General features: G+C 67.4%; 47 protein-coding genes and 2 tRNA genes (2 of these 49 running past the window's edge). 27 read left to right on the forward strand and 22 right to left on the reverse strand.

What is annotated here, in order from left to right:
- Positions 1–299, reverse strand: the 5' portion of a protein-coding gene (locus SGRAN_RS19955; RefSeq protein ID WP_067186368.1) for a multiheme c-type cytochrome. The gene continues 1,141 nt to the left of window position 1, outside the view; only the first 299 of its 1,440 coding nucleotides appear in the window; its start codon is at positions 297–299; its stop codon lies off the left edge, out of view.
- 287 nt (positions 300–586) lie between these two features.
- Here SGRAN_RS19955 and SGRAN_RS19960 point away from each other — a divergent pair, with 287 nt between their 5' ends.
- Positions 587–1,498 (forward strand): tetratricopeptide repeat protein, encoded by a 912-nt coding sequence (locus tag SGRAN_RS19960; protein ID WP_148650933.1) that lies wholly within the window; start codon positions 587–589, stop codon positions 1,496–1,498.
- A gap of 224 nt (positions 1,499–1,722) precedes the next feature.
- Here SGRAN_RS19960 and putA read toward each other — a convergent pair whose 3' ends face one another.
- Positions 1,723–4,815, reverse strand: a complete 3,093-nt coding sequence (putA, locus tag SGRAN_RS19965; protein ID WP_067186369.1) for a bifunctional proline dehydrogenase/L-glutamate gamma-semialdehyde dehydrogenase PutA — start codon at positions 4,813–4,815, stop codon at positions 1,723–1,725.
- A 97-nt stretch (positions 4,816–4,912) separates the two neighbouring features.
- On the opposite strand from putA, the gene SGRAN_RS19970 reads away from it, so the two are divergent.
- Positions 4,913–5,383 carry an Lrp/AsnC family transcriptional regulator gene (locus tag SGRAN_RS19970; RefSeq protein WP_067186371.1) on the forward strand — a complete coding sequence of 157 codons (471 nt, stop codon included), beginning with the start codon at positions 4,913–4,915 and terminating at the stop codon, positions 5,381–5,383.
- Between the two features lie 268 nt (positions 5,384–5,651).
- Here SGRAN_RS19970 and SGRAN_RS19975 read toward each other — a convergent pair whose 3' ends face one another.
- A complete protein-coding gene (locus tag SGRAN_RS19975) occupies positions 5,652–6,200 on the reverse strand; it encodes a GNAT family N-acetyltransferase (RefSeq protein ID WP_067187201.1) in 549 nt (182 codons plus the stop codon).
- 175 nt (positions 6,201–6,375) lie between these two features.
- On the opposite strand from SGRAN_RS19975, the gene SGRAN_RS19980 reads away from it, so the two are divergent.
- From SGRAN_RS19980 to SGRAN_RS20015, 8 genes are all read left to right on the forward strand, one after another.
- Positions 6,376–7,689 (forward strand): tetratricopeptide repeat protein, encoded by a 1,314-nt coding sequence (locus tag SGRAN_RS19980; protein ID WP_067186373.1) that lies wholly within the window; start codon positions 6,376–6,378, stop codon positions 7,687–7,689.
- A gap of 19 nt (positions 7,690–7,708) precedes the next feature.
- The gene (locus SGRAN_RS19985) at positions 7,709–12,751 is read left to right on the forward strand and encodes a hypothetical protein (RefSeq protein ID WP_067186374.1); all 5,043 of its coding nucleotides are present in this window, start codon (positions 7,709–7,711) and stop codon (positions 12,749–12,751) included.
- Positions 12,752–12,864: 113 nt separating this feature from the next.
- The gene (locus tag SGRAN_RS19990; protein WP_067186376.1) at positions 12,865–13,743 is read left to right on the forward strand and encodes a hypothetical protein; all 879 of its coding nucleotides are present in this window, start codon (positions 12,865–12,867) and stop codon (positions 13,741–13,743) included.
- Between the two features lie 79 nt (positions 13,744–13,822).
- Positions 13,823–14,509 (forward strand): response regulator transcription factor, encoded by a 687-nt coding sequence (locus SGRAN_RS19995; RefSeq protein ID WP_067112595.1) that lies wholly within the window; start codon positions 13,823–13,825, stop codon positions 14,507–14,509.
- Positions 14,510–14,511: 2 nt separating this feature from the next.
- Positions 14,512–15,852, forward strand: coding sequence for a sensor histidine kinase (locus SGRAN_RS20000; RefSeq protein WP_311880232.1), 1,341 nt, complete (start codon positions 14,512–14,514; stop codon positions 15,850–15,852).
- On the forward strand, positions 15,849–16,442 hold the full coding sequence (locus tag SGRAN_RS22410) for a hypothetical protein (RefSeq protein WP_067186377.1): 594 nt from the start codon (positions 15,849–15,851) through the stop codon (positions 16,440–16,442). The genes SGRAN_RS20000 and SGRAN_RS22410 overlap by 4 nt, the downstream gene beginning before the upstream one ends.
- 31 nt (positions 16,443–16,473) lie before the next feature.
- Complete coding sequence (locus SGRAN_RS20010) at positions 16,474–19,332, forward strand: CHAT domain-containing tetratricopeptide repeat protein (protein ID WP_148650934.1); 2,859 nt, start codon at positions 16,474–16,476, stop codon at positions 19,330–19,332.
- A gap of 132 nt (positions 19,333–19,464) precedes the next feature.
- Positions 19,465–19,538, forward strand: a tRNA-Gly gene (locus SGRAN_RS20015).
- 35 nt (positions 19,539–19,573) lie between these two features.
- On the opposite strand, the gene SGRAN_RS20020 is transcribed toward SGRAN_RS20015, so the two are convergent.
- A complete protein-coding gene (locus SGRAN_RS20020; RefSeq protein WP_067186381.1) occupies positions 19,574–20,707 on the reverse strand; it encodes a site-specific integrase in 1,134 nt (377 codons plus the stop codon).
- 745 nt (positions 20,708–21,452) lie between these two features.
- Positions 21,453–21,878, reverse strand: a complete 426-nt coding sequence (locus SGRAN_RS22420) for a hypothetical protein (protein ID WP_148650936.1) — start codon at positions 21,876–21,878, stop codon at positions 21,453–21,455.
- Positions 21,879–22,082: 204 nt separating this feature from the next.
- Here SGRAN_RS22420 and SGRAN_RS20025 point away from each other — a divergent pair, with 204 nt between their 5' ends.
- Positions 22,083–23,165, forward strand: a complete 1,083-nt coding sequence (locus SGRAN_RS20025; protein ID WP_210434180.1) for a reverse transcriptase family protein — start codon at positions 22,083–22,085, stop codon at positions 23,163–23,165.
- On the opposite strand, the gene SGRAN_RS20030 is transcribed toward SGRAN_RS20025, so the two are convergent.
- Positions 23,146–23,823, reverse strand: a complete 678-nt coding sequence (locus tag SGRAN_RS20030) for a recombinase family protein (RefSeq protein WP_067186385.1) — start codon at positions 23,821–23,823, stop codon at positions 23,146–23,148. The genes SGRAN_RS20025 and SGRAN_RS20030 overlap by 20 nt on opposite strands.
- 121 nt (positions 23,824–23,944) lie before the next feature.
- On the reverse strand, positions 23,945–24,607 hold the full coding sequence (locus SGRAN_RS20035; RefSeq protein WP_148650938.1) for a hypothetical protein: 663 nt from the start codon (positions 24,605–24,607) through the stop codon (positions 23,945–23,947).
- 351 nt (positions 24,608–24,958) lie between these two features.
- Here SGRAN_RS20035 and SGRAN_RS22425 point away from each other — a divergent pair, with 351 nt between their 5' ends.
- Together SGRAN_RS22425 and SGRAN_RS22730 are read left to right on the forward strand one after the other, a co-directional pair.
- The gene (locus SGRAN_RS22425; protein ID WP_148650939.1) at positions 24,959–25,477 is read left to right on the forward strand and encodes a hypothetical protein; all 519 of its coding nucleotides are present in this window, start codon (positions 24,959–24,961) and stop codon (positions 25,475–25,477) included.
- Between the two features lie 242 nt (positions 25,478–25,719).
- A complete protein-coding gene (locus tag SGRAN_RS22730) occupies positions 25,720–25,878 on the forward strand; it encodes a hypothetical protein (RefSeq protein ID WP_158682342.1) in 159 nt (52 codons plus the stop codon).
- On the opposite strand, the gene SGRAN_RS20040 is transcribed toward SGRAN_RS22730, so the two are convergent.
- Positions 25,851–26,609 carry a competence/damage-inducible protein A gene (locus SGRAN_RS20040; protein ID WP_067186389.1) on the reverse strand — a complete coding sequence of 253 codons (759 nt, stop codon included), beginning with the start codon at positions 26,607–26,609 and terminating at the stop codon, positions 25,851–25,853. The genes SGRAN_RS22730 and SGRAN_RS20040 overlap by 28 nt on opposite strands.
- Before the next feature lie 68 nt (positions 26,610–26,677).
- Between SGRAN_RS20040 and SGRAN_RS20045 the strand changes: the two genes are divergently transcribed.
- Positions 26,678–27,313: a glutathione S-transferase family protein gene (locus tag SGRAN_RS20045; protein ID WP_067186390.1), complete on the forward strand. Its 636-nt coding sequence runs from the start codon at positions 26,678–26,680 to the stop codon at positions 27,311–27,313.
- 76 nt (positions 27,314–27,389) lie between these two features.
- Here SGRAN_RS20045 and SGRAN_RS20050 read toward each other — a convergent pair whose 3' ends face one another.
- Positions 27,390–28,118, reverse strand: coding sequence for a Bax inhibitor-1/YccA family protein (locus SGRAN_RS20050; RefSeq protein ID WP_067105949.1), 729 nt, complete (start codon positions 28,116–28,118; stop codon positions 27,390–27,392).
- Positions 28,119–28,289: 171 nt separating this feature from the next.
- Here SGRAN_RS20050 and thpR point away from each other — a divergent pair, with 171 nt between their 5' ends.
- Entirely contained in the window at positions 28,290–28,832 is a 543-nt protein-coding gene (gene thpR / locus SGRAN_RS20055) for an RNA 2',3'-cyclic phosphodiesterase (protein ID WP_067187202.1), read from the forward strand.
- Here thpR and SGRAN_RS20060 read toward each other — a convergent pair.
- Complete coding sequence (locus SGRAN_RS20060; RefSeq protein ID WP_067186392.1) at positions 28,814–29,287, reverse strand: low molecular weight protein-tyrosine-phosphatase; 474 nt, start codon at positions 29,285–29,287, stop codon at positions 28,814–28,816. The genes thpR and SGRAN_RS20060 overlap by 19 nt on opposite strands.
- Before the next feature lie 118 nt (positions 29,288–29,405).
- Between SGRAN_RS20060 and SGRAN_RS20065 the strand changes: the two genes are divergently transcribed.
- Positions 29,406–31,004, forward strand: coding sequence for a spinster family MFS transporter (locus SGRAN_RS20065; RefSeq protein ID WP_067186394.1), 1,599 nt, complete (start codon positions 29,406–29,408; stop codon positions 31,002–31,004).
- A gap of 199 nt (positions 31,005–31,203) precedes the next feature.
- Here the strand turns inward: SGRAN_RS20065 and SGRAN_RS20070 are convergent, their stop codons facing one another.
- The 6 genes from SGRAN_RS20070 to SGRAN_RS20095 form a co-directional block, all read right to left on the reverse strand.
- Entirely contained in the window at positions 31,204–31,773 is a 570-nt protein-coding gene (locus SGRAN_RS20070) for a superoxide dismutase family protein (protein WP_076077326.1), read from the reverse strand.
- A gap of 67 nt (positions 31,774–31,840) precedes the next feature.
- The gene (locus SGRAN_RS20075) at positions 31,841–33,151 is read right to left on the reverse strand and encodes a UDP-glucose dehydrogenase family protein (RefSeq protein ID WP_067186396.1); all 1,311 of its coding nucleotides are present in this window, start codon (positions 33,149–33,151) and stop codon (positions 31,841–31,843) included.
- Between the two features lie 147 nt (positions 33,152–33,298).
- Positions 33,299–33,724, reverse strand: a complete 426-nt coding sequence (locus tag SGRAN_RS20080) for an ExbD/TolR family protein (protein WP_067105956.1) — start codon at positions 33,722–33,724, stop codon at positions 33,299–33,301.
- A gap of 35 nt (positions 33,725–33,759) precedes the next feature.
- Complete coding sequence (locus SGRAN_RS20085) at positions 33,760–34,278, reverse strand: ExbD/TolR family protein (RefSeq protein ID WP_067105958.1); 519 nt, start codon at positions 34,276–34,278, stop codon at positions 33,760–33,762.
- A 98-nt stretch (positions 34,279–34,376) separates the two neighbouring features.
- A complete protein-coding gene (locus SGRAN_RS20090; protein WP_067106044.1) occupies positions 34,377–35,135 on the reverse strand; it encodes a MotA/TolQ/ExbB proton channel family protein in 759 nt (252 codons plus the stop codon).
- A 123-nt stretch (positions 35,136–35,258) separates the two neighbouring features.
- Positions 35,259–35,915, reverse strand: a complete 657-nt coding sequence (locus tag SGRAN_RS20095; RefSeq protein ID WP_067105960.1) for an energy transducer TonB — start codon at positions 35,913–35,915, stop codon at positions 35,259–35,261.
- Positions 35,916–36,259: 344 nt separating this feature from the next.
- Here SGRAN_RS20095 and SGRAN_RS20100 point away from each other — a divergent pair, with 344 nt between their 5' ends.
- The 3 genes from SGRAN_RS20100 (at position 36,260) to glpX (ending at position 39,827) form a co-directional block, all read left to right on the forward strand.
- On the forward strand, positions 36,260–37,069 hold the full coding sequence (locus SGRAN_RS20100) for a hypothetical protein (RefSeq protein WP_067186398.1): 810 nt from the start codon (positions 36,260–36,262) through the stop codon (positions 37,067–37,069).
- Between the two features lie 129 nt (positions 37,070–37,198).
- The gene (locus tag SGRAN_RS20105; protein WP_067186399.1) at positions 37,199–38,518 is read left to right on the forward strand and encodes a homoserine dehydrogenase; all 1,320 of its coding nucleotides are present in this window, start codon (positions 37,199–37,201) and stop codon (positions 38,516–38,518) included.
- 337 nt (positions 38,519–38,855) lie between these two features.
- Positions 38,856–39,827 carry a class II fructose-bisphosphatase gene (gene glpX, locus SGRAN_RS20110; protein ID WP_067186401.1) on the forward strand — a complete coding sequence of 324 codons (972 nt, stop codon included), beginning with the start codon at positions 38,856–38,858 and terminating at the stop codon, positions 39,825–39,827.
- Between the two features lie 46 nt (positions 39,828–39,873).
- Here the strand turns inward: glpX and SGRAN_RS20115 are convergent, their stop codons facing one another.
- Positions 39,874–40,359, reverse strand: coding sequence for a flavodoxin family protein (locus SGRAN_RS20115; RefSeq protein ID WP_067186402.1), 486 nt, complete (start codon positions 40,357–40,359; stop codon positions 39,874–39,876).
- Positions 40,360–40,455: 96 nt separating this feature from the next.
- Between SGRAN_RS20115 and SGRAN_RS20120 the strand changes: the two genes are divergently transcribed.
- The 5 genes from SGRAN_RS20120 (at position 40,456) to SGRAN_RS20135 (ending at position 46,405) form a co-directional block, all read left to right on the forward strand.
- Positions 40,456–42,417 (forward strand): alkyl/aryl-sulfatase, encoded by a 1,962-nt coding sequence (locus SGRAN_RS20120; RefSeq protein ID WP_067186404.1) that lies wholly within the window; start codon positions 40,456–40,458, stop codon positions 42,415–42,417.
- A 24-nt stretch (positions 42,418–42,441) separates the two neighbouring features.
- Positions 42,442–42,972: a PH domain-containing protein gene (locus tag SGRAN_RS22735; protein ID WP_067105972.1), complete on the forward strand. Its 531-nt coding sequence runs from the start codon at positions 42,442–42,444 to the stop codon at positions 42,970–42,972.
- Entirely contained in the window at positions 42,969–44,474 is a 1,506-nt protein-coding gene (locus tag SGRAN_RS20125) for a PH domain-containing protein (RefSeq protein WP_172709683.1), read from the forward strand. The genes SGRAN_RS22735 and SGRAN_RS20125 overlap by 4 nt, the downstream gene beginning before the upstream one ends.
- Positions 44,471–46,240, forward strand: coding sequence for a single-stranded-DNA-specific exonuclease RecJ (gene recJ / locus SGRAN_RS20130; protein WP_067186406.1), 1,770 nt, complete (start codon positions 44,471–44,473; stop codon positions 46,238–46,240). The genes SGRAN_RS20125 and recJ overlap by 4 nt, the downstream gene beginning before the upstream one ends.
- Positions 46,241–46,329: 89 nt before the next feature.
- Positions 46,330–46,405 (forward strand) — tRNA-Glu (locus SGRAN_RS20135).
- 108 nt (positions 46,406–46,513) lie between these two features.
- Here SGRAN_RS20135 and SGRAN_RS20140 read toward each other — a convergent pair.
- Positions 46,514–47,866, reverse strand: a complete 1,353-nt coding sequence (locus SGRAN_RS20140) for an amidohydrolase (protein WP_067186408.1) — start codon at positions 47,864–47,866, stop codon at positions 46,514–46,516.
- 41 nt (positions 47,867–47,907) lie between these two features.
- The gene (locus SGRAN_RS20145; protein ID WP_158682343.1) at positions 47,908–48,579 is read right to left on the reverse strand and encodes a TetR/AcrR family transcriptional regulator; all 672 of its coding nucleotides are present in this window, start codon (positions 48,577–48,579) and stop codon (positions 47,908–47,910) included.
- Positions 48,580–48,782: 203 nt separating this feature from the next.
- Here SGRAN_RS20145 and SGRAN_RS20150 point away from each other — a divergent pair, with 203 nt between their 5' ends.
- Positions 48,783–51,686, forward strand: coding sequence for a TonB-dependent receptor domain-containing protein (locus SGRAN_RS20150; protein ID WP_067186411.1), 2,904 nt, complete (start codon positions 48,783–48,785; stop codon positions 51,684–51,686).
- Positions 51,687–51,708: 22 nt separating this feature from the next.
- Complete coding sequence (locus SGRAN_RS20155) at positions 51,709–52,887, forward strand: lipase family protein (protein ID WP_067186413.1); 1,179 nt, start codon at positions 51,709–51,711, stop codon at positions 52,885–52,887.
- A 60-nt stretch (positions 52,888–52,947) separates the two neighbouring features.
- Here the strand turns inward: SGRAN_RS20155 and SGRAN_RS20160 are convergent, their stop codons facing one another.
- Positions 52,948–54,585, reverse strand: a complete 1,638-nt coding sequence (locus SGRAN_RS20160) for a carboxylesterase/lipase family protein (RefSeq protein ID WP_067186415.1) — start codon at positions 54,583–54,585, stop codon at positions 52,948–52,950.
- Between the two features lie 112 nt (positions 54,586–54,697).
- On the opposite strand from SGRAN_RS20160, the gene SGRAN_RS20165 reads away from it, so the two are divergent.
- On the forward strand, positions 54,698–56,005 hold the full coding sequence (locus tag SGRAN_RS20165; protein ID WP_067186417.1) for a hypothetical protein: 1,308 nt from the start codon (positions 54,698–54,700) through the stop codon (positions 56,003–56,005).
- Positions 56,006–56,206: 201 nt separating this feature from the next.
- On the opposite strand, the gene SGRAN_RS20170 is transcribed toward SGRAN_RS20165, so the two are convergent.
- Both SGRAN_RS20170 and SGRAN_RS20175 read right to left on the reverse strand, forming a co-directional pair.
- On the reverse strand, positions 56,207–57,535 hold the full coding sequence (locus tag SGRAN_RS20170) for a glycoside hydrolase family 1 protein (RefSeq protein ID WP_234002515.1): 1,329 nt from the start codon (positions 57,533–57,535) through the stop codon (positions 56,207–56,209).
- 15 nt (positions 57,536–57,550) lie between these two features.
- A protein-coding gene (locus SGRAN_RS20175) for an MFS transporter (RefSeq protein ID WP_067186418.1) crosses the window boundary here: on the reverse strand, positions 57,551–57,671 show its 3' end. 1,544 nt of this gene lie beyond the right edge of the window; the window shows 121 of its 1,665 coding nt (coding positions 1,545–1,665); the start codon falls outside the window, past its right edge; its stop codon occupies positions 57,551–57,553.

Consider the following 57,671-nt stretch of genomic DNA (forward strand, 5'->3'; position numbering starts at 1 on the left):
CTGCGGCCATTGCCGAGCACCGCCCAGGCGCGGCTGTGTGCGCCGCCGGGGGTGGAGGGGTCCTGCCAGCGCATCAGCTCGTCCTGGCGAACGACGGTGCCGTCGCCTTCCATCCGGCCGTGGCAGGTCGAGCCCGCGCAGGAGGCGACGCCCAGAAAGCGCCCGCCGCTTTCACCCTGCGACCGCGCGGGCGGCGCGGCGATCAGGGCCGCCGCCGTCAGCGCGAGCAGCAGCGCCGCAAGGGCCGCCATCGCGGCCCACGGCCGGTCGCTGCGCCCCGTGCCAGCGTGCATCCTCATTCCCGCCATCCCCCGTTGCCCCGTTCGTGCCCTAGGGTCTGGACCGGCGCCGCGCAAGCGGCCGGGTCGCGGAGTCGTCCTCCGTCACCGTCGATCGATCGACGTGGTCTGAAACTGCCATGGCACCTGCCCCCTGCGAATCGGGAAATCCGGTGCGACCCCTTGTTTTGCGATTTTATCGTTGACCGACCTTGATCCTCAAAGGCTACACCATCGCCGGGCAAAGGCAATATGCCTGCGATCACAGCCGGGATTTTCGAGGGGCAAAAATGGACGAGAGCAAGAAGATGACGGCCACCAATCGTGCGATCCTGATCGCCGCCTTCCTGCTGCTCGCGGGCGCCATCGGCTATGCGCTGTGGCGCGATGCGCGGTCCGCGGCCGTCGTCCCGGCGGGAATGGTCACCAACGCACCGCCATCCGACCGCCTCGCCGCGCTCGAGGCGCGGACCCGAAGCAACCCGGGCGACGCCGAGGCATGGACCGCGCTCGGCGCGGCGCGCTTCGACCTAGAGGATTATCCGGGGGCCGCCGAAGCCTATGAACGGGCCGTCGCCCTCGCGCCGAAATCGGCGGGGTTGTGGTCGGCGCTCGGCGAGGCGCGCGCCTATTCGAGCAAGCGCGACCCGCTGCCCCCCGCGGCGCTCGAGGCGTTCGAAAAAGCGATCGCGCTCGATGCGCAGGACCCGCGCGCGCGCTATTTCATGGCGGTAAAAAAGGATCTGGCCGGCGACCACCGGGGCGCGATCGACGCCTGGTTCGCGCTGCTAGCCGACACGCCGCAGGGCGCGCCGTGGGAGGCCGACCTGCACCGCACGATCGAGCAGGTCGGCGCGATCCACAAGATCGACGTCGCCGCCCGCCTTGCCGCGACGCAGGCGCGTCCGCTGAAAGCCGAGGAGATGCCCGTCGCCGCGCGCGCGATCCCCGGCCCCAGCCGCGCCGACATGGAAGCCGCCTCGCAGCTTCCCAAGGGCCAGCAGGACGCGATGATCGAGGGCATGGTCGCCAGCCTCGAAGCGAAGCTGAAGGCCGACCCGTCCGACGTCGACCGCTGGATCATGCTGATGCGCAGCCGCATGACGCTGGGCGAGACGGCGAAGGCGGCGCAGGCGCTGAAGGACGGCGTCGCCGCCAACCCCGCGGCGGCGGCGCGGATCAAGGCGCAGGCGCAGATGCTGGGCGTGCCGGGGGCCTAGAACATGATGACATGAGTTGGAATCGTCATTGCGAGGAGCGAAGCGACGCGGCAAGCCAGAGTGTGCGCAAACCGCTCTGGATTGCTTCGCTCCGCTCGCAATGACGAAGTGGGTCAATCTAAAGTCATCAGAGTCTAACCAGCCACGTCATCCCAGCGAAAGCCGGGATCGCTGGCGTCGTAGCAGGCCGATAGCGGCTCCAGCTTTCGCCGGAGCGCCGTATATTATCCCGCCATCAACGCCGCGTTGCCGCCCGCGGCGGTGATGTCGGTCGAGATCGACTTTTCCTCCGCGAAACGGTGCAGATAGTGCGGGCCGCCGGCTTTCGGGCCGGTGCCCGACAGACCGCGGCCGCCGAAGGGCTGCGAGCCGACGATCGCGCCGATCTGGTTGCGGTTGACATAGACGTTGCCGACCTGCGCGCGCGCCGCGACATGCGCCGCGACCGCGTCGATGCGGGTATGGATGCCGAGCGTCAGGCCATAGCCCGAGGCGTTGATCGCATCGATCAGCGCGTCGAGTTCGCCGCCCTTCCACGTCGCGACATGCAGCACGGGGCCGAAAATCTCGCGCTTGAGGTCGGTGACATGATCGAGCTGGATCATCACCGGCGGCACGAAGGTCCCGCCGTCGGGCAGCACCGTCCGCGCGGCTTCGGCGATCACGCGACCGGCGCTGCGCGCCTCGGCGACATAGGCGGCGATATTCGCCTGCGCCTCGGCATCGATGATCGGGCCGACGTCGGTCGAGAGGATCGCCGGATCGCCGACGTTCAGTTCGGCCATCGCGCCCGCGACGATCGCGATCATCGTTTCCGCCACATCCTCCTGCACGCACAGCAGGCGCAGCGCCGAGCAGCGCTGCCCCGCCGACTGGAAGGCCGACGCCACCGCGTCGCGCGCCACCTGTTCGGGCAGCGCGGTCGAATCGACGATCATCGCGTTGGCTCCGCCGGTTTCGGCGATCAGCGTCGCGATCGGGCCGTCGCGCCCGGCGAGGCCGCGGTTGATCATCCGCGCGACCTCGGTCGACCCGGTGAAGGCGACGCCGAGCAGGTCCGGGTGCCCGGTCAGCGCCGCGCCGACCGTCTCGCCGCGTCCGGGCAGATAGTGGAGCACGTCGCCCGGCACGCCGGCTTCGAGCAGCAAGGCCACCGCGGCGTGCGCGATCAGCGGCGTCTGTTCGGCGGGCTTGGCGAGCACCGCATTGCCCGCGGCGAGCGCCGCCGACACCTGGCCGAGGAAGATGGCAAGCGGGAAGTTCCACGGGCTGATGCAGGCAAAGACGCCCTTGCCTTCGAGCATCAGTTCGTTGCGCTCGCCCGTCGGGCCGGGGAGCGCGACGGGATGGGCGAAATCGGCGCGCGCCTGCGCCGCGTAATAGCGCAGGAAATCGGTCGCCTCGCGCACCTCGGCGATCGCGTCGGCGAGCGTCTTGCCCGCCTCGTCCATCGCGAGGCCGAGGAAGAAGGCGTCGCGTTCCTCCAGCAGGTCGGCGGCGCGTTCGAGCCGCTCGGCGCGAAAGGCGCCGCCGGCGAGGCTCCAGTCGCGTTGCGCGGCGCGCGCCGTCGCGACCGCCACGTCGACCGCCGCGGCATCGGCCTCGATCACCTGGCCGACGGTCGCGCCGGTCGCGGGATTGCGCACCGGCTCGGGCCGGCCCTCCCGCGCCGCGCCGCCGACGATCGGGGCGGCGACCAGGTCGCCACGCCGCGCCGCGCCGATCGCGGCCATCAGCGCCTCGGGCACCCCCGGATCGCCGAGGTCGTAGCCGCGCGAATTGCGCCGCGCCGGGTCGAACAGGTGCAGCCCGGTGGGGATGGTCGTCGGGACGCTCGCGATGCCGCGCGGGTCGACCGCAAGGTCTTCCGCGGTCACCTCAGGATCGGAGAACTGGTGCACGAAGCTGGAGTTGGCGCCGTTTTCGAGCAGCCGGCGGACGAGATAAGCGAGCAGGTCGCGGTGCGTCCCCACCGGCGCATAGACGCGCACCGGGCGCGGCGGCGGCGACAGCGCGAGGATCGCGTCGTGCGCGCCCTCACCCATGCCGTGCAGGCGCTGCAATTCGTAATCGGCGCCGTCGAACAGTTCGGCGACGAAGGCCAACGTCATCGCATTGTGGCTGGCGAAGGCGGGGAACAGGCAGTCCTGGCATTCGCGCAATATCTGCGCGCAGACCATATAATTGAGATCGGTGTGATTCTTCGCGGTGAACACCGGGAAATCGTCGAGGCCCAGCGTCTGCGCGCGCTTGATCTCGGTATCCCAATAGGCCCCCTTGACGAGCCGCATCGACAGCTTGACGCCGCGCGCCCGCGCCTTGGCGGCGACCCAGCGGATCACTTCGGGCGCGCGCGGCTGATAGGCCTGGATGACGATGCCGAGCCCGGCCCAGTCGTCGGCCAGCCCCGCGTCGATCAGCGCGGCATAAACGTCCATATGCGGTTCGAGCCGGTCGCTTTCCTCGGCGTCGATCATCAGCGGGATGTTGACCGCGCGCGCGGCGCGCGCGAGTTCGACGACATTGGGGATCAGCTCGTCGCGGACGCGGTCGCCCTGCAAATATTCGTAGCGCGGATGGAGCGCCGACAGCTTGATCGATATGCCGTGGTTGGCGAAAGGATCGCCCGGCCGGGCATCGCGGCCGATGCGCGCGATCGCCGCGGCATAGCTGTCGTAATAGCGCCGCGCGTCCTCCGCGGTGCGCGCCGCCTCGCCCAGCATGTCGAAGCTCGCGAGCTCCGTCTTCGCCTTGTCGGCGCGCTTGACCGCGGCATCGATCGTCTGGCCCATCACGAACTGCTGGCCGAGCAGTTTCATCGCAGCGAGTGCTGCCTGCCGGATCACCGGTTCGCCCGAGCGCCTGACCATCGCCTTGAGCAGGGTCAGCGGGTTCGCCTTGCTCCCGAGCGCGTCGAGCATCAGCGTCGCCGAACCGAGCGACAGGCCGCGCGCCGACAGCGCGACGATCAGCGGGCTGTCCTCGTCCTCGCCCTCGTTCCAGCGGCGTCCGGCGATCTTGTCGCGAATCAGCGCATTGGCGGTCGCGCTGTCGGGAACGCGCAGCAGCGCCTCGGCGAGGCACATCAGCACGACGCCTTCCTCGGTCGAAAGACGGTAGCGATTCATCAGCTGCGCGACGAGCGTCTCGCGCTCGCCCTCGGCCTTCGCCTTGCGAATCAGCGCGAGACCACGCCGCGTCGTCGCCTCGACAGTCGCGGGCGAATCCGCCAGCGCACGCCGCAGATCGGTGACGATTTCGGTTTCGGGACGGCGAGCGAGGGCGCGAAGAGCCGCGCGGTCGGGGGCGATGGTCATGGCTCGTCATAACAGAAAGCCATTGGTCGATCTGCCCTGATATGAAGCAATTATTTTACGGTTTGACCAAAATATGGACAGAAGTTAGGCAAAATGGATGAAGAAAGACGGCATCATAGTGGAATTGGATGAGTTCGACCGCAAGATCATCGCGATCCTGGGGCGCGACGGACGCATCACCTATACCGAGCTCGCGCAGCGCGTCGGCCTGTCGAAGACGCCCTGCCAGCAGCGGGTCAGGCGCCTGGTCGACAGCGGGTTGATCATCGGTTTCCGGGCGATCGTCGATCCCGCCAAGGTCGGCCTCGACCATGTCGCCTTCGCCGAGGTCAAGCTTTCCGACACGCGCGAGGAGGCGCTGCGCGAATTCAACGCGGCGGTGCGGCGGATTCCCGAGGTCGAGGAATGCCACATGATCGCAAGCGGCTTCGACTATCTGCTCAAGGTCCGCACCCCCGACATCCGCCGCTATCGCATCGTGCTGGGCGAGAAGATTTCGAGCCTGCCGCACGTCGCGAGCACCTCGACCTTCGTCGCGATGGAGACGATCTGCGAATCGGCGCGCTAGGACGGATCGTCCTGGCTTGCAAAGCCGCGTGCTCCCGCGCAGGCGCGAGCCCAGAGCTTCGAAGAGCCGGGGCCGGCGTCACATCGCTCTGGGTCCCCGCCTTCGCGGGGACACGGCGTGGTAGACTCTGTCCTGTCTGGCTTGAATCGGACCCATCCCATGAAGGGAAGGAGCTTATCAGGCCGCCTCAACCTGGACAGGACAGATCATAAGATACCAGTTTTGATTCACGCGCTCCGACGCGCATCGGAGGCCGCAGCGAAAGGCGTCAGGGCGCCGTGGGGTTAAGCGGCTTGACCATGCGCAGCAGCGGGATGTCGACGCTTCCGACGCGGTCGATCACCGCCTCCTTCGCCCGATAGCCGCAGGCACGATAGAGCGGCTCGCCCGCCATCGTCGCCATCAGTTCCGCCGCGCGGAAACCCGCCGCGGCCGCCGCCGTCTCCGCCGCCGCCAGGATATGGCGCCCGACCCCGCGCCGCGCGAAATCGGGGTGGGTATACATGGCGCGTACCCGCGCCGCCTCGTGCGCCGGGTCGAGCAGGCGCGGTTCGCGCAGCCCCGCGCTTCCGTCGTTGCCATAGAGGGTGGCGCGCCGGCTCCAGCCGCCGCACCCGGCGACGCATCCGTCGATCTCGACCAGGAAATAGGTGCCGTCCTCGACGAGCTGCCGATCGAGCCCCATGATCGCATGGCTCGCGGCGACCTGCGCGGGATCGAGGAAACCCTGCTGCAACTCGTCGATCGCGCGGGTCATCACCCCGCGCATCGCGGCAAGATCGTCGAAGGTCGCAAGGCGGCAGGACAGGTCGGACATGGCAGCCATCGGGAGGAAGAGGAAACCGCCCTGCGCCTTCGGACCGCGACCCGCAAGCCCCGTTTTCCCATCTCCTGTCAGCCTTTGTCATCATTGCGACGAACATCGTCACCGGACAGGACCCCCGCCCGAATCCTAGATCGTGCCGGACCCAACGACCGGACGGATTCACCCTATGCCGAACAGATTCCTGACCCTTGCCGCGCCGATCGGGCTGGCGCTGCTCGCGCCGCTGGCCGCGCAGCCGGCGCACGCGGCCCAAACGCCCCCAACCGCCGCCCCCGCCAACCCGGCCGCCGGCGTCTATGCCGAACTTGCCGCCGAAGCCGACCGGCGTGCCGGCGATCCCGATTTCGACTATCGGCTCGGCATCGCCGCGCTCGACGCGGGCCATTATGGCGAGGCGGTGATCGCGCTGCAGCGCGTCCTTGCGGTGCAGCCCGGCAATGCGCCGGCGCGCGCCGAACTGGCGCGCGCCTATGCGATGGCGGGCGACATCGACACCGCGCGGCAGGAATTCGCGACCGTGGTCGACGATCCCAGCCTGCCCGATCCGGTGCGCCAGCGCTTCACCGGCTTCGTTCGCCAGTTCGACCGGCAGATCGGGGGCGGCGGGTCCGACGTGTCGGGGTTCCTCGACGTCCGCGCCGGCTATGACGACAATATCAACGCCGCGACCGACCTGACCACCATCGTCATCCCGTTGTTCAGCTTCCTCGGCCCCGGCACGCTCGGGCCGGGCGCGGTGGCGCGCGGCGACGAATATTACGAGATACAGGGCGGCGTATCGGGCGTCACCGCGATCGGGCGGCAGGACCGGCTGTTCGCCAGCGCGCTCGGCAACTGGCGCGACAATGTCGACAGCCGCGCCTTCGACCAGGCGGCGCTGACCGGCACCGCGGGCTATGCCCACAGCTTCGCCAACCGCGACGTCGTCTCGCTGTCGGGGCAGGTGCAGAAATTCTGGCTCGGCCACGACGGCTACCGCACCTCTTACGGCGTCATCGGCCAATATACGAAACCGCTCGCCGGCGGCCGCGCGCTGACCCTGTCGGCGCAGTGGAACCGGTTCGATTACGACGGCGCGCCGCTGCGCGACGCCGACCGCTATGCCGTCGGCGTCGGCTATGTGACGCGCACGCTCGCCGCGGGCGTGTCGGGCGGCAAGGAAGAGACGCGCCGACAGGTGGGCGACGCCGAATCGAACTGGTTCGCCGGCGCGAACATCGGCGGCGAGTTTCCCGTCGCGGCCAGGGTGGCGCTGGTCGCCGGCGCCGCCTTCGACCTGCGCCGCTACGACCAGCCCGACGCGCTGTTCCTGACCCGCCGCAAGGATGAGCGGGTCGATTTGACCGCCGGGGTCAAGGTCGCGCTGACCGACGCCCTCTTCTTCCAGCCACGCGCCACCTGGTCGCGCAACTGGAGCAACATCGCCCTTTACGATTACGAGCGCTGGACCGTGTCGGCCGGCCTCCGCCTCGAATTCTGATCCGCGGGAGAATATCGCCATGACCCCTAATCCGAAGCTTCGCCTCGGCGCCGCGCTGATGGTCACCGCCTCCAGCCTGTCGCTCGCCACCCCCGCGTTCGCCGCGCACATCCTCTTCTCGTCGAAAGGCGAGACGCAGCCGCAGATCGGCGAGCGGGTCAACCAGATCGCGGGGCTGAAGCAGGTCCGGCTGGACAATGGCGCCGTCGTGTCGGTGCTCGACACCGCCGACTATCGCATCAATGCCGACGGGTCGGTCGACCTCTATGCCGGCAGCGTGACGGTCGCCGGGGGCGACGCCACGACGATCGTGCGGATGCCCGATGGGGTCGAGGGGCGCGTGAGCGGGCGCGGATCGGCGGCGAGCTTCAGCGTCGCCGCCGACGGCGCCGCGCGCGGCCATGTGCTGACCGGACAGGCGTTCATCGGCCGCGCCGACTCGCTGCGCCGCTTCGGCACCGGCGAGATGTTCGCCGTCGCGCCGGGCAGGAAGCCCGAGCTAGTCGTGTCAAACGGGGCGCAGACCACCCCCGACGCGAGCGATGATGCGGCGCAGGTCGCCGACATGGCGGCGGACGGCCCGGCGGCGGCGGCGCAGAACGGCGTGCCGGTGACGCTGGGCGACGCGCTCGCCGCCGCGGGCGCGTCGAGTGACATATTGGCGGCGGCACGACGCGTCGACGCCGCGGTCGCCAACCCCGCGATCGAACGCTTTCCGAGCGGCGACCTCGCGCGGCTGGTCGCCGCCGCGGGCGGGCTGGAGCGCGCCTATGGCGGCGCGCCCTTCCCCGCCGCGCAGGCCGACATCATCCGCACCTATCTGAGCTGGCTCGCCTCGGGGCGCGGCGAGGCCGACTTCCTGACCGCCTATGCCGGCTTCCTCGGCCAGTATCTCGACCTGATCCGCTCAGGCGCGGCGCCGTCGCGCTTCGAACGCGCGAGCCTTGCCGACATCAACGCCTTCCTCACCTATGCGGCGCGCAGCGGACGGCTCGCCGAACTCGCCGCACGCGACCGGACGCTGGTCGACGCCTATCTCGCCTTCCTGCGCGGCGGCGGCGATCCCGACCGCTTCGGGCAAGGCTTCACCGAACTGACGCAGGCCTATTTCGCCTTCATCCGCGGCGGCGGCGTGCCGGCCGATTTCACGCAGGCGAGCGCCGCGACGCTCGATGCCTATATCCGCTTCCTGTCCGACAGCGGGCTGGCCGAGGCGCTGAGCGCGGCCGACCGCGCGCTGCTCGCCGCCTATCTCGACAAGGGCGGCCTCGCCTTCGCAGGCCAGTATCGCAACGCGCTCGACGCCTATTTCGCATGGCTGGCAAGCGGCCGCCTGCCGAGCGGCTATGCCGCGCTCGACGCGGCGACGCTGCGCGCCTATCTCGAGACGCTGTCGAGCGCCGGGCTGCTGACGACGCTGGCGGGCGACAAGGCGCAATTCTATGCCGCCTATCTCGCCTTCCTCCAGGGCGGCGGCGCGCCCGACGCCTTTGCCGGCCTGCCCGCCAATGTCTTCGCGGGCTATGCCAGCCAGCTCGACGCCTATTTCGCCTTTCTTGCCGCGGGCAACCTGCCCTCGGCCTACAGCGGCGCCGATCTCGCGCAGCTCCAGGCCTGGCTCGCGCAGCTTCAGGCGGCGGGCGCGCTCGACCGCTTCCTCGGCGAGCGGGCCGATTTCTTCGCCGCCTATCTAGCGTTCCTTCAGCAGGGCGGACAGGCCGATGCCTTCGCGGGGCTCAATGCGAACGTCTTCACGGGCTATGCGCAGGCGCTCGCGGCCTATTACGATTATCTGGCGCGCGGCGGCGTGCCGTCGGGCTATACCGCGCTGACGCAGGCGCAGATCCGCGCCTATCTGGCCGCGCTCGACAGCGCGGGCGCGAGCGGGACCTTCCTCGACAGCCTCGCCGATTTCTATGCCGGCTATTTCGCGTTCGTCGCCGGCGGCGGCGATCCCGATCTGTTCGCCGGGCTGCCGGTGCCGCCCGACTATCCCGCCTTCGCCGCCGCGCTCAACGCCTATGCGGCCTTCCTCGCGGGCGGCGGACTGCCCGCCGATTATGACGCGCAGAGCCTCGCGACGCTGCGCGCCTATCTCTCGGCGATCGCCGCGGCGGGGCAGACGGGCGACCTGCTCGGCGCCAATGCCGGGCTGCTCGACGCCTATTTCGCCTATCTGGCCGGCGGCGGCGCGCCCAACGGCTTCGCCGGGCTGCCCGTCTATGCCGACTATGTCGCGGCGCTGAACGCCTATTACGCCTATCTCGCCGGCGGCGGCCTGCCGACGGGCTATGCGGCGCTGACGCAGGCGCAGATCAACGCCTATCTCGCGGCGCTCGACGCGGCGGGTGGCTTCGCCTCGCACGCGAGCCTCAACGCCTTCTTCGCGCAATATTACGCCTTCGTGCGCGCCGGCGGCGATCCGCTGAAATATGCCGCCCTGCCCGTCTATTCGGACTATCTCGCCGCCGTGCAGGCCTGGTACGCCTTCGTTCTCGGCGGTGGGCGGCCGTCCGACTATGCGGCGCTGACCCCCGAACAGATCGAAACCTATCTGGCGCTGCTCGGCGACGCGGGGGTGCTTCAGGCGCAGCTTTCCGACACGGCGCTCGTCTTCCTGACCGACTATCTCGCCTGGCTGGGCACCGGCGCCGACCCCGACCAGTTCGCCGGCCTGCCGGTCAACACGCCCCCGGACCCGCAATATAATAGCGTCCCCCAGCCGCCGCGGCTTGCCTATGCGGGCGGCTTCAATCCGGCGACGGCGGCGGTCAATTTCGTCACCACGCTGAACGTCGGCAACGGGCAGACGGTGCCCGGCAGCGAAGCCGGCTTCACGACCACCGCCTATGCGCTGGACGGCGACGGCGGCCTGACCAGCTACACGCGGGCGGGCGGCGTCACGCGCACCAGGGGGACGACGACGGTCACCGACATATCGGGCAACGCCGACATCGTAATCGGCCGCTGGAGCGACGGTGTCAGCACGGGCCCGAATCCCTTTACGCTCAGCCCCGCCCAGGGATTCCATTATCTGCTCGCGCGGCCGGTCGATGCGGGCTTCGCGCTGCCGGCGCAGGGCGTCATCGCCTATGACCTGCTCGCCGCGACGCGGCCGACGATGGTCGACGGCTCGCTGCCGGCGGGCGGCTTCGCCGGCGACATGGCGATCGTCCTCGGCGCCGCGCCGAAGGTCGCCTTCGACGCCACGGTCACGATGCCCGGCCTCGTCGGCCAGTCCGACCGGACGTTCCGCTATGCGACCGCCGGCGGCGTGACCGACCCGACCCAGTCCCAGACCGCGCTGACCCTGGCGAGCGGCGGCAATTTCCGCATCCTCGTCCCCGGCGTCGCCGGGGCCGATTGCCAGACGACCAATTGCCAGTTCGACGCCAGCGGCGTCTTTGCCGGCAACGCGAACCAGCTCGGCCTGACCTATGCCGCCCATAATGATCTGGGCAGCGCCAAGGCGGCGATCGGCGCGGCGATCTTCGGCAACGGCACGCTTTCGGGCGGTCCGCCGCCCGAGCCGACCTTCGTGACCGCCAACCTTCTGAGTTCGGAGGCACGGCTCAGCTCGACCTACGACGCCTATACCATCCACCCGATCAACCTGTCGGTCACCTCCAGCCCCAATGCGAACCAGGGGTACGAGATCGACGCGAGCGGCGCGATCGTCGGCGTGCGCACGATCGGCACCTATGGCGGGTACGACCGGATCGGCACCGCGACGCACGCCGACAGCGGGGCGAGCGACAGCGGCGTCCTGCAATGGACGCGCTGGACCGGCGGCCTGCTCGACATGCGGCGCAACGCCGGCACCGGCGGTCGCGGGCCCGTCACGCTGTCCGACAACCAGGGCTATCACTTCATCGTCGGAGCCCCGGCCACCAACCTGCCCGCTTCGGGGCGCGTCGACTATCAGCTCGTCGGCGGCACACGGCCGACGCAGGGCTATGGCGCGGCTGCGCCGGGCACGCTGGTCAGCGGCGCCGCGGCGGTGCAGTTCGGCACGCAGGCCAAGGTCGGGATCGACCTGGTGTTCGACTATAACAGCGATCGCTTCACGGCCCGGACCGCCGGGGGGCTCGCCAATCTGTCGGCGAGCGAGCTTTCGCTCTCCAACGGGGCCTTCTATGCCATTGGCGCGAACGGCAATGTGACGAGCACGGGCGGCACCTGCACCACCAGCTGCCGGGCGATCTGGAGCGGCTTCCTCGCGGGCCCCGCGGGCAAGGAAATGGGCCTCGAATATGTCGTCCAGCTGGGAACTTCGACCAACGAGGTGATCGGCGTCGCGGCCTTCGAGGCACAGCCCGCCCCGACCTTCTCGACCGGCGAATATACCAACCAATATGTGCTCAACGTGACCTACGCCCGGACCAACGACTCCGCCTATAATTCAAAGGTCACCTATGACGCGAACGGGATGGTCACCCAATGGACGCGCAGCAACGGATCGCCGGTCGGCGTCCTGCCGGAGCATCGCGGGCCGGCAGAGGAAAGCGGCAGCGTCAACGGCGTGATCGGCTGGGCACGCTGGCTCGACGTCAATAATATCGGGGCCGGCAACCCCAAGCTGCCCAATTCGGGCAATCCAATCCTGACGGGCACGCTGGCATCGGCGCTGCCGACCAGCGGCGGGGTCGAATATCAACTGATCGGCCAGACGCGGCCGGTCGACCGCGCGGGTAATCTGGAACCCGGCACCTTCACCGGCAACCTTGCGGTCGATTTCGCGACGAAAAAGGTCGGTTTCGATTTCGCCGTCGCCATCGATCAATATGGATGGGAAGTCCGAACCGCTGGCGGCGCGGCCAACCCGGCCAACGGCGGCCAGAACCTGTTGGGACTCGACCGGACCGCGTTCGAAGGCGCCCCGATGATCAGCGGAACGACCGCCGCGAGCTGCACGGTCAGCTGTTCGAGCGATGTGCGCGGCGCCCTGTTCGGACCGGGGGCATCGCATGTCGGCCTCGGCTATGCGATCAAGGACGGAAGCCTGGCGGTCAGCGGCGTCGCGACCTTCGCCGCGCAACCCCCCGCGCCCCCGGTGCCCTGAGATCGCCGGTCCCTAACGGCGATTGTCATCTCTCTGACAGCCTTGGTGTGTGGGCCGCGCCGGCCGTGCCCGGCATGATCGGCGCGACCCACAAGCCAAGGGAGGGAATTTCCATGAAGACGAAGGTTACGCTGATCACCGCCGCCGCGCTGCTCGCCGGCACCGCCCCATCGGCGATGGCCGCCGAGCAGGAAGCGGTCGCGCTCAACAAATGCGCGCAAAGCTATGGCTCCATCGCCGTGGTCGAAGGCGACACGCAGGGCTGGTCCGACTACGGCCTCGGATCCCCGCGCGAGCTGATCAATTCGCTCGCGATCGAATCGGGCTGCTTCACCCCGCACAGCCCGGCGAGCGGCACCCCCGCCGATTTCCTGATGAACGTCGTTGCGGGCGATTCGGAAGAGGTCGACAAGTCGGTCGAGATGGCGAAGTCGGCGGCGGTCGAGGGTCTCGTCCGATCGGGCGCCGCGACCAGCATCATCTCCAAGGTGCCGGTGGGCGGTGCCCTGTTCGGCGCCTTCGGCGGCCTCGGCGGCAAGAAGAAGCGCGTCGCGGCGGGCATCAAGCTGCTCAGCCCCGCGACCGGCCAGGCGATCGTCGCGGGCACCGGCGAAGTGCGCAAGACGTCGATCAGCTTCGGCGGCGCCAACGCCTGGTCCGCCGCGGCGAACGCGAGCGGCTACGCCGGCAGCAAGGACGGCAAGATGTTGGTCGAGGCCTTCGTCAAGGCGTTCAACGCCGTCTCGGCACAGGGTTCGGCAATCGCCGCGATCCCGAAGGCCCGGCCGGCGCAGGCCGCCGCGGCGTCAGCGGGAACACAGGTCGCGATCGACACGGTGATGCGCGCGGCCCCCGCCGCCGACGCCGCCACGGTGCGCGCGCTGCGCGCCGGGACCGACCTTGTCCCCACCGGCCAGCGCAACGGCCTCTTCATCGAGGTCAAGGACAGCTATGGCACCCAGGGCTGGGTGTCGGTCGAGGACCTTGGCTGAGCGCCCCGCTTGCCCCGGCCCCCTGGCTATGCCAGAAGGGCCGGGGTCGCTTATCCTGGGGGAAGATGGCGCCAACAGCATGGAAACGCTGAAGATCCTGTATGTCGAGGATGACCAGCGCGCGGCCGGCGAGATTCAGGAACTCGCGGCGGCGCGCGGCGATACGCTCGTCTGGGAGAATAGCGGCACCGGCGGGCTGCTGCGCGCCGGGATGGAAAAGTTCGACGTCATCATCCTCGACCGCATGCTTGGCGATCTCGACGGGCTGACCATCCTCCGGCGCCTGCGCGAAAGCGGCGTCGGCACCCCGGTGCTGATGCTGTCGGCGCTCGGCCGCACCAGCGACCGCGCCGAAGGGCTTGACGCCGGCGCCGACGATTATCTCGCCAAGCCGTTCGAGGCCGAGGAGCTGATGGCGCGGCTGCGCGCGCTCTATCGCCGTGCGTCGGGGCGCGAACATAGCGCGGTGATCCTCTACGGCGCCTTCGAATGCCATGTGAAGGCGCGCACCGCCTTTCGCCAGAACCGCCACCTCGCGCTCAGCCCGCGCGAGTTCGAGCTGTTCCGCTATTTCATGGAGAATGCGGGCGAGGTGGTGACGCGCGAGATGCTGCTGCGCGACGTGTGGAACATGTCGTTCGACCCGCAGACCAACGTCGTCGACGTCAATGTCGGCCGGTTGCGCCGCAAGCTGGAGGACGGCTTCGGCGCCCCCGCGCTCGAAACCATCTGGGGCTCGGGCTACCGCCTGCTCGACGGGCGCTGAGGGTGGCGGCGCGCCGCTCGATCTTTTCGCGGATCGTCCTCGCCGCGATCCTGCTGTCGATGGTGCTGCTCGCCGCGCTGTGGGCGCTCACCGACCAGACCATCCGCGCGACGGTCGCCGAATCGGCGCACAAGGCGGTCGACGTTGATCTCGCGGGGCTTGCCGACATCCATGCGACGAGCGGCCGGGCCGAACTCGAACGCCGGATTCGCGACCGGCTCGCGATCACGCCGTCGGACGGCGGCGCGCCGCACTATATGCTCGCCGACGCGCGGGGGCGATGGATCGCGGGCGATATCCGCACCTGGCCGCGGCTCGACCCGGCGATCTCGGAAAGCGGGTCGATCCGCCTCGGCGAAGGCACGCGCGCCCATGCCCGCGCGACGCGGCTCGGCCCCGACCTGCAACTGATCGTCGCGCGCGAGACGCGCGGCGGCGCGCCGCTGCGCTGGCGCGTCGCGCTGGTCTTCCTCGCCGGCGGCGCGCTGTTCGTGCTGCTCGTCGGCACCCTCGGCAAGATCGCGGCGGGGCGGCTGCACTGGCGGATCGAGCGCATCAACGACGCCTTCCGCGATCCCGACGAAGAGCGGCTGATCGCGATGACCGCCGACGCGGAAAGCGACGAGATCGACGAGCTGGCCGGGCACAGCGCCGCGGCGCTGGCGCGGCAGAAGCGGCTGATCGAGGCCTATCGCGAAACCACCGACCAGATCGCGCACGAGATCCGCACCCCGCTGATGCATCTCGACGGGCGGCTGACCAAGGCGCTCGCCGCGGGGCCGGGCGAGACGGTCGCGGCACGGCTGATCGAGGCGCGCGTCGACATCAAGCGGCTCGTCGCGATGCTCGAATCACTGCTCGACATCGCCGCGAGCAAGGCGCGGCAGGGCGACCGGCACGGGCTGAAGCCCGTCGACCTCAGCGAGATGGTAACGCGCATCTGCGAGCTTTACGCCGACAGCGCCGAGGAATCGGGGCATGATTTCACCTGGGTCGTCGAACCCGGCGTGACGATGGACGGCGAGGAGACGCAGCTCGGCCAGCTCGTCACCAACCTGCTCGACAACGCCTTCAAATACGTCCCCGCAGGCGGCAGCGTGCGGCTCGGGCTCGCGCCCGGGCCGGTGCTGACGGTCGAGGACGACGGCCCGGGCGTCCCCGAGGCCGAGCGCGAGAAAATCTTCCGGCGCTTCCACCGCGTCGCGGGCACCCGGCACGATATACCGGGAAGCGGCCTCGGCCTCGCGCTTGCGCGCGCGATCGCCGAGCGCCACGATCTGACCATCCGCCTGATGCCATCCGACCGGGGCGCCAGGTTCGTCGTGAAAGAGGGAGCGGCATGAACGGACGCCAATGGGGACGGACATGGGGCATCGGCCTTGCGGGGGCAGCGCTGTCCGGATGCGCCGCGCACGGCTCGGAGCCGCCGGCGGCGCGCACCGCCGCGGCCGCCGAATCGCGGGCCAGCCAGCTCGCCGCCGACCTCGCCGCCGCCGATACGGCGTTCGAGGCGCAGGACAGGCCGGCGCTCGTCGCGGCGCTGACGCGCATCACGCGGCGCAGCGCCCGCCCGCTCGACCCCGGGGCGCCCGATCCGGTGCCGCTGTGGCGCGCGGCGGTGCCGGGCGACGTCCCGCCGCTGCGCGGCCGCGCGCTCGGTCCCGGCTATGTTCGCGGCACGCTGGCGCCCGGGGCGGCGACGCAGCTCGAACAGCTCTTCCTGTCGGGGCAGGCGGCGACGGTCGCCGCCAATTCGCGGCCGCGGGACGACCTGCGGCTGCGGCTTTACGACGCCGCAGGCAAGCTGGTCTGCGAACGCGCGCCGGCGTCGGCGCGCGACTGCCGCTTCACGCCGGTCTTCACGCAGCGCTATCGGATCGAACTCAACAACGCGGGCGCCGCAGCCGCGCGCTATTATCTGGTGGTCGATTGAGGCCGTCACGGGGACCAAAAGGGGGGACGCAATGACCAGGGGAATGGGCAAGAGGCCCGCGCGCGCGGCGCTGTTGGCGGTGGGCCTGGCATGGAGCGCCGCCGCGCCGGCCGCCCCCGCCGCCGCGCTCGACCGCCCGCCCGACCGCACAAGGCTCGACGCGCTGATCGCGCGTTTCGAGGCCGCCGATTCGGAAGCCGACCCCGCCGCCTATCGCGCCGCCGCGGCCGACGCGCTCGCCGAGGCGCGCCGGCTCTATCCCCCGGACCATCCCGAAATCGCCGCGCGCTCGCTCTACGTCGCGATGGGACGCGCGGCGGCCGGGGAGATGGACCAGGCGCTTGCCGAGGCGGACCGGATCATCCCGATCCTCGCCGCCGCCCCCGCCTATCGCGCGGACTGGCGCAACGCGCTGAACCTGCGGGCCTATATCCTCAATTTCAAGGGCGATCACGCCGCGTCGCTGGCGATCAACGAACGGCTGGTCGCGGACTATGCCGCCAATCCCGCGGGCGTCGCGCCGCGCGACCATGCCACCACCCTGTCCAATCTCGCCGCCTCCTATCTGGAGCATGGGCGGCTCGACGATGCGCTGGAGCGCAATGCCGAAGCGATCGCGGTCGGTCTGACGCTGGATCCGGTGCCGGGCGACGTCGCGATCTGGAACGCCAACCGCGTCGTCTACCTCTATTCGTCGGGACGCACCGAGGAAGCGATCGCGACCGCGCAGGAGGCGATCGGACGCCTCGGCAACGCGATCGGGGCCGATCACCCGATGATGGCCAACCTCTATGCCAATCTGGGCGCGATCCTGTTCCGGCTGAACCGGCCGCACGATGCGATGCCGATGATCCGCCGCGCCTATGAGCTGATCGAGAAAGCGGGCGGCGGCCCCAACCAGAACAGCGCGGCGATGCGCGTGCAGTTCGCGCAGGCGCTGATCCGCGCCGGCCAATATGACGACGCCATCGCCTTTCTCGACGCCGCGACGCCGATCATCGATGCGCAGCTCGGCGCGGAGAGCGACCGCGCGCTCGCCGCGCGCGACACGCGGCTGATCGCGCTGATCGCCACCGGCCATGGCGCCGAGGCTGAGGCGCTGGCGCGCGGCCTAATCGCCGTCCGCGACGCGCGCCTGCCAGAGGGGCACCGCGACCGCGCCAACGCCCGCGACAATCTGGCGAAGGCGGCCTTCGCGAACGGCGACTGGGCCGCGGCGGCGGGCGCCGCGCGCGAAGCGGTGGCGCTGCGCACCGGGATGCTGCCGCCCGATCATCCCGACCTGCTGCTCGGCCGCGCGCTGCTGCTGCGCGCCGAGGATCGCGGCGATGCCCGGCCGGCCACCGATCTGGTCGCCGACGCGCGCGCGCTGTTCGATGCGCTAACCGGCAATGCCCATCTCGCGCGCGGCTCGGCGCAGGCGGAGCGGCAGCGCCCGGCCTATGGCTGGCTGGCGGAGATTTTCGCACGGCGCGGCGCGGTCGAGGATGCGTTCGAGGCGCAGCAATGGGCGGCGCGCAGCAGCCTCGACGATGCGCTCGCCGTCGCCGCCAGCGAACGCGCCGCCGCCGCCGATCCGGCGCTGGCCGCCATCGCGGGGAAGCGCCGCCAGCTCCTCGCCGCGCGCCAGGGACTGGAAGCGAAGCTCGACGCCAATCTGATGCGCCCGGATGCCGCCTTCGACCTCGCGGGCCTGACCCGCGAGCTGGACGGTAACCGGCAGGCGATCGCCGCGCTCGACGCCACGCTGACGCTCGATCAGCGGGCGGCGCTCCTCTTCATGCCGTCGCGGCTGGCGGATCTCGAAGCGGCGGGTTCGCGCGCGGCCGCAACCGTCATGATCACCGACCTTGGCGGACCCTGGCTCGTCACCGCGGCCGGCGGCGGCAAGGCGCAGCAATATCTGATCGCCGCCGACGCACCGGTCGACGCGCTCGTCGGCCGGTTGCGTGCCTCGATCGACGCGGGCGAGAAGGACGCCTTCGACCGCGCTGCCGCCGCCGAACTTCATGCCCGCCTCTTTCCCGGCGCGACGGCGAAATGGCTCGCCGCGACGCGCAGGCTGGCCGTGATCGCCAACGGATCGCTCGGCGCCCTGCCGTTCGGGCTGCTCGTTCCCGACGCCGGGAAGCCCGGCTATCTGGCCGACCGGACGACGGTCAGCCGGATGGTGCGCGCGCCGCGCGCGGGCGACGCCGGGCCCGATGCCGGGCCGGCGGGTGCGGTGCTGATCGGCCTCGGCGGGGTCGAGAGCGGGCGCGCCGGGACGCTGATGGCGATGCGGTCGGCAGGGACGGCGCGCGCGATCGACGAGCTGCCCGCACTGCCCGGCGCGCCGCGCGAACTGGCGGCGCTGGCCGCGGCGCTGGGCGACGACGGCGCGCGGCTGCTGATCGGCGACGACGCGACCGAGGCGCAGCTTCGGGCGATGCCGGTACCGCAGGGCGCGGTGCTCGCCTTCGCCACCCACGGCCTGCTGTCGGGCGAGCTCGACGGGCTCGACGAACCCGCGCTGCTGCTGACCCCGGCGGGCGGCGACGACGGCCTGCTCAAGCCCAGCGAGATCGGCGGGATGACTCTGCCGGCCCGGCTCGTCATCCTGTCGGCATGCAACACCGCGGGGGCGGCGGGAACCGACCGCCCGCAGCTGTCGGGCTTGGTCGAGGGCTTCTTTCTCGCCGGGGCCGAGCGGGTGATGGCCAGTCACTGGCCGGTCCGCGACGATATCGCGCGGCGGTTGTCGGTCGGCATGGTCAAGGGGATGCGCGCGGGCGAGGATCCCCCCGCCGCGCTGCGCGCCGCCATCGCGGCGGTCCGCACCGGCCGCGACGGCGAACCCCGCGCCGATCACCCCGCGCTCTGGGCCCCCTTCGAGCTCTTCTCGCGCTGAACGGGTGCGGGCCGCAGCCGCATTCTGTGGATTGACCGGCGCCCGCTTTGGCGGCAAAGGCGACGCATCGCGAAGGCAACCGTGAAACGCACTGTGAAACAGCAAGCGAGCTAACGGTTAAGCCTTTGAAACGCGGGTGTAGCTCAATGGTAGAGCAGAAGCTTCCCAAGCTTACGACGGGGGTTCGATTCCCCTCACCCGCTCCATAGTAAGTGATTGAAATTATTTAGTTTTTCTTCGCTTACCGCGCGTCGCTTCCAGATTGTTTTGCTCCGTGTTTTGCTCGCATCCTTTCGGCGAGCGAGATTACGACTGCTGCGCTGTCCACATAAGTGCTTCGAATTTTGGCCACGCGGGCAGGCGACCAAGCCATAATCCGGGCGGCATCCTCGTCCGTTAGTTCGCATTCGGTCAATAGAAGCGTGCAGAACGTACCGCGTACATCATGGAGATGCTTGCGGCGCTCTACCGGCTGGCCATCGTCGCCCTCTTCTGTATGGACGATTTGAGCCTTGTCGCGGATCATGCCAAAGCTGCCGCTTCCCCCGAACCCTGCCGCAGTCCACGATGCACCGCGTTCGTTCACAAGTACCGTTTTAACGCCGTCCTTGCGCTTTCGGGTGCGCAGTTCCGCGAGCAACTCCTCCAGTGGAGCCGTCATTGGCACGATAGCCTTGCGGCGCTTGCCCCGGCTCTTTTTTAGGGCCGTCTTGACGATAGCAACCTCGCCCAAATGGTCCCAAGTAAGGGATACGAGATCAGCGAGGCGAAGCCCGGTGAGCGCAGCTAGCCGCAAACCGTCATAGAGATTGGGGCGCTTCGCCTTTACGGCAGCGATCCGAAACGCCTCCATATCGGCTTGCGTCCAGATTATCTCGGCGCGGTCCCCGCCTTTGTAGAGGTGAGGAATGCCCTCCGCGACGTTTATGCGGACCCGGCCCCGTAACCGGCCGAATTTGAGCAATTCACGCAGGACCGTAATGCCGATGTCAGCGGATCGCGGCGTTGCGGCGCGCTCATCGCGCCATTTCATGACTTTTGCGATCATCCGGGGATCGTCCCAAACCGAAATCGGCTTATTGCCCCATCGTCCGTCGATAAGATCGAGTTGTGTCCCCCATGTGCGGCGGGTGCCTTCGGCAAGGTTCTTCCATTCCGGGGCTGCGCGCCAATCATGGATCAGAGATAGCAATATCGTGGGGTCAGGGGCGTTGGCGGCTTGGATCGCATTTGCAATCTGTGCGTGGGCCTCGGCTGTCAGCAAGGGCCTCTTCGGCTGCACCGCCTTCATTACGAGCGGCCCGCCCTTGAAGGCGTATACATACCAAGTGATTGGCTTCCCCGGTCGCGCGCTTTTGATGAACTGAATTGCCACGGTTTACAGGTCCTCCTCGAACCGATCAAAATCGCTTACCGTTTCCTCCAAGGTGGTGGCCTCTATCGCTCGAAGAGTGCCGTCCGGTGCTAACTCAACCCCGGTCACCTTAATTCCCGCCGCCCGCGCCGCTTCAATTAGCCGCACGGCATCAGCCTTTTTGAAGGATGCAGGGCCACGAGCCATGACTAGCGGGTGCTCCCAACTAATCGGGCGCAATTCCGCGAAGCCAAAACGAAACGCAGCTGAATTAATATCCCAACAACGCCAGAACAATATTCAAATATTGAAAGATATATGAACATTAAACACACACCATGCAAACTGATTATACAGTTTACTACGTGCAATTCTGAGCGCCATACCTCCAGAGAGTGTTCCAAAATAGAACTATTAATTCTATATCGTTGCAGCCAGAAAACGGATTTACATAATTTTCCAAAGATTTTTGTTCATTGTGCGCAAGGAGGTGCGGCGCGCTTTTCGCTGGTTTTTTCCAAGGGAGGGTGGGCTCGCGCGTTGCAAATTGCCGCAGATATGTCGGTATGGCGCTTATCATCGCACCAATGATCGGCTTATAATTTGATTTAAAATGATTTTTTAAGAGATTTGCGACGAGAATGAATGCGCAAAAACGTAACTAACTCTACGGAAAATTATGAGTTCTATAGAGAGCTTTATACTTTACGATAAATCCGGTTGAAAACGTTTGCACCGGGCCTCGATGAGCGGCCCTGTATGGGCTTCACTCTCTATCGTTACAGCCCGGATATACGTAGTCACCTTCGTTTACACCCCAAAGCGAATACCGCCCCTCTTGAGGCAGTTCCGAATGAAGCCAGCTATCATTGATAGAGCAGCATATGGTCGCCCCTTGGCGGGATGCAGTGATCGCACCGGCGTCGCGCAACGCGTAGATTGCCGCACTAATGCGCGCAGGCGGTAGCTTCGTCCCTGCAACGACTATGACGCGCTTGCCCGCCTTCTTTCGGAAAATACCGCATTCAAATTCTTTCAAAGAGATCATCGCAAGAGATTTCCCTCGCTCTACCGAGCGATCGAGTACGAAAAGCATAACAATGCGCTGATCTTCCGGGAGTGAAAGGCAGTTACGGACGGTCCGAGCATAAATCTTGAACTGACCGCTTTGCCGGTATCCATGATGGGGCATTCTGGAACCTCGTTAAGTGTTATTGCGCTCAATAAATTATAGATAAATAATATAGATGCTCTTCGGGCGTGTTATTCAATACGTTTCGTATTGGCACTGCTGGGAATGATATTTGGATATCATATCCATACCTATAAGCAGTATTATTATTATATTTGTCCTTATGGTTCAAGACGCCCGAAGACGCCCTATGGAGGTGCTAAAATGCAATATAAATCACTGGAGCGGCGGCTGGGCTTGGCCACCGGAGCGGTTTCCACCGTCATGAACGCGGACGCAGGCACTCGATACACCCGCTTCCCCGTTTCACCGAAAAGGGGAATAATCCGGAAGCCGGGTTGGACGCCAAAGAAGCGGATGATTTTGGCGCCGAGCAAAGACCTCAAAGCGATCCAGCGCGCCATTGCTCGGCATATATCAAGCAAATTCACCGCTCATCCGATTGCTCACGCCTATGAGAATGGCCGGAGTATTTTCGCCAATGCCCGTCAGCATGTGGGCGCTCGCTCGATATTGAAGATCGACCTCGTAAACTTCTTCGGGTCGATTGGTCGGCAGTCGATTATAGACGCCCTGCGCCTATTGCTCGACGACTTCGGTGATAGAGATATTGAGGTGATCGCCGATCTCTGTTGCTGTGACGGTTACCTTCCCCAAGGTTCCCCGGCATCTCCGGTGTTGTCTAATTTGGTCTGCTATCCGCTGGATGTGGAACTAGATCGTCTTGCACGACGGCACGGATGCAAAGTCACCCGATTTTCTGACGATATCACCTTCTCTACATCAGCAGAGGTTTTCCCGCCGGTGCTGGCGAGGACGTGGAGAAGTGGATTGGCGCACGGGGTCGCATTGGAGAGGCCGATATGTTCACTGCTCCAGCAGCGGGGGTTTGAGATCAACATAGGCAAGCTCATGTTTCGAACTCGACCGATGCCGCTCAAGATAACGGGGCTAATCGTAACCGACAGCTTAAGCGTTCCACGTGCATTCTGGCATAACCTTCGCGCGAGCCTGCACAATTGGGACCGGCGCGGCCTCGACACCTGCGCCCGCACACATGCCAACGGCTGTGTCGTCGCTTTCGTCAACTCACTGCGAAGCTCGATTGAGTATATCGGTCAGGTACAAGGCAGGGATTGCAAACGTTATCAGCGCGCCCTAGCTGCTTTCGAGGAACTTCGGTCCCGAGATAAGGAGCCACTATCGGCCGCAATCCAGAGGATCGCTGCCGCTCGGAAGGCTAAGAAGGCCAAGGATGAAAACGTTATCATCCCCGGTACTGGATGAGCCTTCGAACGGTAGCGGCATGCCACCGCCCGCCGCGCGCCGTCGCAATGCCCCGAGCATTCAGCGCCTCTGCTGTCGCCGCAAGTGATCGTATACCGGCCGCCCTGATGCTGTCGACGATAGGCAGGACATTGCTTGCAAATCGTTGGGCTTGATCCCGATTGGCGGCAGCACCGCGCTGCGCTGCTACCTTCTGCTCCTCGATGCGATCCGGGATCGACCAGCCCAATTGCTTGCCGCGCGCTTTTGCTGCCGCGAGCGCTGCTTTGGTGCGCTCGCTAATCTTAGCGGCTTCCCGCTCGGCGATTGCAGAATATATCTGGAGCATGGTGCTGTCTGCCTCGGGCATGTCACAGCAGATAAACTTGATCCTTCCTTCGAGCAGTGTCGCGACAAAGGCCACGTTGCGCGCGAGCCGGTCCAGTTTCGCGATAACCAACGTGGCCTTTTTGCGTCGGCACATTTCGAGCGCAGCCTTCAATTGCGGTCGATCCTTTCGGCGTCCGCTTTCGATCTCTACAAACTCGTCCAGTAGCTCCCACTCGCCGCCGTTGAGATAGTCCGCGACCGCCCGCCTCTGGGCTTCAAGGCCAAGGCCGGAACGACCCTGCTTCTGTGTGGAGACGCGATAATAGGAAATGAAACAGCTATCGGCCATTGAAAATCCCTTCGTATCAATACGCTACGACCGTAGCGAGTTGTTACGAAGGGTGTGCCAGACATAATTTCTCCATAGCAATTCTAAATTCATGATAAATTATAATAAATATGTCTCATTGCTATGTTTTTCTATTTATTGCTGCAAAAATTCGCGCTGACCACTCGTTTGTTTCCTTAATGGAATCAAATTCAAACATATGGCGCGGGCTCTCCAAATCATCGATTACTATTACCAGTTTTGGGTAACTTTCATACTGAATTGTTTCATGGTAGCGTCTGGTTTCGACCATTTCGATCTCAGACTTCCCGCCTAATCCACTCATCCCTCCAACCAAGGCACCCACCGGCCCTGCAATTGCTCCGCCGATCAATGCGCGGCCGACAGGAGAGCGATTCGATCCGACAGCAACAGGCATTTTTTCAACGTGCGTCGCAATGTTAAGATTTTTCAGCGGCCGATCGATAGAAACCGATCTGATCTTTTCTACCGACAAAGTCTTATCGTTCGACACCGTCAATGACGATTGCTCCTTCTTGCAAGAGATCAACCGCAAGAGCTTTTCATCCTCATCCATGCCCATGATCCCGTCCGCGCCGTCGATCTTTACGAAAGCCTTGAAGGGGAGCGTGCTGATCAGCTCATCCATCAAAGCTTGTCTGTAAGAGCGAAGCTGCTCACCCGACTCTTTGATTGCTCTCCACCTTTCTTCGCGCTCTCTCGCCATATCAGCATCGAGCCGCCTTATTTGCGCAATCAGGCCAAGGACGAAAAGCACGATCAAGATTAAGAAAACTTCCAACGCGTCTGTCCCCCATGTCTAGCGCCCGGCTGGCGCCGGGACGGTTGACTTGCGCGAACACGAGCACGCGCCCCCACGTATTCCCCGTGAGGGTCTTTTATTCCGTGAGCCGCCCGACATAGCGGGTGCTCGTGTTTCGACGCATAGTCTGCGTTGCCCGGAGGAAGTCACGCCTCGGTCGGTTGATTTCTAGTTCGGAACGACGACTTTTGTCCAGTCTGCATTGACGGGACTGCGGACAATGGTTGGACGCTTGTCTCAGGAAGCGGCTTGCGGACATTTACCGGATGCGGCATAGATTTGGTCATCCAATAATCGGGGGCGGTACGGGCAATGAAAATAGATAAGATAGGAATTACTCTGGCGGTATTGAGTTTATCCGCTTGTAGCACTCCGCCGCTGACATTCTCTGTGTCGAATGTTCCGCCCGCCGCCCGGAAAATTGATGCTGCACTTATTTCGTCGATCGTTACGTTAGCGCCAAAAGGTGAAGCTAAGGGCTCGATAAAGATTGCGGGAGGCGAAGACGATATAGCTGGTCTTTGGAAGTCCGCCCTTGACGATGCCCTGTTGCGGTCTGCGGTCTTTGACGATGCATCATCGCGAAGGCTGACACTTTCCGTCAGGATATATCAGCTTGGCTATGGTGTCCTTGGTATGGGTGTAAATGCTATTGCGCGGTACGAGCTAGTAGAACGCAGCACGGGGCAGGCCGTCTTTGTGAAGGAAATCACTACTAGGGGCACCGCAAGCGATTATATCGGTGACAATCGTGTTAGAAACGCCGCAAGCCGGGCCGTATCAGAAAATATAGCGGAATTTATCGCCACGCTCCCCGAGGTCCAACTTTAGAAACGTGTTTTTGATTGTTTTGCGACCAACAGCTAACCGATTGAAATGAAAAGCGGCAAATATGCCCCGTTTTGCTCGGGAGCCCGCAGAAAACCGAGAAAATCTGGTGCTTCCCAAGCTTACGACGAGGGTTCGATTCCCTTCACCCGCTCCATCTTGACGACTGCGCGCGGGCGCTGATGGTTGAAAAAACCCAGAAAACTGACTATTTTTGGGCATTCTCTGGCTCCCGGTGATTGCCGATGGTCGCGCGCTTCGGCGACCGCGACGCCGCGACGTTCGGCGCCTTCGTCGCGGCGGCCTTCGGCCTGCTCGCCGTCGCGATGCTGCGCCGCCTGCCGCGCGTTACGCGGTCGGCGGGCGAGACGGGCGATCAGATGCCGCCGTCGGTCACCGCATAGCCCGCCGCCTCGATCGCCACGGTGAGCGCCGCGACGCAAGCGGCGACGGCCGCGCCGTCGGTCGAGCGGATGACGAAATTGGCGCCGGTGCGTCCCTCGCGGAAAAAGGGATAGCTGCCGATCGCGACGCCGGCATGATCGCGCTCGGCCGCGCGCAGGACGTCGGCGATCTCACTTTCGGGCGCCCAGGCGCCGATCGTGTGTGCGACCAGCGGCGCGCCGCCCTCGAGCGTACCGGTCAGCGCATCGAGCATCCCCGCGGTGATGTGCGGAACCCCCGCCATCAGGAACAGGTTGCCCAGTCTGATGCCCGGCGCGCCCGACATGCGGTTGGGGATCAGTTCGGCGCCGTCCGGAACGCGCGCCATGCGCAGCCGCGCCTCGGTCAGCCCGCCGCGCGTGGTGTAATAGCGGTCGAGGATCGCGCGCGCCTCAGGATGGATCACCACCGCGACCTTCAGCGCCTTCGCCACCGCATCGACGGTGATGTCGTCGTGCGTCGGCCCGATGCCGCCGGTGGTGAAGACATAGTCGTAGCGCGCGCGCAACGCGTTCAGCGCGTCGCCGATCTCCGCCTCGTCATCGGGGACAATGCGCACTTCGCGCAGGCGGATCCCCTGCACGTCGAGCCAGGTCGCGATCTGCGCGACATTCTTGTCCTGCGTGCGGCCGGAGAGGATTTCGTCGCCGATCACCAGCACAGCGGCGGTCCAGATGCGTTCGTCGCTCATCCCCTTGCCTTAACCTGCTGCCATGACAAAACAAGGGTGCCGGATATGCCATGAAAGGAAGGTGCGCGATGGCCGCCGAACTGATCTTCTACACCAACCCCATGTCGCGCGGGCAGATCGTCCGATGGATGCTCGAAGAGGTCGGCGCGCCCCATGAAACGCGGCTGCTCGACTATGGGACGACGATGAAGGGCGCCGATTATCTGGCGATCAATCCGATGGGCAAGGTTCCGGCGATCGTCCATGCCGGCAGGACCGTCACCGAATGCGCGGCGATCTGTGCCTATCTGGCCGACGCCTTCCCGGACGCGGGCCTCGCGCCCGCGCCGGTCGATCGCGCCGATTATTACCGCTGGCTCTTCTTCGCCGCCGGGCCGCTCGAACAGGCGATCACCGCAAAGCAGTTCGGGTTCGAACCCGAGGCCGATCAGCAACGGATGGCGGGTTTCGGCTCGCTCGCATCCGTGCTCGAAGCGCTGGAAGGCGCGGTCGCGGGCAAGGCCTTCGTCGCCGGCGACCGCTTCAGCGCCGCCGATGTCTATGTCGGCAGCCAGATCGACTGGGGCCTGCAATTCGGCACCATCCCATCGCGCCCGGCGTTCGAAGCCTATATCGCGCCTCTGCGCGAGCGCACGGGCTACAAGCGCGCGAAGGAGATCGACAATGCGCTGATCGCGGACATGCAGGCGGCGGGGCCGGCCTGAGCGCCACGCCCGACCCGAAAGAAAAAGCCCGGCGGATCGCTCCGCCGGGCTTTCTCCTTTTGCCTCGTGCGTCCGCTTATTCGCGGTTGCCCAGCAGGTTGAGCAGGAAGGTGAACATGTTCACGAAGTCGAGGTAGAGCGTCAGCGCGCCCATCACCACCGACTTGCCGACGAAATCGGTCCCGCGGACATAGAAGTACATGCTCTTGATCTTCTGCGTGTCATAGGCGGTCAGGCCCGCGAAGAGCAGGACGCCGATGATGCTGATCGCCAGGCTCAGCGCGCTCGACTGGACGAACAGGTTGATCAGCATCGCCACCAGGATGCCGACCACGCCCATGATCAGGAAGGTGCCGAAGCCCGACAGATCCTTCTTGGTCGTATAGCCGTAGAGGCTGAGGCCCAGGAAGGCCGCGGCCGTCGCAAAGAAGGTCGTCGCGATCGACGTCTGGGTAAAGGCCAGAAAGATCGTCGACATCGACAGGCCCATGATCGCGGCATAAGCCCAGAACAGCGCCTGCGCCGCGCCGGTCGACAGCTTGTTGATGCCGAAGCTCAGCACCATCACGAACGCCAGCGGCGCCAGCATCACCACCCACATCAGCGGGCTGCCGACCAGCGACAGCGTGAAGCCCGTCGAATAGGCTAGCATTGCGACGATACCGGTCAGCAGGACGCCCGATCCCATATAGTTGTAGACCGACAGCATGTACGACCGCAGGCCGGCATCGACGGCCTGATCCATCCCGCGCGCGGTGCCAGGAAAGCCGGACGCCGCCATATTGGGGTCGTTCCAATTAGCCATTGTTGTTACTCCATATCTGGCCAGGGCATACCGGCCATGGGGGCAATATCGGCATTTCGCGCCGCCGTTTCAAGCGAAACCGGACAAGACGCCATCGGACATTCCCCGCCGCGCCCGCTGCCGCGCGACGAGCGGGATGGCATCGGCCGCCGCCCGGCCTATGCTGGCGCCATGTCCACGCATCGCCTGTTCGTCGCCCTGCGCCCACCGCGCCCGATTCGCGCGATGCTGCTCGCGGCGATGCACGGCGTTTCGGCGGCGCGCTGGCAGGACGACGACCAGTTGCATCTCACCCTGCGCTTCATCGGCGAGGTCGACCACCATCGCGCCGAGGACATCGCCGCGGCGCTCGGCGGCCTGCACGCCTCCGCCGTGACCGCACGCATCGCCGGGGTCGGACTGTTCGAACGGCAGGGACGAGCGCACACGCTATGGGTCGGCGTCGAGCCGCATGCGCCGCTCGCCGCGCTGCATCGCAAGGTCGACCAGCGCCTCGCGCGCGTCGGTCTCGCCCCCGAACCGCGCGCCTTCGTGCCGCACATCACCATCGCGCGCCTGAACCGTGCGGCGGGGCCGGTCGCGGCCTTCCTCGCGCAACACGGCGATCTGGCGAGCCCCGCCTTCGCCTTCGACCATGTCGTCCTCTACGAAAGCGAACTCGGCCATGACGGCTCGCGCTATCATCCGGTCGCGCGCTATTCGCTCGAACCATAGGTCGCGACCAGCGCGGCGGCCACTGCGCTGACATCGTCCCAGGTCGCGGCAAAACCATCCTCCGCGCCATAATAGGGATCGGCGACGCTTTGCCCCGCGCGCCCCGGGACAAGATCGAGCATCAACGCCAGCCGCGCCCTCGCGTCGATCGGCATCAGTGCGCGCGCATCGCGCAGATTGGCCGTATCGGCGGCGAGGATCAGGTCGAAGCGCCGGAAATCCAGGCGCCCGAGCTGGCGGGCGCGCAGGTCGCCGATGTCGATCCCGCGGCGGCGTGCCTCTGCCTGCGCGCGCGGATCGGGGGCGCGGCCGACATGCCAGTCGCCGGTGCCCGCCGAATCGAGCGCCGCCTCGATCCGCGCCGCGGCAAAGGCCGCGCGCGCCGCCCCTTCCGCCAGTGGAGAGCGGCAGATGTTGCCGAGGCAAAGAAAAAGGATTGCGGGCCGGTCGATCATGGTCTGTGTTGGCTCCTGGAAAGAAAATAAAGTTGAACCGGTTTTCAACTTTGCGCGCCCCCATGGCTCTGCTAGCGAAGGCGACAAAGCGATAACGGGTCAGGGAGAGGCTTGCCAGATGGTCGAAACCGCGCGCGACACAGAATCGACCGCTGGCGTAGCGCCGCTTCCTCCTTCACGCTCCTATGCCTGGTATGCGCTCGGCATCCTCTTTCTCGTCTATGTGCTCAATTTCATCGACCGGCAGATCATCACGATCCTCGCGCCCGACCTGAAGCGCGACCTCGGGCTCGATGACGCCGATATCGGCTTTCTCTACGGCACCGCCTTCGCGGTCTTCTATGCGCTGTTCGGAATCCCGCTCGGCCGGCTCGCCGACGCCTGGCACCGCGTCCGGCTGCTCACCGCCGGCCTCGCCATCTGGTCGGCGATGACGGCAGTATCGGGGCTCGCGGCGAACAAGTTCCAGCTTGCCGGGGCGCGCATGGGGGTCGGCATCGGCGAGGCGACCGCCAGCCCCTCGGCCTATTCGCTGATCTCCGACCTGTTCCCGAAGAATATGCGCGCGACCGCGCTCGCCATCTATTCGGCCGGGCTCTATTTCGGCGGCGGCATTTCGCTGATGATCGGCGGCTTCATCGTCGAAGGCTGGAACGAAGCCTATCCGCAGGGCGGCCCCTTCGGGCTCGTCGGCTGGCAGGCGGCGTTCATGGCGGTCGGCATCCCCGGTCTGCTGCTCGCCGCGTGGGTCGCGACGCTGCGCGAACCGGTGCGCGGGCTGGTCGACGGCGTGCCGACCCAGCCTTCGCCGACGCCGTTCAAGGGCTTTTTCGAAGAATTATACGCGGTGATCCCGCCCTTCACCATCCTATCGGCGATGGCGCGCGGCGGGCGGGCGCTGGCGATCAACCTCGGCGCGGCGGCGCTGCTCGCGCTCGGCGCGCTGGCGATGATCCGGCTGACCGGCGCGACGCTGCAATGGATCTGCATCGCCTTCGGCTATTACGCGGTCTTTTCCTGGGCCAGTTCGCTGCGCAGCCGCGACGCCCCGACCTTTCGCCTGATCTGGGAATCGAAGGCGTTCCTCGCCACCATCCTCGGCTATGGCACCGTCGCCTTCATCTCCTATGCGTCGAGCGCCTTCGCGCCGGTCTATGCGCTCGAGGCGCTCGGCGAGGATGCCGGTACGGTCGGTTTCTGGGTCGGCGGCTCGGGCGCGCTCGCCGGCTTCCTGGGGGTCATCCTCGGCGGACGCATGTCGGACCGCTTGCGGTTGCGCAACGAAGCGGGCCGCATCCTCGTGGTCGCCTTCGGCCTGATCGCGCCGATCGTCCCGATCGTGATCGCCTTCACGACGCCGTCGACGCCCGGCAACGGCGATTTCATCCGCTTCACCGTCTTCGCCTCGCTGGGCGGCCTGCTCGCCAGCAGCGCGCTCGGCGCCGCAGCCGCGACGACGCAGGACCTCGTCCTGCCGCGGATGCGCGGCACCGCAACCGCGACCTTCTTCCTCGCAACGACGCTCGTCGGCCTCGCGCTCGGCCCCTATATGGCCGGACAGGTGTCGGCGATGACCGGCAGCCTGTCGACCGGGGTGCTGTCGACGCTGGTCATCGTGCCTTTCGGCCTCGTCGCGCTCGTCATCGCCTATCGGCGCGTTCCCGACGCCGCCGCCCACGTCATCGAGCGCGCGCGCTCGGCGGGCGAACCGGTTTAGAGAATGATCATCCTCGAATAGGATAGCGCCGTGTCCCCGCGCAGACGGGGACCCAGAGCGTTCTGACGCCTGCGCAGGTCTTTCGCCGCTCCAAGCTCCCACCTTCGCGTGAGCACGAAGCTCGGAAAATTTAGAAGGTCACGCCCCGGGAGCGTGGCGCGAGGCCGATCGGCGAGGCGCGGAAATCAGACCGACGCGCTCAGCCCGCCGGTGTCGCGATCACGCCGCAGGCGACGCGCCCGCCGCTGTTGCCCGCCGGGTCGGTCCGCATGTCGTCAGGGCCGGCGTGGATGACGAACGCCGCGCCATCGGCGTCGAGCAGCCCGCCCTCGCCGGTCAGCCGCGATCCGACCATGTGCAGCGTCGCGCGGCCGATCATGCCCGATTCGACGACCAGATTGGGCAGGTCGCCATGGTGGGCACCCATCGGATTGTCGCGGCCGTGCTGCGCGCCGGTCGGGTTCCAGTGCGGTCCGGCGCTGCTGAAATCGGGCGCCGCGCACTGTCCGACCGCATGGACATGCATGCCATAGGTGCCGGGTCCGAAGCCGCGTGCCACGACCTCCAGCCGTAGACCGGACGAATCGCGGAAGATGTCGACGCGCCCGCGGTCCGCGCCGCGCGCGTCGCGCAGTTCGGCATAGGCATCGGGCGTCGGGAGGTTGCTCGACCCGCCTTTGTCCGTCGTGGCGCACCCCGTCAGCGCCAGCGCGCCGAGCGCGACCGTGCTCCAGACCAGACTATGCGCGATCCGCCGATGCTCGATCATTCCGATGCTCCCTTGCTGCCACGGTGCCGCCGGCGTGGACGGACGGCTTCGGTCCGCGATCATGCCCTCATTCGGCGCTGCTTCCAATAGCGATATGGCGGAAACCGTGCCGCAGCACCTCGTCGCGACGATAGATATTGCGCAGGTCGACGAGCAGGCGATCGGCCATGACCCCGCCGAGCCGGCCGAAATCGAGCGCGCGGAACGCATCCCATTCGGTGACGATCGCGACCGCATGCGCGCCGTCGGCCGCGGCATAGGCGCTCTGCTGCATCTCGACCTCGGGCATCATCGGCGCCGCGATGGCCATGCCTTCGGGATCGTAGGCCGTCACCCGCGCGCCCGCGTCGAGTAGCGTCTGGACGATCGCGAGGCTGGGCGAATCGCGCATGTCGTCGGTGTTCGGCTTGAAGGTCAGGCCGAGGAGCGCGACGGTCTTGCCGCGCGCGCTGCCGCCCATCGCCTGGACGATCTTGCGACCCATCGCGCGCTTGCGAAGATCGTTCGCCTGCACCGTCGCCTCGACAAGGCGCAGCGGCACGTCGTGGTCCTGCGCGGTCTTGAGCAGCGCAAGCGTATCCTTGGGGAAGCAGCTTCCGCCATAGCCGGGTCCGGCGTGGAGGAATTTCGCGCCGATGCGGTTGTCGAGCCCGATGCCGCGCGCGACGTCCTGCACCTCGGCGCCGACCGCCTCGCACAGATCGGCGATCTCGTTGATGAAGGTGATCTTGGTCGCGAGGAAGGCATTGGCGGCATATTTGATCAATTCCGCGGTGCGGCGGCGCGTGACGAGAATCGGCGCCTCGTTGAGGAACAGCGGGCGATAGACTTCGCGCAGCACCGCCTCACCGCGCGCATCCTCGGTACCGATCACGATGCGGTCGGGGCGCTTGAAGTCGCCGATCGCCGCGCCTTCGCGCAGGAATTCGGGGTTGGAAGCGACGCTGTGCGCACGCGCCGGCGCGCCCTCGCGCAGGATGCGCTCGACTTCATCACCGGTGCCGACGGGAACGGTCGACTTGGTGACGATCACGCAGTCATGGTCAAGTGTTGCGGCCAGTTCCTCGGCGGCGCCGAAGACATAGGACAGGTCGGCGTGGCCGTCGCCGCGCCGCGACGGCGTGCCGACCGCGATGAACACCGCGTCGGCACCGGCGACGGCCGTCGCCAGATCGGTGGTGAAGGATAGGTGCCCCGCCGCGACATTGGCGGCGACGAGCGCGTCGAGACCAGGCTCGTAGATCGGCATACGGCCCGCGTGCAGCGCATCGATCTTGCTTTCGTCCTTGTCGACGCAGACGACGTCGTGCCCGAAATCGGAGAAACAGGCCCCGGAAACCAGACCGACATAGCCGGTTCCGATCATGGCGATCTTCATGGGCGCTTACCTCTTGTCCTAACTGCCGTGGGATGCCCCGCACCGGTGCGGGCGGATGGCGCGTCCTTAAGGCGAAAAGACGCAAAGAAAAAGGGCCGCGAATGACTTCGCGGCCCCGTTCTCTTTGCGGCTCGCGCCGATCAGCGATCAGAAGGCGCGGGCATATTGCTCGTTGCCGACGAAGCCGAGCTTGCCGACGCCGCTGCGCTTGATGACAGCCATCACGCGATCGACGACGATATAGCGAGCATAGGGGTCGGGCTGCACCTGCAACTCGGGCTCGACCGGCAACGTCTTGGTCTGCTCGAGATACTGGGTGAGTTGCGCCAGATCGACCGGCGTCCCGTTCCAGGTGATCGTCCCGGCCGGGTCGATCATGATCTTGTTCTTTTCCGGATCAACATTGGTCGGCGCGTCGTTGGGCACCGGCAGATCGATCTTTACCGCGTGGGTCTGGACCGGGATGGTGATGATGAACATGATGAGGAGCACGAGCATGACGTCGATCAGCGGCGTCATGTTCACTTCCATCATCGGTTCGTCATTGCCGTCTTCCCTCACAGCTGCGGACATGGCGTTATTCCTTCAAACTAGGGGGGATCGCGCCTTTAGAGGCGGCCCAGCGTGGCCGAACCAGGCGCAGGCTCGGAAATGAACCCGATCTTCTGGAAACCGGCATATTGCATCGTGTAGATCACCCCGCCGATGCACTGGTACGGCGTGTTGACGTCGCCGCGGATATGCACTTCGGGGAAATTCTCTTCGGTAATGTTCTGCACGCCGCCGATCTTCTCGATCAGATCCTCGAGCTTCTTCTGCCCGCGTTCGAGCAGCTGCCGCGAATCGACCGGGGTCCGGCCCCAATAGACTTCGCACGACGCGCTGTCGGCGTTGGGCTGGCCATCGCCGTCGGTGTCCGCCGAGCGGACCGAGATATTGACGTTCTCGGGCTTGGTCGTCGTGGGTTCGAAAGGCACGTCGGGCAGTTTGAGGTTCACCGTCTCCAACACCACGGGAACCGTGATGAGGAAGATGATGAGCAGCACCAGCATGATGTCCACGAGCGGAATCACGTTGATTTCCGACATCGGGGCCTCATCGCTAATTTCACCTACACTCATCGCCATAGGATCAGCATCCTGTCACAAATTGATTTCGTGGGACGACCCGGCGCCCGCCGACCTGCCCTGACGGCAGGAGCGCCGGACGTCGGTTCGCCGAATCCTCAGGCCTTCTTCGGCGCCGCAGCCGGAGCAGCCGGCTTGCCGGCCGGGGCGGGCGCGACGGGGCGCACCTGGCCGCCCGACATGATCGAGCCGAGAACGTCGTTCGAGAAGGTCGACAGGCTGCGCGAGATCGCCTTGTTGCGGCTCTGCAGCCAGTTGAACGCGAGCACCGCGGGAACCGCCACGATCAGACCGATCGCGGTCATGATCAGCGCTTCGCCGACCGGGCCGGCGACGGTGTCGATCGAGGCCTGGCCCGACGCACCGATCTTCACCAGCGCGCGGAGAATACCGATAACCGTACCGAACAGGCCGACGAACGGCGCGGTCGAACCCACGGTGGCGAGGAAGGACAGGCCGCCGTTGAGCTTCGAGTTGATGTGGCCCTGCGACCGCTCGAGCGTGCCGTGCATCCAGTCGTGCGCCTCGATCGGGTTGGTCAGCTTGCCATGCTCTTCATGCGCACGCAGGCCGTCCTCGACCACCTGGCGGTAGGCACTGTTCTTCTCGAGCTTCGCGGCGCCCTCGGCGAGCGTCGGGGCGCGCCAGAAATTGGCGGTGACCGTCTTGCCCTGGCTCATCACCTTGTTCTGCTCGAACAGCTTGGTGAACAGGATGTAGAGCGATCCGACGAACATGATCAGCAGCACGAGGAAGGTGAGCTGCGACACGATGCCGCCTTCGCACAGCGCCGGGATGAGGCCGTAGGGGCTCTCGCCCTCGCCGACGGTGCACATCGATGCCGGCATCAGGGTCATCCCCGTCGGGGCATGGCCACCCGCCGCAGCGGCATTTGCGATCAGATTAAGCATTGGTTATTCCCTCTCAAAAATCGTGATATTCATGAAAGCTGATGTTGCCTGTGGCCGACACGCGCAGGATTACTGCGGAATCTGCCACCGGATACGGTTGCTGTAGGAGCCGCCCTTCGGATTGCCCTCGCGGTCCTTGCCCGGGTTGAAGCGGGCGCGGCGCGTGATGAGCTTGCAGGTCTCGGCATCGAGGTCGGAATGGCCGCTCGACGAGGTCACGTCGCACGAGGTCACGCGACCATCGGCACCGTAACTGACGCGGAAACCCGTGGTGCCTTCGCGGCCTTCACGCATTGCGCGCGCCGGATAGTCGTCGTTGGTCGCCCAACGCCCGGGGTTGCCCTTCGGCGTCCCTTCCTGACTGAGATCGGGGGCCGGCGGAGCCGGCGGAGCCGCAGGCGGAACATAGATCGGCGGCGGCGGAGCCGGCGGAGCCTTCGGCACCGACTGGATCACGTTCGACGTCACCGGCGGCGGAATCGGCGACGGAGGCGTCACCACCGGCGGCGGCGGCGGAAGCTTGTTGTCCGGCGGCGGCGGCGGCGGCGGTTCTTCCGGCGGCGGCGGTTCGTTGACGTCCACGACGTCCAGTTTCTCGGCGAGTTTCTTGACGATGCTGATATTCAGGCCGTTGACCAGGCCATAACCCAGAACTGCCGTAAACAGACCAACCAAGACAATCGCCACTACCCTGTTTTTAGGGTCGACATTATCACCATAAGCCATTCAGGGACGACGCTCCTTGCTAGATCATCCTGACACCAAAAATCCTTCCCGACGGGTTGGGTTGCCAACATGCCCGGATAATTTCCGATCCATTCCGCGAGACCCGACGGTTAGCAGCCGGCATGTTCTGTTCTTGCCGGACGCTTCGTCGCCCGTCCTATCGTGGTGGCGGCAAGTTCGCAAACCCTTTATCAGCGGTTAATGTGCCATAGCCCAATGCAGGGTTTCCGCGCGCCTTTCGAGCGCCCCGACAAACAGAAACGGATCGATCCATGCGCATGACTCCGCCCGCCATCGCCGCTCTCCTCGCTTTGATAAGCTCCGGAATCCCTAGCGTTTTTGCCATGGAGCAACCGGCACCCGCGGTCGCCGCCGCCGCCAGTCCCTACAGCTATGCGGACCTCGCCGACCTTGCCGTCGCGGCGCCGATGGCGATCCACGCGCGCATCCGGAAGGCCGCGGCGCTGAAGCCCGAACAGGCCCCGGGGCTCGCCGCGGGCCATGTGCGATTCTTCATCGAAGCCGATGTGGTCAGCCTGATTCGCGGCTCCGGACCGCTCGCCGCGCGCATCTCCTACCTCGTCGACCTGCCGCTCGCGGCAAACGGCAAGGCGCCGAAGCTGAAGAGCAAGCAGCCCGTCCTGATCTTCGCGCGCCCGGTCGCAAGCGGCACGACGACCGACACCGGCAGCGTCCGCCTCGTCGCGCCCGACGCGCAGCTCGCGTGGGACCCCGCGACCGAGGCGCGGCTGCGCGCGATCCTGACCGAGCTCGTCAAACCCGGCGCCCCGCCCGCGATCACCGGCATCGCCAACGGCTTCCACGTCCCCGGCACGCTACCTGGCGAGGGCGAGACGCAATTGTTCCTCAACACCGCGACGGGCGATCCGGTTTCGCTGACCGTCATCACCGCCGCCGATGGATCGCGCCGCTGGGCGGCCGCCTTCGGGGAGATCGTCGACGGGTCGGCGGCGGTGCCGCGCCGCGACACGCTCGCCTGGTACCGCCTCGCCTGCGGCCTGCCCAAGGCGCTGCCGCTCGACAAGCTGGCGGGCACCGCGCCCGAGGACCGCAAGAAGGCCGCCGCCGACTATGCGATGATCCTCGGCGCGCTCGGCGAATGCACGCGGACCCGCGCACCCGTCGGCGGCTGACGCCCCGTAGCCGCCGCGACGGCGCGAACAGAAATTCTATCGCGCTTGTTCCCTTGTTTCCGCCGGAAAAGCCGATAGGGGGCGCTGGCAACGGCGGGCGATGGCCCGCGCCATCGACGGAGTAGCCGCATGTCCCCCCTTCCCTCTCCCACCGCGTCCCGCCCCCCGCTGCGCGTGGCGCTGGCGGGCATCGGCGTGGTCGGCTGCGGCGTCGTCCGGCTGCTCGAGGCAAACCGCGAGCTGATCGCGCGCCGCGCCGGGCGGGCGATCGAGATCGTCGCGCTGTCGGCGCGCGACCGCCACAAGGACCGCGGCGTCGACCTGTCGGCCTATCGCTGGGAAGACGACATGGGCGCGCTGGTCACTGCCGACGATGTCGATGTCGTCGTCGAGATGGTCGGCGGCGCCGACGGCCCGGCGCTGACCCTCGCGCGCGCCGCGCTCGGCGCGGGCAAGGCGCTCGTCACCGCGAACAAGGCGATGATCGCGCATCACGGGCTGGATCTCGCGCGGCTGGCCGAGGCGCGCGACACGCCGCTCAAATATGAAGCCGCGGTCGCGGGCGGCATCCCGGTGATCAAGGCGCTGCGCGAAGGCGCGTCGGCGAACCAGATCGCGCGCGTCTACGGCATCCTCAACGGCACCTGCAATTATATCCTGACGCTGATGGAGCGCGAGCGCGCGAGCTTCGCCGACGCGCTCGCCGCCGCGCAGGCCGAAGGCTATGCCGAGGCCGACCCGACCTTCGACGTCGACGGCATCGACGCCGCGCACAAGCTGTCGATCCTCGCCGCGCTCTGCTTCGGGACGAAGCTCGATATCGGCGCGGTCACCGCGACCGGCATCCGCGGCCTGATCGCCGCCGATATCCGCGAGGCCGAAGCGCTCGGCCATCGCGTGCGGCTGATCGGCATGGCCGAGCGCGACGAGACCGGCCTCTATCAGCATGTCCAGCCGTGCCTCGTGCCCGCCGACCACCCGCTCGCCTATGTCCCCGGCGCGCTCAACGCCGTGGTCGCGGAGGGCAATTTCGTCGGGCGGCTGTTCTTCGAGGGCGCGGGCGCGGGCGCGGGGCCGACGGCATCGGCGATCGTCGCCGATATCATCGACATCGCGCGCGACGAATATGGGCCGGCTTTCGCGATGCCGGTCGACGCGCTCGATCGGGCCGCCACCGCCGACGCGGGCGCGCGCGTCGGCAAGCATTATGTCCGCCTGGTCGTCGAGGACCGCATCGGCGTCCTCGCCGAGATCGCGACGGCGATGCGCGACGCGGGTGTGTCGATCGAAAGCTTCATCCAGCGCGGCGACGACGCGGACGGCGGCGTCGTGATCGCGCTCGTCACCCACGCCGGCCCGGCCAGCGCGATCCACGCGGCGCTGGCGACGCTGTCGGCGTCGGACCACGTCGTCGGGACGCCGATGCACATGCCGATCCTGGCGCTCTGACACGCCGGAGGCGTGCAGGAAAATCTCACGCGAAGGCGCGAAGAAGTCGCTCTTGCCGCGAAGCGGCTTTTTGTCCAGCCATGCGGCAAGACGCGCCGCTGAAAGAAAAGGGGGCCTTACGGCCCAACTCTTCTCCTTCGCGTCTTCGCGTGAAACCCATATGGCGCGGTGCCGACCACATGCGCCGGCACCGGAAGGCCCATCACCCAGCTGGCAGGGAAAGCCGTCAAGGCGGCTTCGAATCGGGCGAAGCCTTCTCGACAAGCGGCGCGGGCGACCATATGGCGCGCAGCAGGCCCGCGCGGCGCGACACGGATACAGACGGAGAGTCAGGACAATGACGAACAGCAGCAGCAACCTCGACCGGGTGCTCGTGCTCGAAATGGTGCGCGTCACCGAAGCCGCGGCGATCGCTGCCGCGAAGCTGATCGGGCGCGGCGACGAAAAGGCCGCCGACGCCGCCGCGGTCGAGGCGATGCGCGCGGCCTTCAACACGCTCTATATGGACGGCACCGTCGTCATCGGCGAGGGCGAGCGCGACGAGGCGCCGATGCTCTATATCGGCGAGAAGGTCGGCGCCGCCCCCGGCAAGGGGCCGAAGATCGACATCGCGCTCGACCCGCTCGAAGGCACGACGATCACGGCAAAGGCCGGGCCGAACGCGCTCGCGGTGCTCGCGATCGCCGAGGAAGGCTGCCTGCTCAACGCGCCCGACGTCTATATGGACAAGCTGGCGGTCGGCCCCGGCTATTCGCCCGACATCGTCAACTTCGACAACAGCGTGCGCGAGAATGTCGAGGCGATCGCGCGCGAAAAGGGCGTGGCGCCCGCCGACATCATCGTTTGCGTGCTCGACCGGCCGCGCCACGAGGCGCTGATCGCCGAGCTGCGCGCGATCGGCTGCGGCGTCGCGCTGATCCCCGACGGCGACGTCGCCGGCGTGATCGCGACGACCAACCCCGAAACCAACATCGACATCTACATGGGGTCGGGCGGCGCGCCCGAGGGCGTGCTGGCGGCCGCGGCGCTGCGCTGCGTCGGCGGCCAGTTCAAGGGCCGGCTGCTGTTCCGCAACGACGACGAGCGGCAGCGCGCGCGCAAATGGGGGATCGAGAATCTCGACCGCGTCTACGACCTTCAGGATCTGGCGAAGGGCGACGTGATCTTCGCCGCGACCGGCGTCACCGACGGATCGCTGCTGCGCGGCGTCAAGCATCGCCGCGGCGGCATCCTGACCACCGAAAGCATCGTGATGCGCGCCTCGTCGGGCACCGTGCGCTGGGTCAAGGGCGAACACCGCGAGGGGTGAGCGACTCATTCTCCCCTCCCGCTTGCGGGAAGGGAGCGTTGCTTTTTCAGAAAATCCCCGCCGCCAGCCCCTCGGCCAGTGCGGCGCCCAGATCGCGCGCTTCGGCCAGCCGGTCTTCGGGGATCGTCTTGGGCGCGAGGATCGCCTCGGGCGTCTGGGCGTCGGTGTTCACGATCAGCGGATCGGCGACGCGCCGCAGCCGCCAGCCGGTGGCGATGCGGTCGAGCTGGCGCTGCGCATTCTCGCCGTCCGATCCGGCGCAGATGATCGTCGCATAGGGCCGCCCCTCCAGCCGGCCGAGGCACGGGTAATAGCAGCGGTCGAACATCTCCTTCATCGTCCCCGACAGCGCCGCGAGATTTTCGGGGCCGACGAACAGATAGCCCTGCGCCGCCAGCAGGTCGGCCGGCGCCGCCCGCCCGGCGGGGACCAGCCGCGCCGCCGCGCCGCCGCCTTCTGCCGCCGCTTCGGCCAGCGCGCGGCTGCCGCCGGTACGGCTGTGCCAAATGACAAGAAGTTTGCATTTCGACATCGGCGAATCCTCTACGCGGGGTGCGGCGTGCGGGGGCATCGGCTTGCCAATTCCCCGGGCGAGGCGCAAGCTGGACGAAAAGCGAGGGGGGATGCGATGAAGCGTGCGATCGGCCTGATACCAATGCTGCTGTGGGCGAGCGGTGCGGTGGCGCAGGACGCGGCGAGCGAGGCGACCCGCGCGGCGCAGGCCGAACTCGCCGCGCGCCTGCCGCTGGACGATCCCGCCGACATGGCGAACGCGACCCGCGGCAAGATCGCCGAGATCGCGGACGGCGTGATCCTCGGCAAGGACGGCCGGATCGTCTGGGACCGCCGCCCCTACGCCTTCCTCGCCGCCGACCAGGCGCCCGATACGGTCAATCCCTCGCTGTGGCGGCAGGCGCGGCTCAACGCGGTGCACGGCCTGTTCGAGGTGGTGCCCGGCAAGATCTGGCAGGTGCGCGGCTACGATATCTCGGTGATGACAATCATCCGCGGCGAATCGGGCTGGATCGTCGTCGATCCGCTGCTGACCGAAGAGGCGGCGGCGGCGGGCTGGAAGCTGTTCGCCGACACCGTCGAGGCGAAGGCGGGCAAGCGGCCGATCCGTGCGGTCATCTTCACCCACAGCCACAGCGACCATTTCGGCGGCGTCGGCGGCGTCGTCACCCCCGAACAGGTGCGCCGGGAGAAGATCCGCATCATCGCCCCGCACGGCTTTTCGGAGGAAGCGACCGCGGAGAACGTCCTCGCTGGCAATGCGATGGGCCGCCGCGCGCTCTACATGTTCGGCGCGATCCTGCCGCCCGGCCCGACGGGACAGGTCGACACCGGGCTGGGGCCGAAGCTGTCGTCGGGCACCATCGGCTATATGGAGCCGACCGAGACGGTGCCCGCCGCGGGCGCGACGCTGACGATCGACGGGCTGGTATTCGATTTCCTCGACGCCGCCGGCACCGAGGCGCCCGCCGAATTCGTCTTCTACATCCCCGCCTACAAGGCACTGCACACGACCGAGGTCGTCACGCACAACCTCCACAATATCCTGACGCTGCGCGGCGCGCAGGTGCGCGACGCGCTGCACTGGTCGAAGGTGATCGACGCGATGCTGCTCAAATGGGGCGGCACGGCCGAGGTCGCGCTCGCCTCGCACCACTGGCCCACTTGGGGGCAGGGCGCGGTGGCGAAGTGGCTGGCCGACCAGCGCGACGCCTATCGCTATGTCCACGACCGCACGCTGTTCCTCGCCAACCGCGGCGCGACGCTCCACGAACTCGCCGACCAGACGGCCGAGGCGCCGGTGCAGGGCCGCGATTTCTCGACCCGCGATTATTACGGCACGCTCAACCATAATATGAAGGCGACCTATCAGCGCTATTTCGGCTGGTGGGACGGTAATCCGGCGCATTTCAACCCGCTGCCGCCGGAGCAATCGGCACCCAAATATGTCGCGCTCGCCGGCGGGCCCGACAAGCTGCTCGCCGCCGGGAAGGCGGCGATCGCGGCGGGCGACTATCGCTGGGCGGCCGAACTGCTCGACAAGCTCGTCTTCGCGCAGCCCGACAGCCAGGACGCGCGCGCGGCGCTGGCCTCGGCCTACGACCAGCTCGGCTATCAGGCCGAATCGGGGGCGTGGCGCAACTATTATCTCGCCGCCGCCGCGACGCTGCGTGGGACCGAGCTCGACACGCTCACCGGCAACGGCCAGAGCCGCAGCTTCGTCAGCGCGATTCCCACCGCGGTCTTCTTCGACGCGCTCGCGACGCGCTTTGACGCGGCAAAGGGCGCTGCGCTCGCCGGCACCTTCCAGTTCGTGCTGCCCGACAGCCGGGAAGCCGTCGCGGTGGTCGTCGGCGGCGGGGTCGAATTCCCGCGCCACGGCGTCACCGACCCCGCGCCGACCGCGACGATCACCATCGACCGCAAGACGCTCGACGACGTAATGCTGGGGCAGGCGCAATTCCCGGCGCTGCTCCAGTCGGGTGCGATCCGCATCGACGGCGACCGCGCCGCCTTCTTGTCGTGGTTCGCGCTGCATCCGCCCGCCGATCCGCGCTTCAATGTGGTTGTGCCTTAAGGGCGCATGCGCCTATCGAGGGGGATGAGCGACGCCGCCATCCCCCACCCCACCGACCCCTTCGCGCCCGAGGCGATCAACGCCGTCGACGGGCTGACGCCGGTCGATCCCGCCTTTCGCCACGTGCTGCGCATCGCGACGCTGCTCAACGCGCTGCCGCTGGCGATCGCCGCGATGCTGGCCGACATCTTCCTCGTCCGCGCGATCGACGGGCCCTATGGCCTGCTGACCGTGCTCGGCTGGCTGCTCGGCGCGCTGGCGGTCGCCATCCTGCCGTCGCGGCGCGCGCAGCGCTGGGGCTACCGCGTCGGCGAGGGGCAGCTTCGCGTCGCGCACGGCTGGCTGTTCCGCACCGACACGATCGTCCCCTTCGTCCGCGTCCAGCATATCGACGTCGGGCAGGGCCCGGTCGAGCGCTGGTTCGGCCTCGCGCATCTGGTCGTCCACACGTCAGGCACCCACAACAGCACGGTGACGCTGCCCGGCCTGCCCGCCGACCTTGCCGCCGCGATGCGCGAGACGATCCGCCGCCATATCCACACCGATTTCGCATGACCGACGCCGCCGCCCCGCCCGCCGCGGAAGCCGGGCCGCACTGGCTGCGCCTCCACCCCGCGACGCTCGCGCTGTCGATCGCGAAGCTCGGGCCGCGCTCGCTCAATTTCCTGCCCGCGATCGCGGCGCTGGGGGTCACCGGCAACTGGGCCTATATCGTGCCGGCCTTCCTGCTCTTCCTGCTTTTCTCGCTACTCGCGGCCTGGCTTCACTGGCTGCGCTTCCGCTTCGCGGTGGGGGCGGACGAAGTCGTCATCGAAAGCGGCGTGCTGGCGCGCCAGCACCGCACCATCCCCTTCGATCGCATCCAGGACGTCAGCATCGAACAGGGATTGATCGCCCGCGCGCTCGGCATCGCGAAGGTCGAGTTCGAGACCGGAGCGGGCGGCGGAAAGGACCATGACGCAAGCCTCGACGCGGTCGGCCTCGACGCCGCGGAAGCGCTGCGCGGCGCGATCCGCGCGCACCGCAGCGAACGGGCTGCCGCGCTTGCCCCGGCCGATGCGCCGGGAGCGGAGGACCGGCTGCTCTTCGCGATGGGCGCGCGCCGGCTGCTGATCGCCGGGCTGTTCAACTTCTCGCTCGCGGCGCTCGCGGTCTTTGGCGCGGCCATGCAGTTCTTCGACAATCTGCTGCCCTTCGACTTCAACATCTTCAACCCGGTCGACTGGATCGATGTCGCCGAAGCCTACGGCCTCGACGCCTGGCTCGTCGCGCATCGCTGGGTCGCCGGGCTGGGCGCGGCGATCTCGCTGCTCTTCATCGGCTTTGCCGGCGGGGTCGCGACGATGTTTTTCACCAACTGGGGTTTCCGCCTGACGCGCGAAACACGCGCGTTGCGCCGCACCCGCGGGCTGACGACGCGCACCGACGTCGCGATGCCGGTGCGCCGCGTGCAGGCCGCGATCCTCGTCACCGGCTGGCTGCGCGAGCGGTTTGGCTGGCACGAGCTGCGGCTCCAGAGCCTGGCAAGCGACGGCGGGAAGGAGCGCGACCACCAGGTGGTGCCCTTCGGTACGCTGCGCGAGATCGATCCGGTGCTCGCGACCGTGGCGATTGATCGTCCGCCCGGGGAAACGCGCTGGGAACGCAGTCACCATATCGTTGCGCTCGGCGGGCTACTCGGCGCCGTGATAGCCGCGTTCGGCGGCGCGGTGGCGATCGCACTCGGCGAACCGCTCGGCAGCCTCACGATTGCGGCGGCCGTCCTTGTGGCGCTGGTCGCGCTGGTCGGCGCGCGCTTCCGCCTGTGGGCCGACCTCGGCGACCGGGTCGCGATCCGCCGCGGCTGGTGGAAACCGAAGCTGACCCTGCTGCCGCACGCCTCGGTGCAGAGCATCGACCTCAGGACCGACTTCGTCCTCCGCCCGCTCGGCCTCGCGACGCTGGTGTTCGGGGTGCCCGGCGGCAGCGCGCTCGGCAGCCATGCGATCCCCGCTATCCCAGCCGGCGTCGCGCAGGCGCTGCGCACGCGCATCCTCGCGGCGGGAGGCGCGGCATGACCGACACCGCGCTCGGCATCGCGCAGTCCATCCTCGGCCAGCCATGGCGCTGGCGGCGGACCAGCGCACAGATGGGCGGCGAAAGCCTCGCACCCGACGATCTCGTCACCCAGCTCCTGCTCGCGCGCGGGGTGCCGCGCGACGATATCGAGCGCCAGCGGGCGCCGACATTGCGCGCCTTCATGCCCGATCCGTCGTTGTTCCGCGACATGGACGCCGCCGCCGCGCGGCTCGCCGACGCGGTCGAGGCGCGCGAGGCGGTCACCGTCTTCGGCGACTATGATGTCGACGGCGCGACCTCGGCGGCGCTGCTCGTCCGCCTGCTGCGCGCGCTCGACGTCCCCGTCGGCGCCTATATCCCCGACCGGCTGATGGAAGGCTATGGCCCCTCGGGCGCCGCGCTGGTCCGGATCGGCGCGGCCGGATCGCGGCTCGTCGTCACCGTCGATTGCGGCGCGCAGGCCTTCGACGCGATTGCCGAGGCCAAGGCCGCAGGGGTCGAGGTGATAGTCGTCGACCATCACCAATGCGCGACGACGCTGCCGCAGGCCTTCGCCGTCGTGAACCCCAACCGGCTCGACGAGGCGCCCGACGCGGCACTCCACGGCAATCTCGCCGCGGTCGGGGTCGCCTTCCTGCTCGGCGCGGCGCTGCTCCGCACGCTTCGCGCGCGCGGCTTCTTCGGATCGCGGCCCGAACCCGCGCTGATCGACCTGCTCGATCTCGTCGCGCTCGGCACCGTCGCCGACGTCGCGCGGCTGACCGGCTTTAACCGCGCGCTGGTGACGCAGGGACTGAAGGTAATGGCACGGCGCGGCAACATCGGTCTCGCGGCGCTGATGGACGCGGCGCGGCTCACCAAACCCCCGACCGCGAGCGATATGGGCTTCGCGCTCGGCCCGCGCATCAACGCCGGCGGCCGCGTCGGCAAATCCGACCTCGGCGTGCGACTGCTCACCACCTCGGACCCGCAGGAAGCCGCCGATATCGCGCAGGAACTGAATCACCTGAACGACGAGCGCCGCGCGATCGAGGCGGCAGTGCTCGACCAGGCGATCGAGGCGAGCATCGCCTGTGCCAACGCCCCCGTCGCGCTCGTCGCCGCATCGGGCTGGCACCCCGGCGTGATCGGCATCGTCGCGGGGCGGCTCAAGGAACGGCTGCACCGCCCCGCGATCGTCGTCGCGCTGGGCGACGACGGCATCGGCAAGGGGTCGGGCCGCTCGATCGCTGGCGTCGACCTCGGCGCTGCGGTGCTCGCCGCGAAGGAGACGGGGCTGCTCGTCGCAGGGGGCGGTCACGCGATGGCGGCGGGACTGACCGTCGCCGCCGACCGCATCGACGCGCTCGGCGCCTTCCTAAGCGACCGGCTCGCCGCCGACGTCGAGCGGGCGAGCGGCGACAAGGCGCTGCTGATCGACGCCGTGCTCGCGCCGCGCGGCATCAGCCCGCTGTGGTGCGAAGCGATCGACAGCGCGGGGCCCTATGGCGCCGGCTGGCCCGCGCCGCGCGTCGCGACCGGCCCGGTGCGTATCGTCGAGGCGGGGATCGTCGGCACCGATCACCTGCGCCTGATCGTCGCGGGCGACGACGGTGCGCGTTTCAAGGCGATCGCCTTCCGCAGCGCCGAAGGCCTGCTCGGCCAGACGCTGCTCCACGCGCGCGGCGGCCGCAAGCTGTGGCTCGCAGGCCGCGCGAAACGCGACGACTGGGGCAGCCGCCCCGCCGCCGAACTGCACCTCGAGGATGCCGCCTGGGCCGACTGACCGGCGCCGGCAATATTTCTGCCCTGCCGGCCACCGGCGCGCTTGACCGTAGGAACACGCGCGTCTAAGGCGCCGCTTCACCGACTGACGGCCCCTTCGTCTAGCGGTCTAGGACGTCGCCCTTTCACGGCGAAAACACGGGTTCGAGTCCCGTAGGGGTCACCATTGGCGAGTTTTCGCCGTTCTGGGATCATGAAGCGATCCCTTTGATTCGGTTGCCCCAGCGCCCTTATCGGCTCGTTTTAACGGCCCGGATCGTGGTTGCGAGTGGCGTCATTTGCGCGGATCGGGGCGGGCTAGGATCATCATCGCGGAGAGCGCCAGCGTCTGGGCGCCGCGTTTGATCGTCGGTTCGGGCACGGGCGCGAAATAGGGTGAGTGGTTGACCGGCAGCGGTTTTCCTTCCGCCTCGTACCGTGCGATCATCGCCGGATCGTAGCCGCCGATCGCGAAGAAGACCGAAGGCACGCCTTCGTCGATGAAGGCCGAGAAATCCTCGCTGGCGGTGCCGCCCGCCGCGCTCGCGGGGACGAACTGCACATCCTTGCCGAAGGCCGTCGTCAGCATCGCCGCCGACCGCGCCGACAGCGCCGCGTCGTTGCGGACGGCATTCGTGCCCGTCGGCTGCGCGATCGTCGGTTCGGGCGCGCGCGCCATCGCCGCGACCGAGCGCGCGGTGCGCTCGACGCCTTCGACGAGCAGCTTGCGCGTCGCCTCGTCGTGCGAGCGCAGGGTCAGCTTCAGGTCGGCGTGGTCGGGAATGATGTTGTTGACCGTCCCCGCGACGAAGGCCCCGACGGTCACCACACCGAACGCCTTGGGATCCTTTTCGCGGCTGATGATCGTCTGGATGTCGGTGACGAAACGGCTGCCCATCATCACCGGATCGATGCTCTTGTCGGGCATCGATCCGTGTGCGCCGACGCCGTGGAAGGTGATGTCGATCGCGTCCGAGGCCGAACTGACGACGCCGTCCTTCACCACCACCGTGCCGACCGGCATCGGGCCGACGTGCGCGGCGAAGCCGAAATCGGGCTTGGGCCAGCGGGTGAACAGCCCGTCGGCGATCATCGCCTTCGCGCCGCTGACATTTTCCTCCGACGGCTGACCGATGAACATCAGCGTGCCGCTCCACTGATCCTTCATCGCCGCGAGCGCCGCGGCGGCACCAACCCACCAGGCCATGTGGCTGTCGTGGCCGCAGCTATGGTCGACGAAGCTCAGCTTGCCGTCGACGGTCTGCTGGGCACGGCTGGCATAGGGGAGACCGGTCTTTTCCTCCATCGGCAGCGCGTCCATTTCAGTGCGCACGAGCAGGGTCGGCCCTTCGCCGTTCTTCAGGATCGCGACGATACCGGTCTGGCCGACCTTTTCGGTGACAGTGAAGCCCAGCTTGCGCATCTCGGCCGCGAGCAGGGCGGCGGTGCGCACCTCCTGAAAGCCGACCTCGGGATGCGCATGGAGATCCTTGTAGAGCGCGTCGAGATGCGGATACTGCCTGTCGATCGTCGCGTCGATGCGCGCCAGCGCGGCGGCGACGTCGAAGCCGGGGGCGGTCGGTGCGGGCTGCGCCAGGGCAGGAAGCGCCGCGAGGCCGGCGGTCAGGGTGAGCAATATCTTGTGCATCGGGCGGTCTCCGCTGTGGGATGGAAAGGCGGCGGGCTGGCTCAGCGCAGGAGCGCGATCACCAGACGCTGGAGGAAATCGTCGCCGAGCGGCCGGCCGGTGAGATAGCCCTGGTCGATGGTGGCAGCGAGGGTGAAGATGATCTCGAACGGCGGCAGGACAGGGTGGATGTCCTGCACGTCGAGCGAGCGCGTGAGGATTGTGATACTGGCCTTGCGTCGTATATGCTGGGCATCGGCAATCGGGGCGATCAGATCGGGCGCTACGCGACGTGCCTCGTATATGGCGGGCAGGCAGGTCGCGATGACCGGATCATGGTAGCGGTTGCGAACAGCGGTCGCAAAGGCAAGCAGATCGGCCGCCACGTCGCCGGTATCGCCGAGCAGCGCATCGTCGAAGCGATCGTTGAATGCATCGATGAACGCCGCGATGGCCGAAGGCCAGCGGCGATAGAAGGTCGGGCGGGGAACGCCCGCGTGCCGACAGACGCGATTGATCGACAGGCCGGCGAAGCCGAACTCGCCCAATATGGCGACCGCGCTGGCCTTGATCCGCTCGTCGAGTTCGGCCTGCCGCGGCCGTCCCGCCGTCGTGTCCCTGTCGCCCAATATCGTGACTTCCATCTCCACCGCACTCGCAATGCCCGATCGCACCGCTCCAGGCGAACGAATAATATCGATACATAGATGTATCGTAATATCGCGGCGGGTCAAGGGCTTCGCCCGCGAATGCCGGTTCGGGGCCCCCGCCCTCCCCCGTTCGAGGCTTGACACCCGCACCGATTCTACGCCAAAGCCCCTTTCGATGCATGATTGTATCGTAATCATGCATGGCAGCGACCGGTAATGACGAGGGGCGCGCCCGACCGGCCAAGCCCGCACCGCCGTTGCCGGCAAACAGGGAAGGGCTCTTCAAAATGTTGGACAATCGCAAATTGTTGCTCGTGGTTTCGGCGTCGGCCTTGGCGCTCACCGGCGCCCCCGCCCTCGCGCAGGATGGGCCGGGCGGCGGCGAAGCGACGGCCGGGGCGGCCCCGAGCGAGATCGTCGTCACCGGATCGCGAATCGCGCGGCGCGACTTCGAGGCGGCGAGCCCGATCGTCACGCTGGGCGCCGACGCCGTCGCGGCGACCGGACAGGCAACGCTCGAAGGCGCGCTCAACCAGCTTCCGCAATTCTCGGCGGGCTCGACCGCCTTCTCGAACGACCTCAACGCGACCGGGCAGGCGACGCTCAATCTTCGCGGCCTCGGCGCGCAGCGCAACCTCGTGCTGCTCGACGGCCGTCGCCTGCAGCCGTCGAACTCGAGCCAGGTCATCGACATCAACACCATCCCATCGATCCTCGTCGGCGGGACCGAGATCATCAGCGGCGGCGCCTCGGCCGTCTATGGCTCTGACGCCATCTCCGGCGTCGTCAACTTCAAGGTGCGCGACCTCGACGGGATCGAGATTTCGGGCCAGAACACGCTGACCGAGCGCGGCGACGGCGGCATTCGCGAGATTTCGATCGGCGCCGGCACCCGCTTCGCCGACGGCCGCGGCCGCATCATCGTCGGCGCCGCCTATACCGACCGCGATGCGGTCAACATCAACAGCCGCGCCTTCTTCCGCCGGAATCAGGGCGTGTCGGGGACGATTCCGTTCGGTATCTTCACCTCGGGCGCGAACCCCGCCAGCCAGGGCGCGCTCAACGACGCCTTCGCCGCCTATGGCATCGCGCCGGGATCGGTGCTCCCCTCGTCGGGGATCGGGGTCAATGCGGACGGCACGCTCTTCGCCAACGGGCGCGGCGTCTATAATTATCGCGACGATGAGCCCTATCTCTACAATAACGGGCAGGCGCTGCTGCAGGTGCCGTCGACGACCTACACCCAGATTCCGCTCGAGCGCATCTCGACCTTCGGCCGCGCGACCTTCGAGGCGAGCGATACTATCAAGCTGTTCGTCCAGGGCCTTTATACCGACTATACGTCGACGACGATCCAGGACCCCGCCCCGAACGCCGGGCTGTGGACGATCCGCGTTCCGCGGTCGAATCCCTTCATCCCGGCCGCGCTGAACCCCATCCTCGATTCGCGCACCGACCCGACCGCGCCGGTCGTCGTGACCAAGCGCTATAGCGAAGCCGGTCCGCGCAGCGTCGATCATGAGGCGACGACGTGGCAGATCCTCGGCGGCGCATCAGGGTCCTTCGGCGGCAGCGGCATCACCTGGGAGCTGTACGGATCGACCGGCAAGAGCATCGTTGACGACATCTCTTACGGCTCGGTCTTCACCAGCAAGGTGCAGCAACTGGCATCGGCGGCCGACGGCGGCGCGTCGATCTGCTCCGGCGGCTATAATCCGTTCGCGGTCACCAACTCACCCGAATGCGTCGCCTTCATCAGCGGCGTGACGCGCAACCGCACCGAAACGAAGCAGGACGTGGTCGAGTTCAACCTGCAGGGCGGCATCGCGCAGCTTCCCGCGGGCGAACTGCGCTTCGCGGCGGGCGTCGGCTATCGCCACAATGAATTCGCCTTCACCCCCGATCCCGAGCAGATCACGGGCAACATCGTCGCCATCGCGCGCACCTCACCGACCGCGGGTTCGACGAGCGCGAAGGAAGCCTATGCCGAACTGCTGATCCCGCTGCTCCACGACATTCCGCTGATTCAGGACCTCACGATCGACGCCGCCTATCGCTATTCGGACTACAAGCAGAGCGGCGGGGTTTCGACCTACAAGGTCGATGTCGACTGGACCGTCGTCGACGGCGTGCGCCTGCGCGGCGGCTATCAGCGCGCGATCCGCGCGCCGAACGTCGGCGAGCTTTATACCGCGACCACCGGCCTGTTCCCGACCATCGGTTCGGTCGCCAACGGCGCCGGCGATCCGTGCGACACGCGCAGCGCGTTCCGTACCGGCGCTAACGGGGCGCAGGTGCGCGCGATCTGCGTCGCGCAGGGAATGCCCGACGTGCTTGCCGACTCCTATATCAACAACGTCACGCAGGTCGCGGCCTTCCTGTCGGGCAACGCCAATCTGAAGCCCGAAAAGGCCGATACCTGGACGGTCGGCGCGGTGCTGTCGCCGCGCGCCGCCTCGCCCTGGCTGTCGAACCTGCGCGCGTCGATTGATTATTATAATATCGCGATCGACGACGCGATCGCGACGATCCCGGTGTCGGTGTCGCTCAACAAATGCTTCAACGCCGATGGCAGCAACCCCGGCTATGACGCGAACAATTTCTTCTGCGCGCTGATCGGCCGCGACGTCAATTCGGGCGGCATCACCAACGCGCTGCAGCCCTATCTGAACCTAGGCGGCTACAAGACCGCCGGGGTCGACGTGCAGCTCGACTGGTCGGTGCGCCTTGCCGATATCGGGGCCGGCGACGGGTCGGGGCGCTTCGGCATTTCGTCGGTGATCAACTATCTCGACAAGTTCGAGATTCAGAACCTTCCCGGCGGGCCGTTCCAGGATTTCGGCCGCACGATCGGATCGGGAACCACGCTGCCGCGCTGGCGGTCGACGACCTCCTTCACCTTCGGCACCGACAGCTTCAACGCGCTGGTGCGCTGGCGGCACATCGGCGCGATGATCGACGCGTCGAAGGTGACGAACGCGGCGAGCACGACGCCGGGGGTCAAGGCCTACGACTATTTCGACCTGTCGCTGCGCGTCGACCCGGCCGAGCGCTTCAGCCTGCGCTTCGGAGTGAACAATCTGTTCGACAAGACGCCGCCAGTGGTCAGCGGCGTGCTCGGCCAGACCGACGCCAGCACCTATGACGTGCTCGGCCGCACCTATTATCTGGCGGCCACCGCGCGCTTCTGAAGAACGGGACAGGAGACAGATTATGTCGAAATGGATGCGATCGGCGGCAGTTCTCGCCGCATTCGGCCTCGCAGCGGCAACCCCGGCGCTCGCGGCGCAAGCGCCCGCCGCGCAGGCGGCGCCCGCACCGGCAGCGGGCGCGTTGATCGAAAGCGGCCCGCTCGCGCCCGAGTTCGGCCTCGACGGTGCGGCGCAGGCCTTCGCGATCCGCTATGGCTCGACCGACGGCGTCGTCGGCAGCGGCACGGTGCCGGTGACCGCCGCGCTGTTCATCCCCAAGGGCACGCCGCCCGCGGGGGGCTGGCCGCTGATTGCCTGGGCGCATGGCACCGTCGGCATCGGCGACGATTGCGCGCCGTCGCGCAACCCGCGCTCGGCGCGCGACCGCACCTATCTCGACCATTGGCTGGGCGAGGGCTATGCCATCGTTGCCACCGACTATCAGGGGCTCGGCGGGCCCGGGCCGCATCCCTATCTCAACAGCCGCGCCGCCGCCTATTCGACCCTCGACGCGGTGCGCGCGGTGCTGGGGGGCGATTTCGGCCTCGCCAACAAGGTGCTGCTCGTCGGCCAGTCGCAGGGCGCCGGTGCGGCTTTCGCGACAGCGGGCTATGCCGCCGACTATGCGCCCGACGTCAATGTGCGCGGGACGATCGCCACCGGCCTGCCCAACCTCGCCGTCGCGGGCGCGACGAGCGGCGGCGACGGGGACAAGGTCGATCGCCTGATCGCCTATCTGCTCTACATCGCCTCCGCGGCGGAACAGATCGATCCCAGATACGATCCCACGGCGGTGCTGACCGATCGCGCGATGCCGCTCTATCGGCGCGCGGCCGACACCTGCGTCGTCGATATGTTCGGTGCGGTGGTCGAGGCGGGGCTGACCCGCGCGAACAGTTTCAAGACCGATTTCTGGCGCGCCTATGCGCCGATGCTGACCCACGCCGGCTATCCGACGCTGCACATCGCGACGCCGGTGTTCATCGGCACCGGCGCGGAGGATGTCGATACGCCGGCCGCGATGCAGAAATCGGTCGTCGACGGGGCCTGCGACGCCGGATCGACGATCGAATGGCACGTCTATCCGGGGCTCGACCATTCGGGGACGGTCAACCGCTCCTTCACCGATTCGCGCCTCTTCGCCCAGCATGTCATGGCGGGCCACGCCATCGCGGGGACCTGTCCGCAGGCCGCCGGCTAGGCGTTCGCTCTCGCCGCGTGAGGGCACCGGACGGATCGGGATGACCCGACGAAGCGGGCGCTATTCGCGGTCGACGGGACCGGTATTGACGAACCATTGTTCGCCCCTCTGGCGCTGACGCCGCATGATCTCCTCCCGGAATTCGAACATTCCGGGCATGGGGTCGCGGCGCAGCACCGGCGATGCGCCAAGCTCGAGGAAATATTCCTCCTCTCCATAGGGACGCCAGTCGGGCGCACCGACCGCCGACGGAATGCCGCGCGCGGCGAAGCTGGACCAATAATCGACCATCTGCCGGGCAAGCCGGCGATCGTCGTCCCCCGTCGCCGCCGGCCAGTTTGCCGCCTGTACAACGGCGCGACCGATGCTGCCGAACATGAAGGGAATCTCGCTGGCGTGAAATGCGCACAGCTTCCGCGCCCGCGCGGCGTCGTAGCAATGGTCGAACAGATAGAGATAGGAAGGAGCGCCTGCCGCGGTCTGCTGCCGCACGAGCCGCTCGACGGCCCAGCCATAGACGATGTCGCGCGTCGCGGCGATCAGGCTCTCTTCCATATCGGACGCGGGATAGAGCCGCAGGAAGGCCGGCGCGAGATCGCCGTAGCGACGGGCGGCTCCCGCGGCATAGGCGGCCGCATCGACGGGCACCGGGGGCAACAGGCCGCGCTGGCTCCGCACCTCGCCGCTGTTGAAACCGGCGAGGACCGGCACCTTGATCTGCTCGCCGCGATCGAAGACGTCGACGATCTGCGCCGGAAGCAGCGCCCCGTCGATCGTCGGCTGCGCTGCAAAGCGCGCACGCAGTGCCGCGGCGGTCAGCGTTTCGGCGTCGAGGGCGCGAAGGGCGGCGGGATCCTTCGCGCCGACGCTTTCGGCGAAGGCGGCGCCGATCACTTCGGCCGACGGCAGGCCATAGGCCGGATCGCGCAGCCGCGGGACCGCGCGCATATTGGTGCTCTGGACGATCGCGCGGCCGAACAGCCCCTTCGCGCGCGGGGCGGCGAGCAGATAGGTGACGCTGAGCGCGCCCGCCGATTCGCCCATCGCGGTGACATTGGCCGGGTCGCCGCCGAACGCCGCGATATTGCGCTTCACCCATTCGAGCGCGGCGATCTGGTCAAGCAGACCATAATTGCCCGAGACACGATCGGGCGCTTCGGCGCTGAGCCCCGGGTGCGCGAGCCAGCCGAAGATGCCGAGGCGATAGTTGATCGACACGAAGACGATCCCGCGCTTCGCATATTCGCGCCCGTCGTACATCGGGCTCGCGCTGCCGCCATGCTGGAGCGCGCCGCCGTGAATCCAGACGATCACCGGCGCGCGCGCCGCGTTGCGCGGCGCCCAGACGTTGAGCGTCAGGCAATCCTCGCTCGTCGGACGCGGCGGCTCGAAATAGACGCTGTCGGCGGGATAGGGCGGCTGCACGCAATCGGGGCCGAAGGCGTGGGCCTCGCGCACACCCTGCCACGAAGCAGGCGGAGCGGGCGGGCGCCAGCGGCGCGCCCCGACCGGCGGCAGCGCATAGGGAAGCCCCTTGAAGACCCGGACCCCGTCCTCCAGACTGCCGGCGACGCGGCCCTCGGCGACGGTGGCCGCCGGTCGGCCGGACGCGGCGGCGACGGGAACGGCGAATGCGGCCAGGGCGCCGAGCAGCGGAGCGCCGAAGACGAGGGCGAAGGCCCGTCCGGACAGCAGCATGTCTTTCGTTCCTCTTCCCGGCGGCGATGCTTGCCATCGCCCGCCCGTCGATTTACGCTCACAAGAGAGTGAATATCAAGTGCGGACGAATGGACGACGGGAGAGGTGCAGCATGACGGACCCGACGCGACGCGGCTTCCTGGTCGGGGCGGCGGCGCTGCCCCTCACCGCCCCGGCCGCAGCGGCCCATGACGCGGGCGCGTCCGACTCGATCGCCGCCGATCTGGCGACCTATATCGGCTTCGGCAACAAACAATCGGGCGGCCCCGGTGACGACGCCTGCGGTCATTGGCTCGCGGACGAACTGGCGCGCGCGGGTTTCGCGACCGAAAAGCCGGCCCTGTCCGTCCCCTGGTTCGAACCGGGCAGATGCGAGATCGCCGCCGGCGACGCGCGCGCGCCGCTCCATCCCCAGCCGATCGTGATCCCGACGCCCGCAGGCGGCGTGTCGGGGCCGCTGGTCCGCGTCGATGCCCACGGCCGCGCCGATGCGCCGCTGGCCGGGGCGGTCGCGCTGGTCGATCTGCCCTATGGCCGCTGGTCCTCGGCGCTGGCCAGGCCGGTGCGCGCACCCGTCGATGCGGCCTTCGCAGGCGGAGCGAAGGCCGCGGTGATCGTCACCAACGGTCCGACCGGCGGCGTCATCGCGCTCAACGCCGATGGCCGCGCGCCGATGTTCGCGGGGCCGGTCGGTCTGCTCGCGCCCGCTCGGGCCGCCCCCTTCCTCGACGCGGCGATGCGACACGACACAGCCACGGTAACGCTGACCGGGCGCGGCGGCCGCAGACCCGCCTTCAACATCATCGGTCGGCTCGATCGCGGCAAGGGGCGCTGGATCACCATATCGACGCCGCGTTCGGGCTGGTTCGGCTGTGCCGGCGAGCGCGGCGGCGGCATCGCAGCGTGGCTCGACCTCGCCCGCGCCGCCCCCGCGCTGCTGCCCGACCACGACCTCGCCTTCCTGTGCAACAGCGGGCATGAATATGAGAATCTGGGCGCCGAGGAATCGCTGAAGGCGGTGGCGCCGAAACCGACGGAGACGCATTTCTGGCTCCACCTCGGCGCCAATGTCGCGGCGCGCGACTGGCACGAAGGGCTGTTCGGGCTGGCCCCGCTGAGCGGCGCGGATTCGCAGCGCTATCTGGTCGCTAGCCCGCCGCTGCTGCCCGCCGCGCGCCGGCTGTTCGCGGGACTGGCGGGACTCGAAAACCCCTATTCCAGCGAAGCGCTGTCGGCGGGCGAACTGACCGCGATCATCGCGGCAGGCTATCCATCGGTGGCGGGAGTCTTCGGCGTCCATCGCTTCCACCATGTCGAGGGCGACGACGAACGCTGCGTCGACGCGGCAAGCGTCGCCGCAGCGGCGGCGGCTTTTCGCGAACTGCTGCTGGTGGCAGTCGGCCGAAACAGCGCGCGCTAGCTTGCATCACCCAAATCCGTTCGTGTCGAGCAGGATGGCGAGTCGGATATTCGACGCAGCATCTTTGGTGTGGTGCCACCGGAAAGCTTCGTCATTGCGAGCGGCGAAGCCGCGCGGCAATCCAGAGCAGGCGGTCACCGCTCTGGATTGCTTCGCTCCGCTCGCAATGACGCAAGGGGGCAATCCCAAGCCAATCGAAATCTAGATGCGATTGGCGCGGGCAATCGCGCCCAGGTGCCAGGCGCTCGGGCGCGGCGTGCGCCTGAAGCTCTGCCGGTCGACTGTGGCGAGCCCGAAGGGGATCGAATAGCCCGACGTCCACTCGAAATTGTCGAGGAGCGACCAATAGATATAGCTGTGGACCGCGATCCCCTCGTCGAGGCAGGCCCTCACCCCGTCGAGCGCCTGGTCGATGAAGGCGATGCGGCGCCGGTCGTCGTTCACGGCGACGCCGCTTTCAGTCACATAGATCGGCTTGCCGATCGCGCGGTGAGCCCATCGGATCGTGTTCGCGAGCGCCTGCGGATAAAATTCATAGCCCGACAGTGTCAGTTCGGCGCCCGCCGGCGGCGCGACCATTCCGCGCTCGTCGAACCGCAGGCGGGTGTAGCATTGCACGCCGAAGAAATCGGAATGGCTGCGCGCGACGTCGATCCAGTCGCCGTAAAGCTGCCGCTCGTAATGCGCGACCAGCGACGGCGCGCCCGTCGACTGAATATCCTGCGTGGTCAACGTGATACCCACCGGCAGGTCGGGCCGCGCGGCCTTGATCGCGTCATAGGCCTGACGGTGCGCTTCCTGCAGGATCGGCGTCGCGATCGCGGGATCGGCGAAGGCGAGGCGCGAGAAGCGCGGCGACCCGGTGGCGGCCACCGCCGCGGCATTCGCGTCGCGGGTCAGCTTCATCGCCGCTTCGGACCCAGGGAAAAGCGCGACCAGCAGGCCGATGTTCGCCTCGTTGAATGTCGTCGCCAGATGCATCAGGCCGCCGAGCCGCTCGGCGACGATACGGCAATAGCGCGCGAAAAGGCGCGGCGCGTCGTCGACCTCGAAACCGCCGCGGGCGGCGAACCACAGGGGCGTCGTGAAATGGTTGAGAGTGACGATCGGTCGCAACCCGCGCGCGCGGCACGCCTCCAGCATGCGCGCATAATGGTCGAGCACGGCGTTCGAGACACGGCCTTTGCTCGGTTCGATGCGCGCCCATTCGATGCCGAACCGATAGCAGTTGAAACCCAGCCGTTCGGCAAGCGCGAAATCCTCGTCGAAGCGATGATAGCTGTCGCATGCGTCGCCCGACCGGTCCCGAAACAGGGTCGGCGTGACATTCTCTGCCAGCCAGGCGTCGCTGTTCGTGTTGTTGCCCTCGCTCTGATGCGCCGAGATCGCGGTGCCCCAGAGGAAGCCGGGCGGCGCCGGCCGTCGCGCCGCCAGCGCCGGCGCGCTTCCCAGCAGCGCGGGCGCCGCCGCCGCCCCTGCGGCCGCCCGCATCAGGTCGCGCCGCCCGATTGATCCGTCCGCTTCGGCCACGACCCTTCTCCCTCGTCAGGCTTCGATATCGCGCTTGTAGGTTTCGGGCAGGAAGAAGATGCCGACGACCGCGGTGATGGCGGCGATCACCACCGCATACCACAGTCCCTGATAGATATTGCCCGTCGCCGCGACC

Origin of the sequence: Sphingopyxis granuli, from assembly GCF_001559015.1 — a bacterium.
GTDB classification, from domain to species: domain Bacteria; phylum Pseudomonadota; class Alphaproteobacteria; order Sphingomonadales; family Sphingomonadaceae; genus Sphingopyxis; species Sphingopyxis granuli.

Bases quoted from the DNA above. Each gene is read 5' to 3' on its own strand.
- SGRAN_RS19960 (WP_148650933.1), top strand. From the start codon at position 587: ATGACGGCCACCAATCGTGCGATCCTGATCGCCGCCTTCCTGCTGCTC.
- putA (WP_067186369.1), bottom strand. From the start codon at position 4,815: ATGACCATCGCCCCCGACCGCGCGGCTCTTCGCGCCCTCGCTCGCCGT.
- SGRAN_RS19970 (WP_067186371.1), top strand. From the start codon at position 4,913: ATGAAGAAAGACGGCATCATAGTGGAATTGGATGAGTTCGACCGCAAG.
- SGRAN_RS19975 (WP_067187201.1), bottom strand. From the start codon at position 6,200: ATGTCCGACCTGTCCTGCCGCCTTGCGACCTTCGACGATCTTGCCGCG.
- SGRAN_RS19980 (WP_067186373.1), top strand. From the start codon at position 6,376: ATGCCGAACAGATTCCTGACCCTTGCCGCGCCGATCGGGCTGGCGCTG.
- SGRAN_RS19985 (WP_067186374.1), top strand. From the start codon at position 7,709: ATGACCCCTAATCCGAAGCTTCGCCTCGGCGCCGCGCTGATGGTCACC.
- SGRAN_RS19990 (WP_067186376.1), top strand. From the start codon at position 12,865: ATGAAGACGAAGGTTACGCTGATCACCGCCGCCGCGCTGCTCGCCGGC.
- SGRAN_RS19995 (WP_067112595.1), top strand. From the start codon at position 13,823: ATGGAAACGCTGAAGATCCTGTATGTCGAGGATGACCAGCGCGCGGCC.
- SGRAN_RS22410 (WP_067186377.1), top strand. From the start codon at position 15,849: ATGAACGGACGCCAATGGGGACGGACATGGGGCATCGGCCTTGCGGGG.
- SGRAN_RS20010 (WP_148650934.1), top strand. From the start codon at position 16,474: ATGACCAGGGGAATGGGCAAGAGGCCCGCGCGCGCGGCGCTGTTGGCG.
- SGRAN_RS22420 (WP_148650936.1), bottom strand. From the start codon at position 21,878: ATGCCCCATCATGGATACCGGCAAAGCGGTCAGTTCAAGATTTATGCT.
- SGRAN_RS20025 (WP_210434180.1), top strand. From the start codon at position 22,083: ATGCAATATAAATCACTGGAGCGGCGGCTGGGCTTGGCCACCGGAGCG.
- SGRAN_RS20030 (WP_067186385.1), bottom strand. From the start codon at position 23,823: ATGGCCGATAGCTGTTTCATTTCCTATTATCGCGTCTCCACACAGAAG.
- SGRAN_RS22425 (WP_148650939.1), top strand. From the start codon at position 24,959: ATGAAAATAGATAAGATAGGAATTACTCTGGCGGTATTGAGTTTATCC.
- SGRAN_RS22730 (WP_158682342.1), top strand. From the start codon at position 25,720: ATGGTCGCGCGCTTCGGCGACCGCGACGCCGCGACGTTCGGCGCCTTC.
- SGRAN_RS20040 (WP_067186389.1), bottom strand. From the start codon at position 26,609: ATGAGCGACGAACGCATCTGGACCGCCGCTGTGCTGGTGATCGGCGAC.
- SGRAN_RS20045 (WP_067186390.1), top strand. From the start codon at position 26,678: ATGGCCGCCGAACTGATCTTCTACACCAACCCCATGTCGCGCGGGCAG.
- SGRAN_RS20050 (WP_067105949.1), bottom strand. From the start codon at position 28,118: ATGGCTAATTGGAACGACCCCAATATGGCGGCGTCCGGCTTTCCTGGC.
- thpR (WP_067187202.1), top strand. From the start codon at position 28,290: ATGTCCACGCATCGCCTGTTCGTCGCCCTGCGCCCACCGCGCCCGATT.
- SGRAN_RS20060 (WP_067186392.1), bottom strand. From the start codon at position 29,287: ATGATCGACCGGCCCGCAATCCTTTTTCTTTGCCTCGGCAACATCTGC.
- SGRAN_RS20065 (WP_067186394.1), top strand. From the start codon at position 29,406: ATGGTCGAAACCGCGCGCGACACAGAATCGACCGCTGGCGTAGCGCCG.
- SGRAN_RS20070 (WP_076077326.1), bottom strand. From the start codon at position 31,773: ATGATCGAGCATCGGCGGATCGCGCATAGTCTGGTCTGGAGCACGGTC.
- SGRAN_RS20075 (WP_067186396.1), bottom strand. From the start codon at position 33,151: ATGAAGATCGCCATGATCGGAACCGGCTATGTCGGTCTGGTTTCCGGG.
- SGRAN_RS20080 (WP_067105956.1), bottom strand. From the start codon at position 33,724: ATGTCCGCAGCTGTGAGGGAAGACGGCAATGACGAACCGATGATGGAA.
- SGRAN_RS20085 (WP_067105958.1), bottom strand. From the start codon at position 34,278: ATGGCGATGAGTGTAGGTGAAATTAGCGATGAGGCCCCGATGTCGGAA.
- SGRAN_RS20090 (WP_067106044.1), bottom strand. From the start codon at position 35,135: ATGACCCTGATGCCGGCATCGATGTGCACCGTCGGCGAGGGCGAGAGC.
- SGRAN_RS20095 (WP_067105960.1), bottom strand. From the start codon at position 35,915: ATGGCTTATGGTGATAATGTCGACCCTAAAAACAGGGTAGTGGCGATT.
- SGRAN_RS20100 (WP_067186398.1), top strand. From the start codon at position 36,260: ATGGAGCAACCGGCACCCGCGGTCGCCGCCGCCGCCAGTCCCTACAGC.
- SGRAN_RS20105 (WP_067186399.1), top strand. From the start codon at position 37,199: ATGTCCCCCCTTCCCTCTCCCACCGCGTCCCGCCCCCCGCTGCGCGTG.
- glpX (WP_067186401.1), top strand. From the start codon at position 38,856: ATGACGAACAGCAGCAGCAACCTCGACCGGGTGCTCGTGCTCGAAATG.
- SGRAN_RS20115 (WP_067186402.1), bottom strand. From the start codon at position 40,359: ATGTCGAAATGCAAACTTCTTGTCATTTGGCACAGCCGTACCGGCGGC.
- SGRAN_RS20120 (WP_067186404.1), top strand. From the start codon at position 40,456: ATGAAGCGTGCGATCGGCCTGATACCAATGCTGCTGTGGGCGAGCGGT.
- SGRAN_RS22735 (WP_067105972.1), top strand. From the start codon at position 42,442: ATGAGCGACGCCGCCATCCCCCACCCCACCGACCCCTTCGCGCCCGAG.
- SGRAN_RS20125 (WP_172709683.1), top strand. From the start codon at position 42,969: ATGACCGACGCCGCCGCCCCGCCCGCCGCGGAAGCCGGGCCGCACTGG.
- recJ (WP_067186406.1), top strand. From the start codon at position 44,471: ATGACCGACACCGCGCTCGGCATCGCGCAGTCCATCCTCGGCCAGCCA.
- SGRAN_RS20140 (WP_067186408.1), bottom strand. From the start codon at position 47,866: ATGCACAAGATATTGCTCACCCTGACCGCCGGCCTCGCGGCGCTTCCT.
- SGRAN_RS20150 (WP_067186411.1), top strand. From the start codon at position 48,783: ATGTTGGACAATCGCAAATTGTTGCTCGTGGTTTCGGCGTCGGCCTTG.
- SGRAN_RS20155 (WP_067186413.1), top strand. From the start codon at position 51,709: ATGTCGAAATGGATGCGATCGGCGGCAGTTCTCGCCGCATTCGGCCTC.
- SGRAN_RS20160 (WP_067186415.1), bottom strand. From the start codon at position 54,585: ATGCTGCTGTCCGGACGGGCCTTCGCCCTCGTCTTCGGCGCTCCGCTG.
- SGRAN_RS20165 (WP_067186417.1), top strand. From the start codon at position 54,698: ATGACGGACCCGACGCGACGCGGCTTCCTGGTCGGGGCGGCGGCGCTG.